This is a genomic window from Chitinophaga sp. CCNWYY40 (assembly GCF_037483205.1).
Taxonomy (GTDB): Bacteria; Bacteroidota; Bacteroidia; order Chitinophagales; family Chitinophagaceae; genus Chitinophaga; species Chitinophaga ginsengisegetis.
Map to the genome: position 1 here is coordinate 576,715 of NZ_JBBHLF010000001.1, position 57,671 is coordinate 634,385.

Annotated in this window: 51 protein-coding genes (1 of these 51 running past the window's edge); 33 read left to right on the forward strand and 18 right to left on the reverse strand. The window is 47.0% G+C overall.

The genetic code is table 11. From position 1 onward, the window contains the following. On the forward strand, positions 1-657 hold the 3' portion of the coding sequence (locus V7S65_RS02350; protein ID WP_336386344.1) for a MutS-related protein. The gene continues 666 nt to the left of window position 1, outside the view; 657 of the gene's 1,323 nt are visible here — the last part of the coding sequence; its start codon lies beyond the left edge, outside the window; the stop codon is at positions 655-657. Positions 658-669: 12 nt separating this feature from the next. Here V7S65_RS02350 and V7S65_RS02355 read toward each other — a convergent pair whose 3' ends face one another. The 3 genes from V7S65_RS02355 to V7S65_RS02365 are packed head-to-tail and all read right to left on the reverse strand — an operon-like array spanning position 670 to position 4,441. Continuing rightward, positions 670-2,037, reverse strand: coding sequence for a hypothetical protein (locus V7S65_RS02355; RefSeq protein ID WP_336386343.1), 1,368 nt, complete (start codon positions 2,035-2,037; stop codon positions 670-672). Then, a complete protein-coding gene (locus tag V7S65_RS02360; RefSeq protein ID WP_336386342.1) occupies positions 2,024-3,007 on the reverse strand; it encodes a caspase family protein in 984 nt (327 codons plus the stop codon). Before V7S65_RS02360 ends, V7S65_RS02355 begins: the two co-directional genes overlap by 14 nt. 3 nt (positions 3,008-3,010) lie before the next feature. Beyond that, positions 3,011-4,441 (reverse strand): hypothetical protein, encoded by a 1,431-nt coding sequence (locus V7S65_RS02365; protein WP_336386341.1) that lies wholly within the window; start codon positions 4,439-4,441, stop codon positions 3,011-3,013. Between the two features lie 257 nt (positions 4,442-4,698). Between V7S65_RS02365 and V7S65_RS02370 the strand changes: the two genes are divergently transcribed. From V7S65_RS02370 to V7S65_RS02390, 5 genes are all read left to right on the forward strand, one after another. Then, the gene (locus tag V7S65_RS02370; protein WP_133256279.1) at positions 4,699-5,163 is read left to right on the forward strand and encodes a GbsR/MarR family transcriptional regulator; all 465 of its coding nucleotides are present in this window, start codon (positions 4,699-4,701) and stop codon (positions 5,161-5,163) included. 63 nt (positions 5,164-5,226) lie between these two features. After that, positions 5,227-6,549, forward strand: a complete 1,323-nt coding sequence (locus V7S65_RS02375; protein ID WP_336386340.1) for a TolC family protein — start codon at positions 5,227-5,229, stop codon at positions 6,547-6,549. A gap of 6 nt (positions 6,550-6,555) precedes the next feature. Further along, on the forward strand, positions 6,556-7,647 hold the full coding sequence (locus tag V7S65_RS02380; RefSeq protein ID WP_336386339.1) for an efflux RND transporter periplasmic adaptor subunit: 1,092 nt from the start codon (positions 6,556-6,558) through the stop codon (positions 7,645-7,647). 3 nt (positions 7,648-7,650) lie between these two features. Then, positions 7,651-8,913, forward strand: coding sequence for an ABC transporter permease (locus V7S65_RS02385; protein ID WP_336386338.1), 1,263 nt, complete (start codon positions 7,651-7,653; stop codon positions 8,911-8,913). 3 nt (positions 8,914-8,916) lie between these two features. Beyond that, positions 8,917-9,600, forward strand: a complete 684-nt coding sequence (locus V7S65_RS02390; protein ID WP_336386337.1) for an ABC transporter ATP-binding protein — start codon at positions 8,917-8,919, stop codon at positions 9,598-9,600. Here the strand turns inward: V7S65_RS02390 and V7S65_RS02395 are convergent. Continuing rightward, positions 9,592-10,326, reverse strand: coding sequence for an SDR family NAD(P)-dependent oxidoreductase (locus tag V7S65_RS02395; protein ID WP_336386336.1), 735 nt, complete (start codon positions 10,324-10,326; stop codon positions 9,592-9,594). The genes V7S65_RS02390 and V7S65_RS02395 overlap by 9 nt on opposite strands. Positions 10,327-10,406: 80 nt before the next feature. Further along, positions 10,407-10,670, reverse strand: coding sequence for a carboxymuconolactone decarboxylase family protein (locus tag V7S65_RS02400; protein WP_336386335.1), 264 nt, complete (start codon positions 10,668-10,670; stop codon positions 10,407-10,409). Between the two features lie 67 nt (positions 10,671-10,737). Here V7S65_RS02400 and V7S65_RS02405 point away from each other — a divergent pair, with 67 nt between their 5' ends. The 3 genes from V7S65_RS02405 (at position 10,738) to V7S65_RS02415 (ending at position 14,288) form a co-directional block, all read left to right on the forward strand. Next, complete coding sequence (locus V7S65_RS02405; protein ID WP_336386334.1) at positions 10,738-12,540, forward strand: serine hydrolase; 1,803 nt, start codon at positions 10,738-10,740, stop codon at positions 12,538-12,540. Between the two features lie 85 nt (positions 12,541-12,625). Further along, positions 12,626-13,213 carry a hypothetical protein gene (locus tag V7S65_RS02410; protein WP_336386333.1) on the forward strand — a complete coding sequence of 196 codons (588 nt, stop codon included), beginning with the start codon at positions 12,626-12,628 and terminating at the stop codon, positions 13,211-13,213. Between the two features lie 301 nt (positions 13,214-13,514). After that, a complete protein-coding gene (locus tag V7S65_RS02415; RefSeq protein WP_200817204.1) occupies positions 13,515-14,288 on the forward strand; it encodes a LuxR C-terminal-related transcriptional regulator in 774 nt (257 codons plus the stop codon). Here V7S65_RS02415 and V7S65_RS02420 read toward each other — a convergent pair. Both V7S65_RS02420 and V7S65_RS02425 read right to left on the reverse strand, forming a co-directional pair. Beyond that, positions 14,254-15,339 (reverse strand): ATP-binding protein, encoded by a 1,086-nt coding sequence (locus V7S65_RS02420; protein WP_143313499.1) that lies wholly within the window; start codon positions 15,337-15,339, stop codon positions 14,254-14,256. The two genes, V7S65_RS02415 and V7S65_RS02420, sit on opposite strands and share 35 nt — an antisense overlap. Positions 15,340-15,500: 161 nt before the next feature. Next, complete coding sequence (locus tag V7S65_RS02425) at positions 15,501-16,031, reverse strand: NAD(P)H-dependent oxidoreductase (protein ID WP_079468406.1); 531 nt, start codon at positions 16,029-16,031, stop codon at positions 15,501-15,503. A 99-nt stretch (positions 16,032-16,130) separates the two neighbouring features. On the opposite strand from V7S65_RS02425, the gene V7S65_RS02430 reads away from it, so the two are divergent. The 8 genes from V7S65_RS02430 to V7S65_RS02465 all read left to right on the forward strand — a co-directional run bounded on the left by V7S65_RS02430 (position 16,131) and on the right by V7S65_RS02465 (position 26,438). Next, entirely contained in the window at positions 16,131-16,487 is a 357-nt protein-coding gene (locus V7S65_RS02430; protein WP_079468405.1) for a winged helix-turn-helix transcriptional regulator, read from the forward strand. Between the two features lie 137 nt (positions 16,488-16,624). Then, positions 16,625-17,464 carry an NmrA family NAD(P)-binding protein gene (locus tag V7S65_RS02435; RefSeq protein WP_336386332.1) on the forward strand — a complete coding sequence of 280 codons (840 nt, stop codon included), beginning with the start codon at positions 16,625-16,627 and terminating at the stop codon, positions 17,462-17,464. Between the two features lie 607 nt (positions 17,465-18,071). After that, positions 18,072-18,452, forward strand: a complete 381-nt coding sequence (locus V7S65_RS02440) for a hypothetical protein (protein WP_133256281.1) — start codon at positions 18,072-18,074, stop codon at positions 18,450-18,452. A 185-nt stretch (positions 18,453-18,637) separates the two neighbouring features. Beyond that, on the forward strand, positions 18,638-23,008 hold the full coding sequence (locus V7S65_RS02445; protein ID WP_336386331.1) for a CusA/CzcA family heavy metal efflux RND transporter: 4,371 nt from the start codon (positions 18,638-18,640) through the stop codon (positions 23,006-23,008). 4 nt (positions 23,009-23,012) lie between these two features. Then, complete coding sequence (locus V7S65_RS02450) at positions 23,013-24,155, forward strand: efflux RND transporter periplasmic adaptor subunit (protein WP_336386330.1); 1,143 nt, start codon at positions 23,013-23,015, stop codon at positions 24,153-24,155. Positions 24,156-24,199: 44 nt separating this feature from the next. Continuing rightward, positions 24,200-24,805 carry an HD domain-containing protein gene (locus V7S65_RS02455; RefSeq protein WP_336386329.1) on the forward strand — a complete coding sequence of 202 codons (606 nt, stop codon included), beginning with the start codon at positions 24,200-24,202 and terminating at the stop codon, positions 24,803-24,805. Between the two features lie 34 nt (positions 24,806-24,839). Then, the gene (locus tag V7S65_RS02460) at positions 24,840-25,352 is read left to right on the forward strand and encodes a DinB family protein (protein ID WP_336386328.1); all 513 of its coding nucleotides are present in this window, start codon (positions 24,840-24,842) and stop codon (positions 25,350-25,352) included. Between the two features lie 3 nt (positions 25,353-25,355). Next, positions 25,356-26,438, forward strand: coding sequence for a serine hydrolase domain-containing protein (locus V7S65_RS02465; RefSeq protein WP_336386327.1), 1,083 nt, complete (start codon positions 25,356-25,358; stop codon positions 26,436-26,438). Here the strand turns inward: V7S65_RS02465 and V7S65_RS02470 are convergent. The 3 genes from V7S65_RS02470 to V7S65_RS02480 all read right to left on the reverse strand — a co-directional run bounded on the left by V7S65_RS02470 (position 26,435) and on the right by V7S65_RS02480 (position 28,035). After that, on the reverse strand, positions 26,435-26,791 hold the full coding sequence (locus V7S65_RS02470; RefSeq protein ID WP_111580163.1) for a cupin domain-containing protein: 357 nt from the start codon (positions 26,789-26,791) through the stop codon (positions 26,435-26,437). The genes V7S65_RS02465 and V7S65_RS02470 overlap by 4 nt on opposite strands. Before the next feature lie 11 nt (positions 26,792-26,802). Next, positions 26,803-27,222, reverse strand: a complete 420-nt coding sequence (locus tag V7S65_RS02475; RefSeq protein WP_336386326.1) for a TQO small subunit DoxD — start codon at positions 27,220-27,222, stop codon at positions 26,803-26,805. An 81-nt stretch (positions 27,223-27,303) separates the two neighbouring features. After that, complete coding sequence (locus V7S65_RS02480; RefSeq protein ID WP_336386325.1) at positions 27,304-28,035, reverse strand: AraC family transcriptional regulator; 732 nt, start codon at positions 28,033-28,035, stop codon at positions 27,304-27,306. Positions 28,036-28,234: 199 nt separating this feature from the next. Between V7S65_RS02480 and V7S65_RS02485 the strand changes: the two genes are divergently transcribed. Then, positions 28,235-28,801, forward strand: coding sequence for a hypothetical protein (locus tag V7S65_RS02485; protein WP_336386324.1), 567 nt, complete (start codon positions 28,235-28,237; stop codon positions 28,799-28,801). 7 nt (positions 28,802-28,808) lie between these two features. Here V7S65_RS02485 and V7S65_RS02490 read toward each other — a convergent pair whose 3' ends face one another. From V7S65_RS02490 to V7S65_RS02520, 7 genes are all read right to left on the reverse strand, one after another. Then, the gene (locus tag V7S65_RS02490; RefSeq protein WP_079468386.1) at positions 28,809-29,120 is read right to left on the reverse strand and encodes a hypothetical protein; all 312 of its coding nucleotides are present in this window, start codon (positions 29,118-29,120) and stop codon (positions 28,809-28,811) included. Positions 29,121-29,199: 79 nt separating this feature from the next. Further along, positions 29,200-30,561, reverse strand: a complete 1,362-nt coding sequence (locus V7S65_RS02495; protein WP_336386323.1) for a DUF3526 domain-containing protein — start codon at positions 30,559-30,561, stop codon at positions 29,200-29,202. Positions 30,562-30,569: 8 nt separating this feature from the next. Next, positions 30,570-32,012: an ABC transporter permease gene (locus tag V7S65_RS02500; protein ID WP_336386322.1), complete on the reverse strand. Its 1,443-nt coding sequence runs from the start codon at positions 32,010-32,012 to the stop codon at positions 30,570-30,572. 4 nt (positions 32,013-32,016) lie between these two features. After that, positions 32,017-34,302, reverse strand: a complete 2,286-nt coding sequence (locus V7S65_RS02505) for a TonB-dependent siderophore receptor (protein ID WP_336386321.1) — start codon at positions 34,300-34,302, stop codon at positions 32,017-32,019. An 11-nt stretch (positions 34,303-34,313) separates the two neighbouring features. Beyond that, complete coding sequence (locus V7S65_RS02510; RefSeq protein WP_111580169.1) at positions 34,314-35,009, reverse strand: ABC transporter ATP-binding protein; 696 nt, start codon at positions 35,007-35,009, stop codon at positions 34,314-34,316. Between the two features lie 90 nt (positions 35,010-35,099). Beyond that, on the reverse strand, positions 35,100-35,489 hold the full coding sequence (locus V7S65_RS02515) for a hypothetical protein (RefSeq protein ID WP_336386320.1): 390 nt from the start codon (positions 35,487-35,489) through the stop codon (positions 35,100-35,102). Positions 35,490-35,588: 99 nt separating this feature from the next. Beyond that, complete coding sequence (locus V7S65_RS02520) at positions 35,589-37,325, reverse strand: glycosyl hydrolase family 18 protein (RefSeq protein WP_339545085.1); 1,737 nt, start codon at positions 37,323-37,325, stop codon at positions 35,589-35,591. A 542-nt stretch (positions 37,326-37,867) separates the two neighbouring features. Here V7S65_RS02520 and V7S65_RS02525 point away from each other — a divergent pair. The 11 genes from V7S65_RS02525 to V7S65_RS02575 all read left to right on the forward strand — a co-directional run bounded on the left by V7S65_RS02525 (position 37,868) and on the right by V7S65_RS02575 (position 52,974). Further along, entirely contained in the window at positions 37,868-38,932 is a 1,065-nt protein-coding gene (locus V7S65_RS02525) for a LacI family DNA-binding transcriptional regulator (RefSeq protein WP_111580172.1), read from the forward strand. A 363-nt stretch (positions 38,933-39,295) separates the two neighbouring features. Continuing rightward, on the forward strand, positions 39,296-42,514 hold the full coding sequence (locus tag V7S65_RS02530; RefSeq protein WP_336386318.1) for a SusC/RagA family TonB-linked outer membrane protein: 3,219 nt from the start codon (positions 39,296-39,298) through the stop codon (positions 42,512-42,514). 44 nt (positions 42,515-42,558) lie between these two features. Next, complete coding sequence (locus V7S65_RS02535) at positions 42,559-44,133, forward strand: SusD/RagB family nutrient-binding outer membrane lipoprotein (RefSeq protein ID WP_336386317.1); 1,575 nt, start codon at positions 42,559-42,561, stop codon at positions 44,131-44,133. A 32-nt stretch (positions 44,134-44,165) separates the two neighbouring features. Beyond that, positions 44,166-45,515, forward strand: coding sequence for a glycosyl hydrolase family 18 protein (locus tag V7S65_RS02540; RefSeq protein WP_336386316.1), 1,350 nt, complete (start codon positions 44,166-44,168; stop codon positions 45,513-45,515). Between the two features lie 13 nt (positions 45,516-45,528). After that, entirely contained in the window at positions 45,529-47,058 is a 1,530-nt protein-coding gene (locus V7S65_RS02545) for a beta-N-acetylhexosaminidase (protein WP_336386315.1), read from the forward strand. 5 nt (positions 47,059-47,063) lie between these two features. After that, positions 47,064-48,386, forward strand: coding sequence for a sugar MFS transporter (locus tag V7S65_RS02550; RefSeq protein ID WP_336386314.1), 1,323 nt, complete (start codon positions 47,064-47,066; stop codon positions 48,384-48,386). Continuing rightward, positions 48,386-49,594: an N-acetylglucosamine-6-phosphate deacetylase gene (gene nagA / locus V7S65_RS02555; protein ID WP_336386313.1), complete on the forward strand. Its 1,209-nt coding sequence runs from the start codon at positions 48,386-48,388 to the stop codon at positions 49,592-49,594. Before V7S65_RS02550 ends, nagA begins: the two co-directional genes overlap by 1 nt. Before the next feature lie 11 nt (positions 49,595-49,605). Beyond that, positions 49,606-50,379: a glucosamine-6-phosphate deaminase gene (locus V7S65_RS02560; protein WP_336386312.1), complete on the forward strand. Its 774-nt coding sequence runs from the start codon at positions 49,606-49,608 to the stop codon at positions 50,377-50,379. Further along, positions 50,376-51,020, forward strand: a complete 645-nt coding sequence (locus V7S65_RS02565; protein WP_336386311.1) for a carbohydrate-binding family 9-like protein — start codon at positions 50,376-50,378, stop codon at positions 51,018-51,020. The genes V7S65_RS02560 and V7S65_RS02565 overlap by 4 nt, the downstream gene beginning before the upstream one ends. A 31-nt stretch (positions 51,021-51,051) precedes the next feature. After that, complete coding sequence (locus V7S65_RS02570; protein ID WP_079468370.1) at positions 51,052-51,855, forward strand: glycoside hydrolase family 16 protein; 804 nt, start codon at positions 51,052-51,054, stop codon at positions 51,853-51,855. A 6-nt stretch (positions 51,856-51,861) separates the two neighbouring features. Beyond that, positions 51,862-52,974 carry an acyltransferase family protein gene (locus V7S65_RS02575; RefSeq protein ID WP_336386310.1) on the forward strand — a complete coding sequence of 371 codons (1,113 nt, stop codon included), beginning with the start codon at positions 51,862-51,864 and terminating at the stop codon, positions 52,972-52,974. Positions 52,975-53,218: 244 nt separating this feature from the next. Here the strand turns inward: V7S65_RS02575 and V7S65_RS02580 are convergent, their stop codons facing one another. Continuing rightward, positions 53,219-54,139 (reverse strand): DUF2268 domain-containing putative Zn-dependent protease, encoded by a 921-nt coding sequence (locus V7S65_RS02580; protein ID WP_336386309.1) that lies wholly within the window; start codon positions 54,137-54,139, stop codon positions 53,219-53,221. 215 nt (positions 54,140-54,354) lie between these two features. Between V7S65_RS02580 and V7S65_RS02585 the strand changes: the two genes are divergently transcribed. The 4 genes from V7S65_RS02585 (at position 54,355) to V7S65_RS02600 (ending at position 57,574) form a co-directional block, all read left to right on the forward strand. After that, positions 54,355-56,325 carry a DUF1963 domain-containing protein gene (locus V7S65_RS02585; RefSeq protein ID WP_336386308.1) on the forward strand — a complete coding sequence of 657 codons (1,971 nt, stop codon included), beginning with the start codon at positions 54,355-54,357 and terminating at the stop codon, positions 56,323-56,325. 34 nt (positions 56,326-56,359) lie between these two features. Further along, positions 56,360-56,623, forward strand: coding sequence for a hypothetical protein (locus V7S65_RS02590; RefSeq protein ID WP_079468367.1), 264 nt, complete (start codon positions 56,360-56,362; stop codon positions 56,621-56,623). 125 nt (positions 56,624-56,748) lie between these two features. Beyond that, complete coding sequence (locus tag V7S65_RS02595; RefSeq protein ID WP_079468366.1) at positions 56,749-57,189, forward strand: YqgE/AlgH family protein; 441 nt, start codon at positions 56,749-56,751, stop codon at positions 57,187-57,189. A gap of 79 nt (positions 57,190-57,268) precedes the next feature. Continuing rightward, on the forward strand, positions 57,269-57,574 hold the full coding sequence (locus V7S65_RS02600) for an HP0495 family protein (RefSeq protein WP_079468365.1): 306 nt from the start codon (positions 57,269-57,271) through the stop codon (positions 57,572-57,574). Positions 57,575-57,671 lie beyond the last annotated feature (97 nt).

A 57,671-nucleotide genomic window follows, 5' to 3' on the forward strand; every position in this document is an offset into this window, starting at 1 on the left:
GCAACCGCGCTGCCGGTAACGGATCATTTAATCCAGGTAGATGGACTCCGGCATCCGGGGCTGGACAATGGCGTGCCTAATCCTTTATCCCTTCACCTGAACCGGAACGTGATGTTCCTCACCGGCGCCAATATGGCCGGTAAATCCACGCTGATGAAGTCTTTTGGCATTGCGGTGTACCTGGCGCATATGGGATTCCCGGTAGCTGCCGTCTCGATGAAGTTTGCGGTGAGAGACGGCCTATATACCTCTATTAATGTACCGGACAGCCTGAGCCTGGGATACAGCCATTTTTACGCGGAAGTGATGCGCGTAAAAAATGTGGCCGCAGAAGTGAGTCAGAAAAAGAACCTCGTCGTAATTTTTGATGAATTATTTAAAGGCACCAATGTAAAAGATGCGTATGATGCCACCCTGGCGGTAACGGAAGCCTTTTCCCAATACAGGAATTCCTTCTTTATTATCTCCACCCATATCATTGAGGTAGGGGAAACACTAAAACAGCGATGTGATAATCTGCAGTTTGCTTACCTGCCAACCGTGATGGAAGGCACTGTGCCACGATATACTTACCAGCTGGAAACCGGTATCACTACCGACCGGCACGGCATGATGATCATAGAAAATGAAGGGATCCTGGAAATTATTTTGTCTTAAGATAGCAACCTCTCATTGCGTGGGATTTATCTTATTATAAATATCGTTGTAGGTATCAAAGTTCCGGAACACCTGGCTGGTGGGTAAATTTAATTGTTGTGCGATCGTGGAAATGCTGTCTGCCCTTGTAAGGAGTTTAATGGCTTCCTTTGTCTGGTTGGTGGCGATTAGCCGGGTAACGGCTTGGATCAACCGTTCCTGGTAGGTATTACCTTTTACATTGATGATGTAAGGATGTGTAATAAAGCTTCTCGTAAGTTCGTCCAAACGGTTCATGAAGCCGGTAAGGTTGCTGTAAGGTGCATCTATCTGCGAAAAATTATTCCAGTAAAGATCATATTTAACGTAATCGATCACCATATCTATCAGCAATTCCTGTTCAAAATTAATCCCGCTGTTATTTTCATTAACGGCAAAGCGGGTCATTACGGCAGACAGTACCGGCAAAAGATTGTTTAATTCAATAAGCTGTTTATTGCCCGCCAGCAGCTCAAGATCGGGGAGGGGAAGGAATTCGCAATCTGTAAAGTCTGTATTTTCCCCGGTGGCCAGTATTTGCAGCGCGCGGACAAGCGTTACCAAAAAAGGATGCTCCCGGATGATCCCGTGATCGCTGTCGGTGAGCTGCTGGAAATTTTTATAGTCCTTGAACGCATACATGATTTTGTCCAGCACGAGGTATTCTTCCGCCTCCCGGCGGAATGATTGTTTATTGGAATAAAAGAAGAAACAATTTTCCATATCCGCTTTATTATGATAGCGGATCATGAATTGGGTTTGATAATGATCGTATATATAGAAGGGAAAGATCCTGGGATCTTCTGTGCCATTGGCTTTCAGGAAGTATAACCCGTTATCCAGTTTGCCGGAAAAAATAAACCAGCCTTCTTCATTATTAAAGCGGGTATTATCAGTGTTGAATTCAATCAATATTTCATTGGTACTGCTGAGAATGGAGTAGCTGGTAAGTAAGGTAACAGGAACCAGTTCCGGGAAAGTGTTTTTGTCGTATTTGGCGCCAAAGAAGAGGAAGTTGGGCCGGTCCGGCGTACTGGGGTTGGTGGATTGTATGCTGAATGCTTCAAGATTTTTGCACAAGTAATCATGGGTGGCTTTGAAAGATAAGATGGGTGCAACAGAGGGGTAGTCGAAGTCGAAGTGAAATGTTTTATCGGCATCCACAATGAGCAGATATTCCTGGTAATAATCGATCAGGTTTACTTTCAGGCGGTAGATGCCTTTTTCCACAAACATATCCAATTGGGAAGTGTACCCGGCGTAAATGATCTGCAGATCGCCATCTACGAGTACCAGGTGCAATCCCTCCACTGGTTGGTTGAAAGCTACGAGAATATGGAATTTAACATCAGAATTGTTCATAACCCATAGTATTTTCAGAGAAGTTGATGATAGTTTTTTGTTCACCACTTACGTTGTCCACTAAAACATAATTCCCTTTTTCCAGTTTGTAGTGCCATTTATCTCCTGTAACTACGTTATCTGTACGCAGTTTGTCAGCGTTTTTATTATAGAGGGTCACATTGGAATTACGGTTAAAGGTGATTTCGAAGTTGTAGGCTTCTTCCAGTTTTTTTACTTCGCAGATCACGATGTTATCGCCGCCATTGTCCGTAGAGGCGCTGCCGTTCTGGATCTTATTGTATTTCAGGGCATAGGTAGGGAAATTGTTTTCTATGTGCTGTTTCAGGTCCAGTGCGGTGATCCTGCCACTGTTGTTGATATCGGCATCGCCTTTCAGGCTTTCGATGAGGAAAGAAGTAAAGGCGCCTCTTTTCTGGTTGGAGTCGATCGATACTTCATAGCTTAATTTCCCGTAGATGGTGGAATTGCAAACCAATACTTTGGGTACGCGTTCTCCTACTTTATTCTGCCAGTCGCCGATAGGAGGAAGCCCTTTTATCATGGTGTCGTTTTCCCGGCAGCAGTCGAGGAACAATAGTACTTCATCAAAGATCCCTTTGTTAATCAGCCCGGTTAAGTAATCCAGGCTGGAGATACAGTGATTAATCATTTTGGGCCAGAACCGCATGCATAGGGCGGTATTGTTAAAGGTATTGCCGATACCATGACCGGAAAAATAAAAGTAGATCCGATTGCTTTCGTTCCGGTGTGTTTTCGCATTTTCTGTGATGGCTTCAATGGCATTATCAATTTCATAGCCAATCACAATCTGGTTGCTGGCATCGGATTTCAGTAGTTTAATATTATCGGGGTTGGAAACGAGCTGCATATCGGTCAGGAATTTTGCAAATGCCTCTGCATCGGCTACTGCCCCGGAGAGTGCCCTTTTATCATAATGGTCAATACCTATTATAATTGCATATTCCATGAGTTAAATACTTTTTAGAATAGCGGTTAAAGTGAGTGTGTCGTTGTCAAAATCGCCGTGTTTAAGAGAGCTGCAGCGCAGGCTTTCATCGGCATTTTCAAGATCTGTGGAGAGGATCAGTTTATTATTGCTGATATATTGATTCAGTTTTTTCAGTTCATCAAAGCTTTCGTAACGGCCGGTTGCTTTCAATTGTTCATGCAGCCCCATAATTTTGGCATCCACCTCTTCTTCAAAAAGACCGGACACCAGGTACAATAAGGAGTGTGTGTAAGCAAAGGGAATACAATGATCTTTTTTCTCATTGCTTTCGTCCATTGTAAACATCTTAAAATGTTTGAACACGCCTTTTTCCTGCGCGGGGCTTCCCTTCTGGAGGAAGAAGTCTGTTCTGCAGGCGGGCGCCAGGAAGAAAACATTGTTATAGGTAATGGCATTGAAATGGTTGGTAGTGGCTTCGAGCAGGTTGCATACGGCAATGGCGCCGGCGCTGTGTCCTATCAGTTCTATATCCAGTTTTTTCCCTGCGGCTTTTCGTTTTTGCAGGTGTGCATCCAGCAGGGAGAGGAAGTGTGTACCGGCATGCAGGTTGTTACCGGTTCGTCCGCTGTTGCTGCTGAACATGTTGCCGGATTTATCTTTGATCTGTTTCCAGCCCCATCCGCCAATTTTATCCAGGTACAGTTTTCTGAAGGCTTCTTCCATGATGGTGGGGTAGAAGTCGTGGTGCGTTTTTTTGAAGTAGCGTTTTAATACTGCAAAGGCTATCTGCGCTACTACTTTGGCTACAAACAGCATTCCGCCCCTGGCCACTTCATCGCCTTCGGCTTGTTCATATTTAAGTTCATCCGATCCTTCGGCGCTCACCAGCCCTTTGGCTTCTGTTTCCAGTTTGGCGTAGTAGGTACTGTAATTTTCGTCTTCCTCATCTATTTCAAGGGGTGTTCCGCCGCGGGCATCCAGCGACCGGTCGAGGTCTTCAAAAGGTTCGATCTTTTGTTTTTCCGCGGCAATGGTTTCATCGCTGAGGTAGGTGCCGCCGCCTTTGGCATCATCCAGTCCCAGTTTTTTAGCCACCAGTTTGGTAACGAATTTCACGATTTCATCGAACATGCCTTTACCGGTAAGTTCCTTCAGGTTTTTCAGGTTCTGCACCACTACTTCGGCTGGACCGGTTTCCCATACAAAGGCAACGGTATGTCTTTTGGCCGCGGTATCGGCGAAGTGTTCTTTCATGACGGTGGCAGCTTTCAGCCCGCTTTTTTCGCTGACTAATCCCCCGTGAAAATAGACGAGCAGTTTTTCGATATCTTTTTTTTCGAGGTAGCTGAAGATTTGTTCTACATCGGCAGGGGTGGTGGACAGGTGACCGGAATCAGCAAAGGTGCCATCGGCGCCTGCATTCACAAAGAAGATTTTTTCAAGTGCTTCCATGATCTTTTTTTGGGGATGATTTGAATACACGGAAAGGCCCATCTTTATTTGGGATGATTGGGGTACTGGTTTGGAGTTACTCGTCTTTTGGGGCTTCTTTTCCTGATCTCTAATATCGGTCATTTTTACAGAAATTCAAATTTATTGTACCAGGGAGAGGGGCCGCCGGGTTTAGTGCTATCTGAAAAAATTATTGGTTCTTTTTTAAGAAAACCAGAATACTTGTATACCTTTACACCCGGATATCAAAAATTATATTGGAAAAATACAGGGAAAAGATTGAGCAGCATAGTACAACTATGGAATCAATGGGGCTTACCCCGGTGGCGGCGAGGGTATTTATATACCTGATGCTGAGTGAAGAGCACCAGGCAACCTTTGAGCAAATGGTGAATTACTTTGGCGTGAGTAAAAGCGCCGTTTCCAATGCGCTCAAAATGCTGGAGTCGGTAAAGATGGTAGACGCCAAAACCATTGGTGGACAGCGTAAGCGGTATTTCTCCGTGAATGTGAAAACCATGTTCAGTGAAGATCACATCTCTGAAAAGATAAAGCAGTTTTATACCATAATGGATGATATCAGGGCCACGAGAAAGGTAGATGATGCATTTAACGAAGAACTGAAAGAAGTATCAGACCTGTACAAGATGATGTTGTTTGAAATTCCGTTGATCCTGGAACGATGGAAAAGAACTATTGAATTAAAACAACAGCAAAAATAAACCTCTTTTTTTGCCAACTTTAGTTCTTTTGATTCAGAACTAAAAGAAACACAAACATATCAGATGAAAACAGTCAGCCTGTTGCTGTTACTGGCTCTCCATGTAAGGATAGCAGCCGGGCAAAGCATGCCCGTAAACAGCACTTCTCCGCAATGGACCCTTGAAAAATGCCTGGAATATGCCACCAGCCATAACCAGGACATCCTCTCACAAAAGCAGCTGGTACAAGCCGGCACACAAGACCGCAAAGCAGCTGCCGCCCAACTCACGCCGCAGATAACATTGAAAGGAGAAATAGACAACTACTGGAAAATACCCGTACAGGTATTTCCCGGGGAGCTGGTGAACCAACCCGCGGGCACTTTTATTCCAGTGAGAATGGGAACCCCCTGGATGGGCAGCTACGGTGTGGATGCTGACCTGCCGCTGGTAGACATACAAACCTGGCAACGCATCAAACTCGCCCGCCTGCAGGAACAGGGCGCACAGGCGGAGTACAACTCCCTGCTGAAAACGTTGCTCAGGAATGTACGCATTGCCTGGTACAGCGTACAGCAACAACAGGAATATGTTGCCGTTACCACTCATCTCCAGGAAAATTATCAACACATCCACCAGCTGATCAGCCGCCAGTTTGATAAAGGACTGATCGATAAAATTGTGCTGAACCAATCGGCCACCCTGCTGAAAAACCGGGAGGTGGAGCATCTGGAAGCCGTTGCCACCTTGCAGCAAAACTACCTGGACCTGAAATTCTGGATGGGCTTTCCATTGGAAGACACGCTGCCGGTGGCCGCATCCGGCGAATTACCGGAACTGGCCATCACCGGGTTCAACGGCGAACAGCTGCCGGATTATGAAGCGGAGTGGTCGAAAGTAAAAGTAGCGCAGCAAAATTACCGTTCTTCTTTATCGGCCATCTACCCAAGCTTGCATATCAAAGGCACCTGGGAGCAACTGGGCTTTGGCGATAAAACCAGTTTCATTACCCGCTCCCCGTGGTTTACCGTAGGCTTTGTGGGCCTGCAACTCAGTATGCCGCTGTCGCTCAGCAGGATCGCCTATCAGCCCCGCAGCCAGAAAGCCCGCTGGGAAGCCGCTGATCAGCAGTTTAAAAGTTATACATCTCAACAGGAAAAAAAATACCGGCAGGAAAAGGTACTACTGGAACAAGCTGCCAAAAATATACAACTGCAACAGGAAAATATCCGGCTCGCCACCGAAAATGAACAACTCACCATGCTGAAAATTAATAAAGGCATCATCGATATGATCCAGCTGAAAGAAGTGCAAACAGATCTCTACAAAGCACAGGAACAACTGAACGATGCGAGGATGGATTTTTTCAGACACTATACAGAAATAAATTATTTACAAAATAAATAAGCCTGCATGAAAAAGCTTTTATTAACAGCAGGAATAGCCATCCTGGCAACCGCCTGCAAAGAAAAAATACCCGTTTATACCGTACAGCAACGTACCCTCAATGAAGCCGTATACGCATCCGGGGAAATCATGCCCCAGGCTTATTATTTCCTGAAATCCAACAGTGCCGACCTTCTCCTGCAGGTAAAAGTAAAAGAAGGCGATGCCGTAAACCGCGACCAGGTACTGGCAGTGCTGGGTACGCCCAGTCAGCTTACACAATCGGATATACTCCACCGCCAGGTAGCACTGGCCGGCCGCAACGCGGAAGAGGGCTCCGCCACCCTCAACGAATTAAAAGAACGGATTGAACAGGCCCGGCAAAAGTATGAAGCCGATAACCTGAACGCCGCACGATATACCGATCTCGCAAAAGATAAAGCCGTTGCGGAAAAGGATGCGGAACAAACACGGCTGGAAGCAGCTAACAGTTTACATACCTACCGTTCATTACAACAGCAGTATCTCGCACAAAAAAATGCCCTGGCGGATAAACTGCTGCAAACACGCGAACAACTGGCAGCAAACAACCAGGTGAGGGAAGGAAAAGTACTGAAAAGCCCGGTAGATGGGAGCGTATTTAAAGTATACCTGAAAGAAGGAGAGCTTGCGCCGCTCAACGACCCGGTAATGATGATTGGCCTGCCAGGCAAATTTAAACTGGAACTGCTGGTAGACGAAAGGGATATCAGCAAAATTAAAACCGGGCAGAAAGTATATTTTGAAACAGATGTGTATGCCGGTAAACAATTTGCCGCCACCATCAATAAAATTATTCCGGTATTGCAAAAAGAAAGCAGGAGCTTCCAGGTGGAAGCCGCAGTATTGGATAGCAATGCATTTTATCCACAGTCGTCGGTAGAAGCCAATATCATCATCCGGGAAAATATACGCGCTCTAATGATCCCCGCCGATTACCTGCTGAAAGGCGACAGCGTATACCTACAACAGGGAAAGGAATGGCGGAAGACGCACATCACCACTCATACAAAAAGCGGCGAGTGGGTGGAAATAACAGGCGGACTACAAGCCGGGGATATCATCGCAAAAAAAGAGTAAGCCATGAAATTGCTAACCGACATACAGCTCACAGCATCTATTGCGCTTACGCATATGCGCACCAGGCTGAAACAAACCGTTATTGCCACCATAGGCGTTACTTTCGGGATCACGATGTTTGTATTTATGGTGAGCTTTATCCAGGGCTCCAATGATTTTGTTAAGGCCGTAGCCTTTGAGCAATCGCCACACCTGCGGCTGTACAACGAAGTACAAACCACGCCCGGTACCATCCTCGATAAGGTGCAAACACACGCAGTAAATATAGTAGATCACGTAAAACCAAAAGATGTTTTACTGAGTTTGAAAGATGGAAAGCAGATTGTACAAACGCTGCAACAGGACCATCGTATCCGTGCAGTCTCCGGCTCTGTCAACGCACAGGTATTTTACAGGATGGGTTCCAGCGCTATCAATGGTATCATCAACGGGATTGAATTTGAAGCAGAGAATTCGTTGTTTAACCTGCAGGCCAAATTGGTGGATGGTAGTTTTCATGAATTATCTACCATGCCCAACAGCCTGGTAATGGGCATCGGGCTTGCCAAACGGCTGAATGTAAAAACGGGCGACCGGTTCGCACTCACAACAGAAAAAGGAAACTCCTTTTATGTTACGGTGGTAGGGATTTTTAAAACCGGCATGACCGATATCGACAAACAACAAAGCTATGCCAGTCTTAATACCGTGCAACGTTTCCTCGCTGTGCCCGCTGCATACATCACCGATATAAAGATCAAACTGCATGACATGGAGCTGGCGCCCGCATTGTCAAAGGAACTGCAAACGAAATATGACTTCCAGGGGTCCGACTGGAAACAGGATAACTCTGCTATCCTGGAAGGCGACGCACTCCGGAAGATGATTGTATACAGCGTAGCCATCACCATATTGCTGGTAGCAGGGTTTGGCATTTTCAACATCCTCACCATGATGATCTATGAAAAAATGAAAGACATTGCCATCCTTAAAGCGATGGGGTTTTCCGATGCGGATATCCGGTGGATCTTTTTGATACAGGCGTTGATTATTGGTATCATCGGCGCATTGCTGGGATTGTTGTTTGGCTTTCTTTGTGCCTATGGCATTTCAAAAATGCCATACAAAAGCGATGTTATGATCACGCTGGACCATTTGCCGGTAAGTTTCAACGCGGTGTATTATATCACCGGTTTTTCTTTTGGCATTCTCACCACTGCGCTCGCCGGCTACCTGCCGTCGCGCAAAGCAGCCCATGTAGATCCTATCACTATTTTAAGAGGGTAAACCATGAACCTGATCTCCGTTAAACATGTAAATAAATATTTCCTGCAACCCGCAAAGATGCAGGTGCTGAATGATGTGAGTTTTGAGATAGAAAAAGGAAAATTCGTTGCTATTACGGGTAAATCCGGCAGTGGCAAATCCACGCTGCTATACCTGCTGTCTACCATGGATACTGCTTTTGAAGGCAGCATCCGTATTAACCAGGAAGAAATGCAGGGAAAAAGTAATCCCTGGCTCGCTGATTTCAGGAACCATCACATTGGTTTTGTATTCCAGTTTCATTACCTGTTACCGGAATTTTCCGTGTTGAAGAATGTGATGTTGCCTGCACTTAAACTACGAAGATATTCATCTTCAGAAATAGAGCATCGTGCGAATGAACTCCTTAAATTGCTCGGAGTAGCTGACCAGGCGCATAAGCGGGCATCATTGCTTTCCGGTGGCCAACAGCAGCGGGTGGCTATTGCGCGGGCACTGATCAACGAACCGTTGATCATTATGGGAGATGAACCGACCGGTAATCTTGATAGCCATAATTCCGCAGTAGTATTTGATCTCTTTAAAAAATTATCAGCAGAAAACGGGCAAACGATATTGATGGTAACCCATGATGAAGACATAGCCAAAAGATCGGACCGCACTATTCATCTCACAGATGGTAAAATAGACGAGGTGCATCTAGGGTAGCCGGGCCGCCAGCTTCTCCGGCATATATTTCAGCACCTGGTAAATGATCTTCCATTTGGCTCCCGGCACAATGGCAAAGCGATTCCCGGCATTCACTATTTTCTGTGCAATAAAGGAAGGCTCCATCAGCAGGTATTCAGGAAGGTCAAGTCCGGCGGTCATTTTACTACGGATATATCCTGCTATAATTACATTAACAATAATTTTCCTGGAGAAGAGATATTGCCGCAGTCCTGCAAGATACTGTGTGAATGCAGCTTTGGTGCTCCCATATACAAAGTTACTCTTTCGTCCGCGTACGCCGGAAAGCGACGATAGACCGATGATTCTTTCCAGGTGAACATTTTCCTTATCTGTGATAATGAGATTAAGAATAGACAGGGCGCCGGCATAATGCACATTGATCATCCGGTAACTGCCTTCCCAATCTACCAGTGCCTGTTCGTTGGTTACCTGGAATCCGGCAGCGTATACCACGATATGAGGTTTGGCGGGCAGGCCGGCATAGAATTCTGCATGACCGGAAAAAGCAGTGGCATCAAAATAGCAGATGGTCAGTTGCTGATCAGCTACGTTCCTGGCTTTCATAAATGATGCGATGTCGCCTGTGCTGCGCGAAGCAGCTATAACATGATAGCCTTTTTCCAGGTACAGTAATATTGCTTCTTTGGCCACATCGGAATTGGCGCCGAGGACAAGGACCGTTTTGATAGCGTGAAGATTCATAGATCATAAAAATAGTCATTGTCCGGATATTAGTTGCATTGCCGGAAATTACGTTTCCGGCAATGCAGCGGGGAGCAGCATCAGGACCTTCTTTTACTGATATCACACAGCATATCGGAATGGATGTTCAACCCGATGTTGGTAATATTATAAAGATGTTCGCTGGCCACCAGCCAAACAATTTCGCAGATCTGGCGATCAGAGTAATACTCCGGCAAGGGGCTGAAAGTGGTAGGGTTAACCGTTTTATCCCTGGTAAGTTCTGTTACATAGTCGAGCAGCGCTTTTTCCGCGGGTGAAAAAAGCGGGCTTACGGTATAGTCGTCCAACGCATCAAGGGACATCTGTTAAAAACCTATCTTGTTATATCCGGTTATTTACTGTAATCTTATAGGGTAATAAAGTAACCCGATGACAGTACCTATCATTAACAGGTGGATCTCCTGCCTGTGTTGTTTAACTATGGCGGTAGTAGCCACTGCCCAATCTCCCGCAAAAAATAACAAGCTTGAAAAGATAGACGCTGCCCTGACAGATATTTTGCAGGAAGCGCAGGGCGCCGGCTTTGCGGTAGCGGTAGTGGAAAAAGACCAGGTGATATTTTCAAAAGGCTTTGGCTACCGGGATATGGCCCGTAAATTACCGGTTACCGCGCATACCCGTTTTGCCATTGGCTCCTGTACCAAAGCATTTACCAGCGCCTTACTCGGCGACCTGCGCCAGGAAGGGAAGGTTGATTTTGATAAACCGGCAACGACCTATCTGCCCGCACTGGATTTTGCCGACAGCTATCTCAATACCCAGGTTACCTTGCGTGATATGATGTGCCATCGCACGGGTTTTTCCCGTTACGACCTGGCATGGTATCTTTTTGAAACGGATTCGAGAGACTCGCTGCTGAAGCGCATGCACTTCATGAAACCCAATGCGCCTTTACGCGCCCGCTGGCAATACAACAACTTTATGTTTATGGTGCAGGGAATGGTAGCAGAGCGGTTAACGGGACAGTCGTGGGAGCAGAATATTACCAGCCGCATTTTTCAGCCACTGGGCATGAGCGAATCTTCCATCGGTACTATTGCCCTGGCGGCTGCTGACGAGCCGTCGCGCGGATACCAGTTCAGTAAGGAAAACGGCATTAAGGAAATGAAATATCACCCTATAGTGGCAATGGGGCCGGCCGGCGCCATCAACAGCACGGTAATGGATATGTCGAAATGGCTCATCACCTGGATCTATGGCGGGAAGTACCACGGGAAAGAAATCATCCCGGCAGATTATGTGAAAGAGGCCATTTCTTCCCAGATGGTGATTCCGGGCGGTGAACCGGATAAGCAAACACCGTATATCCAGTTTGCCAATTACGGACTTGGCTGGATGCTGCTTTCTTATCGTGGTCATTATCGCGTGGAGCACGGCGGGAATATAGATGGCTTCACCGCATTAACTACCTTTTATCCTACAGATAGCATTGGCATCGTGGTGCTGAGCAACCAGAATAATTCCGCCATTCCTACAAAGGTGACGAACCTGATCACCGACCGGCTGCTGGGCATTGCGGCCGACACCAAACCTAAAAATAAGCCCGGTAAAAAAGAGGATGATCCAGCGCCGTCCAGAGATTCAGCGTTTAAGCCGCATCCTGCTACGCACCCGGTGACAGCGTTTGCCGGGGTGTTTAAAAATGATGCTTATGGTAACTTTGAAATTTCTGTGAAGAAAGATTCCCTGTTTGCCACATTCCCTGATGTAACGTGGTACCTGAACCAGGAAGACTATAACATTTTCTCTCCTTATGATGCTGCAGACAGTGTGATTGATGTAAAGTATAAGTCGAATGTAAGAGTACAATTCCTCATGAATAACAGCGGGGAAATTGACCGGCTGAGTTTTGCCTACGACCCGTCCGGCGATCCGGTGATATTTGACCGCGTGCCGCAACAGGTGGTATTATCGGCCGCCTCACTGACGCCGTTTGTGGGCGCCTACAAATTGGCTTCCGTGCCTATCCAGATCAAACTATCGGATACCCAGGTGCTCACAATGGTGGTGCCCGGACAACCGGTATATACCCTGGAAGCGATCGATAACAGTACTTTCCGTATTAAGGGACTGAAAGAGTTTAAAGTAAAGTTTATCAGGGATGATAAAGACAAAGTGGTGGCGTTAACTTCCATTCAGCCTAATGGTACCTTCCGGGCGGAGAAGGAATAATGCATTTTAGAACTTACGTTTGTTGCCGGAATGTTTGTAAGCCTTCCGGTTACCTATATTTTCTACAAAAAAAATCTCTTACTGTATGAAAAAAATCTTTACTCTGTTGCTGTTAATGGCAGTTATGATGACAGCAAACCAGTTAAAAGCACAAGACCTTGTAAAAGGTAAACTTGATTTTCTGAAGGACGTTACCGAACTGGGCGTATCCTTTGATTACAATAAATTAACCGTAGGGACAGAAGGCAAAGAAGCGAACTATCTCAAAAGAAAAAAAGCGGAAAGAGATGCCAAAGAGCCAGGAACGGGCGACAAATGGATAGAAAGCTGGTTTGCCGACAGGAAACAACATTATGAACCCAAATTCTCAGAGCTGTTTACTAAATATGGCGACATTAAGCTTACAGAAGATTCTGCCAGTAAATATCTGATGGTTGTGCGGACAAAATTCATTGAGGTGGGCTATAATGTAGCCGTTTCCTCGCAAAAGGCGGCGGTGAACCTGGAGATTGAAATATTTGACAGGGACAACCTGAAAAAATCTATCTGTAAAATTATGATGAATGATATGAAAGGAGGAAAAGGACAGTTTGATATGGGACTCCGGATTGCCGATGCCTATGCTAAAGCAGGAAAGGAGCTGGGGCAGCTGGTAAGTAAAAAAGTAAAATAATTATTGGTATCTCCATAAAAAAACCGGTGCAGCTCTGTATTACTGCACCGGTCTGGGGAACATTGTATTTATTGATGGGGCCGGGTTACGAACAACGACGTTAAGACACACTATTAAAAACTAAAATTGGGGTGTTACCGAGATGCCATCATTATTACAAACCGTTGCCAGGTATGTGTTTGATGGGATCTCCGGATAAAAGGCCATCAGCTATTCTTCTTGTTAATCCATAAAGGATTGTATTACAGGGGCAAAAGTATAGCGCGGAAACCAGGCAATCAACTGCGAAAATTCGCAGGTTATGCGATTCTTTATTATTTTTACGATCAAAAAGATGCATCCTGATAAGTTGGCGTTTGGTAGTTACTCGAAAGGATTTATAACTGATGTTCCGGCTGATCTGACCAGCCCGGAGGCATTGCATTTTAAAAATACGATCCGCCGGTTTGCGGATGAAGCCATCTATATTTATTCGTTTAAAGAAAATAAGATGCTGTATGCTGATGGCTGGGAGGAACTGCTCGGCTATGCGGATAATGAAATCAGCATGCTCACCATTGTAAATATCACGGCACCCGAATATGCCCCTTTTTCCAATGAACTGAACGATAAAGCCCTGATGTTCCTGCACAATAAATTTATTGGCGATGAACCATACAGCTTTACCATCGAACTAAAAAAGATCCATAAAAACGGTACGCCGGTACCCCTCATCAGCAAAGTGGGCGTATTTACCACAGAACAGGGGAAGGTGACCAGCATCATTGGCCACTCCCAGAAAAATGAGAGCATTAAATTCGGAAACGTGATGCGCTATGCCGCATACGGACCGGAAAAATCCGAGTTTGAAGAGGAGCTGAACAAGCAGCTGTTCCGGTATTACGCCATCTCTGAAAAAGAGAAAGACGCCCTTTCGTTGGTGGCTGAGGGTTATTCCTTCAAGGAAATTGCCGCCCGGTTTGGCGTATCGCAGTCGGCTATCGAAAAGAGGATTTTACCGATGTATAAACGTTTCAACGTAAAAAGCCTGACCCATCTCATCAGCTTTGCATTTGCAAATCATATTCTGCCTTAGCCGCCTTGTTTTTCCGGACATACCGCTCCAGGTTGAGTGAAAGCATCTTTTCCCGTTCCACCCCTATGCTGTGCAGCATGTTTTGCCAGGTGGCAGATAGTTTACGGTCCTGATCGTCATTGCCCAATACCCAGATAACATTGGTATCCTTCAGTGCGGTCCTGTTAATGTCGTTGGTAGAGGAGCCATCCACAAAGCTGAGGAAGCGGTCGGATGTGATCAGGTCTTCCTTCACCGGGTTGCCGGGGTTTATATCATCTATCACCAGTATGGAAGCTTTGCGCCAGGTCCACAGCACATCGGCGGTGGAGTCATCGTCCTGTTCATAAAACATGCAGTAAAGCTTCATGGCAGACGTATACACCGCGGAATAGTGGCGGATGGATAACTCGGTAGCTATGGCCACGCTCAAACTTGTTTTGCCGCTGTTCTTGGGTCCAAACAGGAACAGGTGCATGCCCTGTGTATTGCTGTCCAGGAAACGCCTGATCAGATCAATATCTTCCGGGGCAATCTGCTCTGTACTCCACTGGCTCAGCCGGAACTGAAACGGATAGCCGGGTGTTTGCAGGTACATTTTGGTGAGGTACCAGTAATAGGTAGGATACACAAGTAAAGCGGCAGTTACTATAACTACCACTCTGGCCACCGTGGTATCTCTGCATAGCAGGGAACAAAAAAATGCGCCCAGCCAGAAAAACAACAGGTCGGTGATGGTATCAAAAGCCACATTTCCCCAGGCGGGCTGAAATATATAAGACTTTACACCGCCTTTTTTCCCAAAGGTCAGTGGCCACAGGAAGTTGATGGCCTCAAATACCAGCCATACGGCGCTGATGCTCCAGGCAGCGGTAAGTGCGGCACGCGTTTCCTCCATGCGGTTTTTCAGCACCAGGTATAAAATGAAAGCGGGAATAAACCCCAGAGAGAAGTGACCAAACTGATTTGCCAGCCACGTATAGGTAAGCGTAACCCCGCGGTAAGAGTCCTTACCTCCGAGGTCAGCCTTCAGCTGACGGAACATGTTTCCGCGGGTAATAGTTTTTTTCATGAGCAGTTCGGGATAGCAGCGGTTGGGTAATTGAGGGTAAATATAATAAGTTGACAGAAATAATATACCGGCTTCCCCAAAAAAGCATTGAAATAACAAGGAGCTCCGGGTTAATACCCTGCGGGAAATGAGTATTAAACCCGGAGCAATAAGTAAGATCTTTATAAAGCATTTAAGAAATCCAGGTACAGGGGAACGCTTTTCTCAATCCATTCGGCAGAAGAATTGTACTCAATCCCATAGTATGCAAACAGCGGTTTGTAATCGGCTTTTATATATTCAAAAGTCAGCTCAAATGGACGGGTTAATTCTTCCAGGGTATATTTGTATACTTCTGTTGGGCCATATTCATGTTCATCCACCCCCAATGAGATAGCCAGGGCAATTTTCTTTCCCGAAACCTTGTAACCGCTTTTACTTCCGTAGGCCCATCCGTGAGTCAAAACTTCATCCAGCCATTTCTTGAAAAGCGGCGGACAATTGAACCAGTAATATGGAAACTGAAATACAATTTTGTCATATTGCTCTACCAGTTTTTGTTCAGCTGCTACGTCAATTTTTTCATCAGGATAAACTTCGTACAACCGGTGAACTGTATATCTCTCGGGAAATTTATTTAATTCTTCCATCCATCTCCTGTTAACAACCGAATTTTCCATATCAGGATGGATGATGATTACTAATGTCTTCATTTTATCAAAGCTTAAAATTATTTGACGCAAAGATAAAATGCATAGCCTTAATTTTGTGGGGTAGCAACCCAATGTAACGTACTATAAAAAATGTAAGTAATGTCTAAGATAAAAGAAACATCCACAAACTTTGCCAACAAACAGGCATTAGCCGATGAATGTTCAGAAGCTTATGCCGCAAACATTATTGGCGGACAATGGGCATTGGTAATTTGTTCCTGGTTGATAGGCGGAAAACTCCGATTCGGTGAATTGAAGAAGAAGTTGCCCAACATAACGGAACGAATGCTGACTCTGCAACTGCGGAAACTGGAGGAGAACAAAATTGTGAAACGAACCGTTTACACGGAAGTGCCACCACGGGTAGAATATGAACTAACCCCTATCGGATACGAATTGAAACCCATCATCAAACACCTCGAAAAGTGGGGACAGAAACATAAAGATCTGATGTAAAAGAATTACAGGTATTGCTTTAAAGAGAAAGGGCAGCACACCTGTTGCTGCACGCATGGTTACAAAAAAATATCGCGGTGTCGGTTTTGTTCTATTTTCCGGCTTACCCCCATAGTAGTTTTGAGAAAAAATAGATCATGAAAACAGCAAATACTACAAAACAAACTGTACTCGTATTAGGTGGCACCGGTAAAACCGGCAGCAGGGTAGCCGCACAACTCAAAGAAAAAGGCTGGCCCGTACGTATCGGATCACGTTCTGCCGATCCTTCTTTTGACTGGGAAGATAAAACCACCTGGGAGCCCGCCTTACAGGGCATTGACGCCGTATATCTCAGCTATCATCCGGATCTTGCCATACTCGGCGCAGTGGATAAAGTGCGTGCTCTTACCCAAACAGCTATAAAAAGCGGCGTGAAGAAAATAGTGCTGCTTTCCGGCCGGGGAGAAAAGGAAGCCCAGGCATGCGAGCAGATTGTTATGAACAGCGGCATCAGCTGGACCGTCGTCAGGTGTGCCTGGTTTAACCAGAATTTCAGTGAAGGATACCTTATAGATCCACTGCGGGCCGGCCATGTAGCGCTCCCGGCCGGAAACGTGGCAGAGCCGTTTATTGATGTGGAAGACATCGCAGATGTAGCCGTTGCGGCGCTTACCACAGAAGACCATAACGGCCAGGTGTATGAACTCACCGGTCCGCGTATGATGACCTTTGAGGAGGCCGTCCGGGAAATTGCCACCGCTGCGGGCAGACCCATTCAATACCAGGCTATACCGGTGGAAGAATACAAAGCCATGCTCGTTGAATACAATATCCCGGATGACTTCATCTGGCTGGTCACCTATTTATTTACCGAAGTACTGGATGGCAGGAATGCCCATCTCAGCGATGGCGTGCAACGCGCGCTGGGCCGCGCCCCACGCGACTTCTCCGAATACGCCCGGAAAACTGCTGCAGAAGGCGTTTGGAATGTATAGGGTCGGGCATATAATTTGTGGCAGTTAATTCACAACGTCGTTTCATGGCGGAGAAAATTTCCCGTAATAGGTTATTAAAACGAATGAAGGCCCCATAAGTTTGCCGTATAAAAAAAGCGTCTTACAATGTTATGTTGTAAGACGCCTTCGTATTTTAAATACTTTTTTTACCAAAGAGTTTCCTTTTGATGCTGCGCGCCGGAACCGGCGGTTGGATAGCATCCACGGCATCAATGGAGCGGCCGGCTTCGATAAGACCGGCCCCATCACGGATAACCCCTTAAAGTACCCGGACCACGATTCTCCGATAATAGCGCCGGCAGGCTGAAATACGGAAGATACCCCCATGTTTCATATTATACCCGTAGTTAAGATAGCGACAAACCATAGATAAGCCGTATTTCTATAGGTACAAGTTATCTACGGCTTATATACGGCTCATATACGGCTTATCTACGGGTTATCCCTAAATGGCGCCAGCCGGGATATGCCTTGGGCCTGCCGGAAAGCAGCCTTATACTTGTATATCGGCTATATTTTCTTGTATTAATATGTTAGTCCCGGAAGATGAATACCCTCGTCTTACTTTTTTTTATAACTTTAGGGCGTGAAAAAAGCCGTCGCTATATTTTTAATGGCTCTCTACCTGCTGGGTACTACCGAAGCAGGGCAGGTGTTAAAACTGCCGCTGCTGGTGGAGCATTATATAAAGCACAAGGGTGAAAGCCCCGGCATTACCATCGCCTCTTTTTTCAGGATGCATTACGTGGACCCTCAGCCATATGATGCAGACTACAGGCAGGATATGGAGTTACCGTTCAAAACCTGTTTATATTTTTTCACGCTTACGCCACCGAGCATTTTACCTATCTTACCACAATTATCGTTTAAAGTGCCTACCCAGGTACCGGTAAAACGGAAAATAATAAATGACGAGATACCTCCTTGTCTCCTTTCTCACAGCATTTTCCAGCCTCCCCGGGCATAACGATATCATACAATTCAGGTTTTTGTTTTTTCTGAAACCGGTATAATGCCGCCTATGGCCGCATGCGGGAAAGTTTTTTGGGTGTGTTATCCCATTTAACTGACCGGCGCGTGCCTTGCAGGTGCAGCGTATGCTGTATTTGCGGGCCATTATGCTGTTGTATTCATGTAGCCCAATAGATAATCATGTTAAATAAGATCATTCATTTTTCTGTCAGGAATAAACTGATCATCCTGTTGTTTGTACTGGCATTGATCGGCTGGGGTAGTTATTCGGTAACACGCCTGCCTATTGATGCGGTGCCTGATATTACCAATAACCAGGTGCTGGTGATCACGTCGGCGCCGAGTCTTGGTGCGCCGGATGTGGAGCGTTTTATCACCGTTCCTATAGAACAGGCCACGCGGAATGTGCCCGGCATTATTGAGCAACGCAGCTTTTCCCGTTTCGGGCTTAGCCTGGTGACCATTGTATTCAATGATAATACGGATGTTTACTGGGCGCGGCAGCAGATCAGCGAGCGACTGGCACAGGTGCGTCCGCAGATCCCTCCGGGCATGGGAGATCCGCAGCTGGGGCCCGTAACTACCGGCCTGGGGGAAATATTCCAGTATGTGGTGAAGCCCAAACCCGGCTATGAAGGCAAATATGACCTGATGGCCCTGCGGGATATCCAGGACTGGATTGTACGGCGTCAGCTTCTGAGTGTGGAAGGCGTAGCCGATGTAAGCAGCTTTGGCGGCATGGTAAAGCAATATGAAGTAGCCATTGACCCTGATAAACTTAAAAGTTTCGGTCTAACGGTAGCGGATGTATTTAAAAGTCTGCGGGATAACAACCAGAACACCGGCGGCGCCTACATTGAAAAAGGCCCGAACGTGGTTTTTATCCGGAGCGAGGGCCTCGCCAAAAATATCGGGGACATCAACAATATTGTGGTGAAGCAGGTAAACGGCGGCGTGCCGCTGCTGGTAAGGGACGTGGCTAAAGTGCAGCAGGGCCATGCCGTGCGGTATGGCGCTACCGTGTATAACGACGAAGGAGAAGTAGCCGGCGCTATAGTGATGATGCTGAAAGGAGAAAACAGCGCTGCGGTAATAAGAGGCATCAAAGACAGGGTAAAAGAAATTGAAAAAACACTGCCGGAAGGCGTGATCATTGAACCCTTCCTGGATCGTACCAAAATGGTGGATAATGCTATTTCCACTGTAGAAAGGAACCTGCTGGAAGGAGCGCTCATCGTGGTTTTTGTGCTGGTGATATTCATGGGCAACATCCGGGCCGGGCTGATTGTAGCCTCCGTAATCCCGCTGGCAATGCTGTTTGCCATCATCATGATGAACCTCTTTGGGGTGAGCGGCAACCTGATGAGCCTCGGCGCGCTCGATTTTGGTTTGCTGGTGGATGGCGCTGTAATCATTATCGAAGCGGTGATGCATAAGCTCACCAAAGGCGCCTCCCTGCGCGGAACCACCCTGATGACGCAGGAGCAGATGGACAATGAAGTAGAAACTTCTGCCAAAACCATGATGAACAGCGCGGCTTTCGGGCAAATCATCATCCTGATCGTTTATCTCCCTATACTTTCCCTCCAGGGCATCGAAGGAAAGATGTTCCGGCCAATGGCGCAAACAGTGTCTTTTGCTATCATCGGTGCATTTATTTTATCACTTACCTATGTGCCGATGATGGGCGCACTGGTGTTAAATAAAAAGTTAAGTCATAAAGAGAGCTTCGCGGATAAAATGATGCGTGCCGTGCAGCGGTTTTATGATCCTTTGCTGAAGAAAGTATTGCGTACGCCCCGGCTGGTAGTAGGACTGGCATTTGTATTATTTGCTGCTGCCATCCCGGTGCTGATGTCGCTGGGCGGAGAGTTTATCCCGCAGCTGGAGGAAGGGGATTTTGCGGTAGATACAAGGCTGCTCACGGGTTCTTCTTTAACCAATACCATCAACACCACGCAGAAGAGCGCGCGGGTACTGCTGGATAAATTCCCCGAGGTGCAGAAAGTGGTGACCAAAATAGGTTCCGGTGAAATACCGACCGATCCTATGCCGATGGAAGCCGCTGATATGATGGTAATATTAAAACCAAAAAAGGAATGGACCAGCGCCACTTCCTTCCCGGAGCTGGCAGGAAAAATGAGTGCAGCACTGGAAGAAGTACCCGGTATTGCCACCGGCTTCCAGTTCCCGGTGCAGATGCGGTTTAATGAACTGATGACCGGCGCGCGGCAGGATGTGGTATGCAAGATCTTTGGCGACGACCTGGACACGCTTTCAGCTTATGCCGATAAACTGGGCAAAGTAATACAATCTATTAACGGGGCTACGGATCTTTATACAGAAACGGTGACGGGTATTCCACAGCTGGTGGTGACCTACAACCGGGAAGCGATTGCGCGCTTTGGGGCATCGGTAAATGACATCAATAATACATTGCAGGCGGCGTATGCCGGCGCCGTAGCCGGCCTGGTGTTTGAAGCGGACAAACGCTACGACCTGGTAATCCGCATGGACGACCGGCAGCGCCGGGATATCAACGAAATAGGCAACCTGCTGGTGGGCCTGCCCGGCGGACAACAAGTGCCGCTGCATATGCTGGCCGCTATTGAGCTCCAGGATGGCCCTTACCAGATCCAGCGCGAAGACGCCCGCCGGAGGATCACCGTGGGCTTTAACGTGCGGGGAAGGGATGTGCAGAGCATTGTGCAGGAGTTGCAACGTAAGGTGGGCAACCATGTAAAATTCCCTGCGGGTTACTACGTTACTTACGGCGGACAATATGAGAACCTGCAACATGCTACCCGGCGTCTTGCTATAGCACTGCCCGTGGCGCTGCTGCTGATCTTCCTCCTGTTGTTTTTTGCATTCCGTAACCTGAAATATTGTGTGCTTATTTTTTCGGCCATTCCTTTATCTGCTATTGGAGGAGTGCTGGCGATCTGGTTGAGGGGAATGCCTTTCAGCATTTCCGCCGGCGTTGGTTTTATAGCGCTTTTTGGCGTAGCGGTATTAAACGGGATTGTGTTGATAGGAGAAATGAACCAGTTGAAAAAAGAAGGTATGACAGATATCATGCAAATCATTTTACAGGCCACGCACGACCGGTTAAGACCCGTGCTGATGACGGCCACCGTGGCATCGCTGGGCTTCCTGCCGATGGCGCTGAGCCAGGGCGCAGGTGCGGAAGTACAACGGCCGTTGGCCACCGTGGTAATAGGCGGACTCATTACTGCTACCATGCTCACCTTACTGGTGTTGCCCTGCCTGTATTACCTGGCGGAAAAAGGATGGCGGCCGCCCAATGCGAAGGCCGTTGCCGTTCCGCTGGTAGTACTATTACTGGCTTGTCCTGGTTTGCTGCAAGCACAGGAGGCTAAGCCGCTGTCACTGCAGAATGCGCTTCATATCGCGGTAGAACAAAACCGGCAGATAGCTTTGGGACGTTTGCAGGAATCTTATTACGAGGCATTGCGGCATTCCTCCGTAGATCCGGCCAGAACCACTGTTACCGGGGAACTGGGAAATATTAACAGCACTTCTTTTGATAATAAGTTTACTATTGCCCAGGGGTTTTCTCTTCCTGCTTTATACAAAAAACAAAAGAATGTTTTTGAACAGGAATGGCTGGGAGCACAATGGCAAACCACTTTACAGAAAGCTGAAATTATCCGGCTGGTGAAACAGGCGTACCTGCAACTGCAATACATCAACAGCCGGCGGTTATTGCTGGAGAAAATGGACAGCACCTACTCCCGGTATACCAAAGTAGCCGCCCTGCGTTTTGAGAAAGGAGAAACCAACCTGTTGGAAAAAACATCTCTGGAGAACCAGGCCAGCCAGATAAAAATGATGCTGCGGATGACTTACGCCGATGAGAAAGTTGCCGGTGTACAATTAGCCACTTTGCTGAATGAACGCGGCGCTATAACGGCCACGGATACACTGAACGCAAATGTGGTGTTGTATGATACCACTTTGCTGGCGCAGCACCCGGTGCTACAGCTTTACCAGCAGCAGCAGCGGATTGCGGCAGGGAATACACAACTGGAAAAAGCAAAGCTGCTGCCGGACTGGAACCTGGGGTATTCTAACCAGTCGATCATAGGCTGGCAGATGGATAGAAGCCAGGTGGATCATTATTACGGCAGCGGCACCCGTTTTTCCACGGTGCAGATAGGTGTGGGTATTCCCATCTTTGCCAGAACGCAGCGGGCAAAAATAAAGGCGGCTACACGTATGGAAGATATCGCGGCATTGTCGTCGGAAGTGGCCGCCACCAGGCTGTGGGCGCAATTGCAGCAGAACCACAGTGAGTACCTGAAATACCAGCAGGCGGTGGATTACTATACCGGCAGCGCGTTGCGACAGGCAGAGATTATGATCAGAACGGCTAATCTTACCTATAAGAACGGAGAGATCAGCTATATAGAATGGGGAACGTTGATTAACAGCGCCGTTACCCTGCAAAGCGAGTACCTGGACGCCGTAAAGGAACTGAACCTGCGGAAAATTGAGCTCGAATATTTATTGTCATCCAATCAAAATTAGCGGCATGAAAAAGTTATTGATATATAGTGTGCTGATGGTTACGGCAGTTGCCTGTAAGCAAAAGAGCGAAACAGCAGCTTCCACATCATCCGCACCGGCAGCATCAGAACAGAACGTGGTGATGCTCGACAGTTTACAGAAGAAGAACGCAGGCATTGTAACCGCTACCGCGCAGGAAGGCACTACACACGCTACTATACGGGCCACCGGCTCCGTAGATGTGCCTCCGCAAAGCCTCATTTCGGTGAGCTTTCCGTTGGGCGGATATTTAAAAAGTACCACCCTGCTGCCAGGGTCCCCGATTTCCAAAGGACAGGTAATTGCTGTGATGGAAGACCCGGCCTATGTGCAGTTACAGCAGGATTACCTCACAGCAAAGGCGAGAATGCAATACCTGGCCACAGATATGCAACGCCAGAGGGAACTGAGCGAGGCCGATGCTACCAGTAAGAAAAGCTACCAGCTTGCCCTCAGCGAATACAATACGCAGGAGGTGATGATACAATCGCTCGCCGCCAAGCTGCGGATCATTCACATTAACCCGGATAAACTAAGCCCCGGCACCATATCCGGCGTAGTGCCCATTTATGCGCCTATCAATGGTTATGTGAGCAAAGTGAATGTGAACATCGGCAAATATGTAAATCCCGCGGATGTATTGTTTGAACTGGTAAACCCTGACGATATCCATGCCGCTATTACGGTGTTTGAAAAGAATATCAACTCCTTTAAAAAGGGCATGCATGGAAAAGTAAGCCTGGTGGATAAACCGGACGAGTGGTACGATGTGGAAACCATTTTGGTGACCCGCAACGTGGATGAAAACAGGAGCGGCGTGTTGCATTGCCATTTTGAAAAGCAGATGCTGCACCTGTTGCCGGGTATGTTCCTGAACGCCGTATTTGAACTGGATAATAAACCAGCCGCAATTGTACCAGAAGACGCGCTGGTGCGTTATAATGGTAAGGAGTACGTGTTTACGACAGCAGATGAAAACAGTTTCCACCTGGTACGGGTAACCGCCGGCGACCGGGAAAATGGCAAAGTAGCATTGCTGCCGGACAGTACCGACTGGCTGAAAACAAAGATTGTTGTTCAGGGCGCATATGCCCTGTTAGGCAAATTGAAAAACAGGATGGAAGAGTAGGGGTACCGGTGCGGTTATACGTCTTTGTACAAAATTGATATGTTATGTATTCCAATAAGACTGACCTGTTAGGGGAGATAGAAGGATATATCAGTTCATTACTGAACAGGGGACTGGCGGCGCCGGTTTCGTTTCACACCATAGCCCATACCCGCACTGTGGTAGCGGCAGTAGTTGAAATAGGCGCCGCCAGCGGGCTTACACCCGTCCAGCTGGAACTGGTGCAGATAGCCGCCTGGTTTCATGATGCAGGTTATTGCTATACTTACATAGGCCATGAAGAGGAAAGCAAAAAGATAGCGCGGCAATACCTGACAGAACACGGGATGCCCGACGCAGCCATACAGCAGGTACTGGCCTGCATTGAAGCCACCAAAATGCCGCAGCATCCTTTAACGCTTATGGAAGAAGTGCTTTGTGATGCGGACCTTTACCACCTGTCGCAGGATAATTACCAGGAAGAAGAAGCGCTGCTCCGGGAGGAATGGGCGGGCTGCCTGTTCCGGTGTTTTACGGATGAGGAATGGAACCGCATGAATGATGCCTTCCTCATCCGGCACCAATACTTTACCGACTACGGACGAAGGGTATTACAGGAAAGAAAGGAGATGTGGTTGAAAAAAAGAGACAACAGGCAGGCAGACATCTGAAAAAAATGGTAGCTTCCCACTATAGAAATCAGTAATGGAAACAAACCAAGTCGCTTTACGCCAGCATTTCAATGAAACGATTGAAAAATGGATGGCTCACCTCAACGACTACACGTTGGAGATGCTTTGCCGGAAACCCCGCGAGGATGCCTGGTCGCTGGGACAGGTATACCTGCACATTATAGCAGATACCGGCTATTTTGTGGAGCAAATGCGAGCTGCCTTGCTGGACAATGCCAACCATGATAAAGCCATGCACAAACATGCCAAAGTGATGTTTGCCAATAATGCCTTCCCGGATATGTTGTTAGGAAACCCCTCCAATGATCCTTATTCAAGACAACCCCAAAGTAAAGAGGAGTTATTGCAGGGCCTGTTGCGTTTAAAGCAGGAGGTGAATGCTATCGATTTTTCAACGGCAGGTGGAAAAACCGAACATCCGGGTTTGCTCTTTTTTAATTCGCTGGAATGGCTTCAGTTTGCGGAGATGCACATGAGACATCACCTAAGGCAGAAAGAGCGGATTGATGAACAACTCTTCAGATAAAAAATGAAGCAGAAAATAGTCATTACACTTATAGCGGTTCTGGTGGCGGTTCATGTAAATGGGCAGCCGGAAAGGGTGGCATCTATAGACAGCATCCTGACTGAAATGGCCCGGCAGGACCAGTTTTCAGGGGCAGTGCTCATCGCAGACCGGTCGGGTGTATTGCTTTCCAAAGGTTATGGCTATTCCGACCGGGAACATAGAATAAAAAATACGCCCGATACGAAGTTTAGCTTATCATCAGGGTCGAAGATCTTTACAGGAATGGCTATTGCCTGTCTTGCGCAGGAAGGTAAATTAAAAGTAACGGATACCCTCGGGCAATACCTGAAGGGATTTGCCGGTGGAGATAAGATCACTATCCACCAGATGCTTACTCATTCGGCGGGGTTGGATGATTTCTTTAAAGCAAAGAACTTCAGCTATGAAGGCGTGAAGAACTGCACGGATATGTTACCTTTTATGAGAGGGTTACCATTGGTATACACTCCAGGTGATAGTTGTCTCTATTCAACCGGTGATTGTATTGTACTTGGGGCGATCATAGAAAAGATTACGGGTATGTCTTTCCAGGATTATATCAGGAAGCGATTCGTTGAGCCGTTGGGGTTAGTGAATACCAATTTTACTGCTTATGGGGAATTGGATGAAGGCCAACGGGGTTATGCTATTGGTTATCGTAAAACAGATACGGCCGGATATAAACGTATCCCTTATAATTACGACAATGGTGCTATCCCGCTGTCGGCGGGCGGGGCCTGGAGCAGCGTAACAGATCTGTATCGTTTTGATAAAGCCGTATTTTCAGGTGAAATACTGAATAAAGAATACCTGGCGCAAATGACGGCCAGGTATACTTCTCAATGGGAGCATACTCACTTTGGTTATATCTGGATAACCACTGATAAGCAGGGCTATTACAGTATCGGGCATGCCGGAGATAGTTCAGGATGGCATGCCATGAACGACTATTACCCCAAACAGCAATACACGATCATCATTTTAACAAATTTAGGATCAGTAGACTTATATGATCTTTCAAAGAGATTTGAAGAGGTGCTTTTCCCGGTTGGCTTTATCAACTAAGGGAGGATCTCCACTTCCTCCGGGATCACAAAGAACAGCACGCATCCGGTGTTGCTGGTAACAGAGTGCCGGAAGCCCGGTGGTGTATAGAGGTAGTCGCCCGCCAGCAAGGTGGTATGTTCCAGTACGGCATCGCCACTCAGCACAAAGATTTCTTCACCTCCCGGATGGTTATGATACGGATAATGGGCGCCGGGCTCAAACTTGAGCAGGATGGTTGTAGAGCGTCCGGCGGCTTCGTCGTACCGGAGCGACTTCACGAATATTCCTTTATAGTGAATATTTTTCTCTACGAGTGGTTGCCATTCAACCTGGTTACTTTTAGTGATGTAGTGATTGATATCAGTGTTCATGATTTTATTTTTTATTTGGTTAAGTATTGATCAATGCTCCATTTGCCTGCGGGCATGGTAGCTAAAAGGAAAGCGGCTGCGCTGAAAGTAAAAACGGAGTAGTCCAGGGGTTCTTTCAGCCCGAAGGAGTAGGTCATGCTAACCGCAAACAGGCAGGTAAGCATCATGGCGCCGGTGGCCGCCAGCGACGTTTTGAACCCCAGCAGCAGTAAAATGCCCAGCAATGTTTCAAGAATAGTGCTGGTTACCGCCAGTGCAGGGATCATTTTTTTGGGTGCGAATGAATTTACCTGGGCGGTATACTGCAGGAACTTTTCCCATCCCGATGACTGTTGCCCCCATAAACCCAATCTGCTTGCTACTGCAGATAAGAAGCCTGTTGCCAGTGCAAGCCGGAGTAGCAGGGAAGCGATGTGTTGATAAGTTTTCATGTACCAGTTGTTTAACTGATACAAAGGTGGGATTTATAGGTAGCCCTGGGAATAGAGAATCCTGCAAAAAGCATGTAATATTTACCCGGCGAACTGTTCTTTATAAAGTTTGGGGGAGATCTGTGTTTGTTTTTTGAAGAAGTTGGAAAAATAGAAAGGGTCGTTGAAGCCGAGTTTATAGGCGACTTCTTTTACAGACAGATCGCCATAGGTAAGCATTCGTTTTGCTTCAGATGTAACAAGGCCGTAAATCACGTTCTGGGCTGTTTTCCCGGCATGGAGCTTTGCCAGTTCATTGAGTTTAGCCTCCGTAGTGCCGAGCAGCTTTGCAAATTGTGCGAGGGTATAGTTATGCTCAAAATTATCCCTTACGGCTTCCAGGAACCTCAGGAATAGCGCTTCCGGTTTCCAGATCTCATCGCCACGTTGCACCTTTGCCCGGTTGATGGACACCAGTATCAGGGCCACGCGGCTATGCACGGAAATAAGGTATTGGTAAGGCAGCTCCTGTAATTCTTCCCGGATGAGGGCCAGTTGTGTTTCCATGATATCTTTATCCACAGGGATTACCTCATTCATGGCGAAGTGGCAGAAAAGTCCGTTGTGAAAAATGAGTTCAATATCCTTATCATCTTTACAGAAAAAATCCAGTGTAAATTCCAGCACAAATCCTTTGGCTTTCGGGGCCGGCTGGATACTGTGTACCTGGCCGGAGGTAATAGTGATAACGTCGCCCGGTTTCAGGTTAAATACAGTATGATCTGCCTGTACATTTAGTTTTCCTGCTGTACAGTAAACCAATACATACTTCATGATGCGCCGCGGTTTGTCGGAAAACGGGCTATGGTCCAGATCTTTTATTTCAATCATCCTGTAGATGGTGGTTGTGTTACCGAAGGTAGTATTTTACCACTACAGTAAAAAAGTGCAGGTCTGTTAATAAATAGCTTTTAACCAGACTATTTTAGCACTACTAAAGAATTATTATTAATTTTCAGTATAAAAAATTACGATGCGCCATCTATTCAAACTATGCCTGTTACTTTCTGTTTATCTGCCAGCGATGGCTCAGAAACCCGCTAATGAACTACATTTTACCAGCAGCCAGCAACAGCTGATCACCGTGTACAAGGGAACTATTTTCGTGAATGGTAATAAAGCCTTTGTGCTGCATGAAGACATTATTAACTACAAAAGTAAACGCAACCGCCTGGTGGAGAACGGTAAATCCGTTTTTCTTTTCCTGGAAGTAAACGGGAGCCCAAACAAGAACCGGTTGTATGTGTTCAATATTGACCATTCCCTGGCAGATTCCCTGTTGAGTGCAGTGAGTTCAGATGTGAAAGACTGGGATCGTGACGGTAACCTTGAATTTGGAGGCAGTGATGTTACAAAACCCTATCCCGCTGCCGATTCGATGTATTACATCCCGTCGAAGTTCTATGAAATAAAACGTGGTAAGATCACTTATGATGCAGAACTGACGGAAACCACCGATAAAAAAGCCAACGGTATTTTCCTGGCCCCGCCATTGAACAGCAGCAGTACAGTAATACCTAAACCCAAGAAGCGTTACTAGCGGATAGTTAAATTTCCTGGTCGTTGTTCTTTTCTCTTTGCTCCGCCTTCCAGATAAGGAGGTCGATTCCTGACAACCCGGAAGGGTGGGAGGAAGCGTCCTCCTTATCTGTTTTTTCTTTCTTTACAACCGGTGTAACCGGTGTGAGCGTTTTAAAATCATTTGCAAAATCGGTGGTTGCCGGCCGGTTGTTTTCCCAGAACTTCGACAGGAAGTTTAAGGCTTGCTGGGGCGTATCTATCTTCTCTTCTTCCTTCAGTAATTCCAGCAGCTTTAAATCGAATCTTACCGGTACCGGCTTGTTTTTTTCTTTTGCCATAGCTATAAAGGTACTACCTTACCCGCACACCAGGAAAAGATATCCGCTTTGTGACGGCAGCAGCTGAACAACCCTTTTATCAGTACATCTTCTTTCTGAAATTATATATTGTCATACCCGACAACAGCGAAGTGAAAACCACCAGCGAAAGAATACTTTGCCAGATGGCGCCGCTCCCATCTTCATAATAGTGCTTTAGTTTGAACTGGCTCCAGTCGATACTTTTAGCCGGCTGGTCCTGGAAAATGGCCGGATAAAAATACAGGCGAAGCTGTTCGTGATAATTTCTGAGCGCCTGCTGAAAATCCAGGTGCTGCTGAAGATCAGACCCGGCAATTCCATTCAGCGTGAGCTGGGTTTGAATACCAGGAAGGATAAACGCCACGGCATTTGTAAAATCGTTTCTCTGCGCCAGTTTGTGTTGCATGGACTTCGCGCCGGGTGCGGCCTGGTCGTCGCCGTTTTGCTGCATGGCGAAGTACCAATACCAGCTGAACGCCAGTTCCTCAGGGAATGGATATTTCTTAAACTGTGGATAATGCCGGTAAAATGAATTGAGTGCAACACGCTTGTCCATATCCCATTTTTCATGATATCCTTCCCGCTGCATCACCACGGTTTCCAGCGCTTCCGGAACAGGATATTTCCGGGTAAGCCAAACATTCACCAAAGCAGGTGCAAGGATGTTCAGCACCACCCAACATGAAATAAGTGTAACCGCATTCACGCTGGAAGATCTCCCCCGCGAAATAACCCAGAAGGAGAGCGCGAACCAGAACAACAGGTACAGGCTCAATACCACGATTACGGTCAGCAAACGAAGGTCTGCTGCAAGCCGGAGGTAAACACCCGCTGTAGCCATCAATACCATTGCTGTCAGGTAAATGGCGGCCATTCTTATGGCAAACTTCCGCCATAGTATTTTCAATGGAGTGGCCGATTGCGAACGAAGCAGCCCCCATATACCGGATTCCTGTTCTCCCGAAAGTAAATTATAGGTAAATGCAATGATGATAAGGGGAAATATGAAGATAAATACAAAAGCCAGGTCCATATTGCCCAGAAGCAGGGTGGTGGGGTTGTTAAGGTCGGTATCATAGAGTTGCCCTTCCAGGCCCAGCGTGGTAACCCCGATGAGATAAGGATTGATGTCGCGCTGACCATTGGAAAAAGCCGCCCAGTTGCGCGGCTCATTGGCCATCGAAAATTTGGTATGATATAACACCAGTCCCAGTTCTTTACCAAAGTATTTAATATTCCTGGCGGTATTTTCGGTCTGTAGTTTTTCCGCTTTGCGGATCACCTCTTTCTGTCTCTCTATAAAATTCTTTCCAAAATACAACCCGGCAAACCCGCTGATCAGCAGGATGAGTATCCCTGTCAGCAGTGTTTTATTCCTGAAGAAGATCTTGCATTCCAATAAATATATACGTTGATCCATATTCGCTGTTATAAAGTTTTAACCCATTTTGATGATAGCAGCAGGCATCCCAGCAAGGCTATTAACCAGCAGAGCAGGGAAACGATGGTGCTGATGTGATGTGATATCACCTGGTTAACCGGTTTAAACACATACTTAAAATCGGCCTGCTCCGCCCAGTGGGCACGGCTGATGGTTAAAGGCTTATCCTTTTCTCCGGGGGGCGTGTTGCTGATCTTTTCTTTCTGCAATTTGTTCATCCGCTGGGCGAGCCCGTAGCGGTAGACTTCTGCCTGATCCTGGAAGTCGGCAAAGGTGTTAAAGTCGGAGGCCGTGAGCGCCATGGAGAGATTCTTAATAGCGAGGAACGGGTTCAGGTAGCCCGCTGCCACCTGGAAACTGTTTTGCTGCTCAAATGTTTTTGTAAGCGCTTTCTGATGACGGGTATAAATATCCGCCGAAATCCTTTCCCCTTCAGCCATTACATAGCCACCGTAGTTAAAGGGAAGGTCTTTGACATCATTTACCCCATATTGTTTTAATACATCTGCCCGGAACTTTGCGTAATGCGGATCATCCGGATTATGGCTATCCCCCTGCTGGTGAAGGTCTGATTCAACGGCAGCCGCAAATTCAATTTTCGATGGAGAAGGATACACTTTAACGCCAATAGCCTGCGTAATCCTGGGCATCACAATGGTAAAGAACACCCAGCAGGCCAGCAACGTAGTAAGAGCGGCCCTCGATGTTTTGTGAACGGCGGATACCACCACTGCAATACCGGCACAAATGATAAAGTAAACAGCATAAGCCAGTACCAGTAATAAAAGACGGATGGCTGCATCGGCCGTTACCTGCCAGTGACTGAGCATAGCCCACATGAAAATGGTGAGCAAAATGACCGGGATAAAAAGTGTAAAGCTAACGGCAATGATCCCTGCAATTTTTCCTGTTAACAGCGCCCGCCAGCTAACGCCCTGGCAAAGCAGTATTTTTAACGTACCATTCTCGCGTTCTGCGGAAATGCTGTTATACCCAAGAAAAAAGATCAGCAACGGAACAAGCAGCTGCAACACCATTGCCACGCTCATTTCCCCGAAACGAAGCATACCATTGGAAAAGCCGGCTTCGCTGAAGTTAACGGTATTTTGTTTGTGCGCTTCCAGGAAAATGGATACGCCCGCGAAGCTTTCAATACCAAAATCAAAAAAGCTCAGTTCATGTTTATCACGGAAAGCGAGGTAGCCATAATGGGCCATCCGGTGCGGGTGCTTATCAGGCTTGGCCAGCCATTGCTGGCGGACGATTTGTTTGTATTTCAATCGCTGACCATTCTGGATATTAAAGTTCTGCCACCCGATATATGTTGCCAGGCACAATGCGAGTCCGAGTATCAGGGTGAGAGCCAGCGTGGCTTTATTCCTGAAGGATGCTTTCCAGGTGCTGCCTGCAATTAGAAAGATTGTTTTCATGCGGTCAGAATTTATAGGTAGCGTTGAACATCACATTTCTGGGAGAACCGGGGAAGAGGCGGAGATAATTCTGCGCACCTATCCAATAGGTTTTATTCAGGATGTTGCCGATATTCAATGCCAGTTGTATTCTTGTTTTTGCCGGGCTATAAAATAAAGCGGCATCCAGTAAAGTGTATGCGGGTAGCGTAAAATCGCGGATGTACCACGGTAATTTGTTGCCGCTGTATTGGATGCCGGCGCCAAAGCCAATTCCTTTTAACAGGCTATTGTCGTCCAGATCATAGCGGGTCCACAGGCTGCCGCTGTGTTTGGGCGTGTTCTGTACGCGCTCACCTTTTAGTTTTGGATTTAAGTCTTCGAGGATGATGGCATCCACAAAACTATACCCCGCATTAAATTGCCAGTTGGGTCTGATAAACCCCGAGGCTTCGAGTTCTACTCCGCGGCTGCGTTGCGCGCCCCTTTCCACCAGCCGGTTCACATCTTCAGGGTCGTTGGCATTCATCAGCAAATTTTTCTGATTGATTTCAAAAAGGGAGATGTTCACCATCAGCAGGTCATTCAGCCAGGTTGATTTTGCGCCGATCTCTTTAAGATCACTTTCCAGCGGTTTATAATTGGTGCCTGCCGGCGGCGGTACCACCACCAGTGTAGAGGTATTGCCCTGCGGCTGATAGCCGCGGAGGTAAGTGCTGTACAGGTTTATATCAGGTGTGATGGCATAGGTAACACCTATCCTGGGCAGCAATTTCTGCCGGGAAATTTTCTTTTCGTTAGGAAGTTTATAGTTGCTGAAATCTTCATACCATTCCTGCCGCAGGCCAAGTGTGAGAGTGAGCTTCTGATAGTTCACCTGGTCCTGGATGTATACGCCGTTAACGAGATAGTAAGCGGGAGGAATTTCTGTTCTGCCGAAAATATAATCGCCCAGGTTACGGATGGTATAACTGGGATTGGCCAGGTTAAAGAAGTCCACATTAGGCACCGGTGCATTTACGCCGTTAATTGTTTTAAAAAGATAGAGCTCTTTCTTTGCCGGGTCGTAGCGTGTGGCGATGGTGCCATCTTTCAGCCGGTAGCCCTGGGCAGAGTTTTCGCCGCCGCCCCGGTACTTCTGTGTGTTCATGCGGTCGTATCCCGCTACGATCTTATGATTTACAGCGCCGGTGTTGGTGTTGATGCTGAAATAGGCGCTGAGGTTATCTGTATTCCATTTCTGTTGCCGTTGTACGGCGCGCATGCCGGCTAAGGTGGGGATAGGAGCATTGTTTTCATCTACGCCAAACGCATTGGTGGTGCGGTGTTCGAAGAGGTCTTCATTCCAGGTTTGCTTCATGTAGGCAACATTGAAAACCACCTTTGACGTAAAGGCGTGGGAGCCGTTAATCATCAGCATCAGGTCCTGTGTATTGAAATAGTCGTTGCTGCCACCCATATTAAAATTGACAGGCGTGCTGTTCAGGTTGGTTTGCCCGGCGATGGCCCCGAATATGGCTTGTCCGCGGTCCAGCCTGGAGTTGCTGTTATTCATCACCAGCTCTACGTTCATGCTGGTGCTTTGATTGGGCACATAGGAAAACGAAGGTGAAATCAGATATGCTTTTTTGTATTGCAGGTCGCGGAAACTTTTGCTGTTTTCGTATCCTACATTCAGGCGGTACAGCAGTGTTTTTTCCTTGTTCAACGGACCGGTGAAATCGAGTGCGGCTCTTATAGTGCTGAAGCTGCCGGTGGAGATGCTTACCTGTTTCCTGTTTTCCGTGAGTGGTTTTTTTGTTACCATATTGATACTGCCGCCGGGATCAACACTGGAAAAAGTAGCGCTGGCGGGTCCTTTGATCACTTCAATGCGTTCCAGGTTATTGGTCAGCGGCTGGTTAAAAAAGTACTGGCGCGTGCGCATGCCATTGATGATAGCGCCTTCTTCATTCTGACTGATACCGCGTATCGCAAACTGGTTATAATAGCTGCTCTGGGAAACGCCTGTTACATTTTTCACGGCATCTGCCAGCGTAAATGCCTGCCGGTCGGCGATCAGCTCTTTTGATACCGAAGAAATAGCCTGCGGAATATCTTTGTTGGGAGATGCGATCTTTGTGGCCGAGAAGGAATAGTCGCCATAATACTTTTGTGCGTTGGTACCGGTGATTTCCACCGTTTGTAATTCCACTTTTTTTCCGGAAGAATCAATAACCTTTGTTTGCGCCGCTGCCGCCGGTGACAAATACACAAAGCCTGTTACCAGGAATAAGTTCCTGGCCACCGGGTAAGAAGAAAGAAATTTCATGAAGTATGTAACTAAATGGTTTGTAAGTATAGTTCCTGGAGATCGCGGGCATTGATATCGCCGGCGTTTAAGGTATGCACAAGCTGACCTTTGCGCATGATGCCAATCCGTGCGCCCACATTAACGGCGTTGAAGATATCGTGCGTAGCCATTAACACGGATTTGCCCTGCCTGCCCAGTTCCCGGACCAATCCCGTGAATTCATCGGTGGCTTTGGGATCCAGTCCGCTGGTAGGTTCATCCATGAGGATCACATCCGCATTTTTTGCCAGCGCTATGGCGATGCCTACTTTTTGCCGCATGCCTTTGCTGAAGCCGGAGAGGTGCTTGTCGTGCGCCTCCTGCTGTAAGCCGCAATCAGAAAGAAAAGCAGTGAGCCTGGCTTTATCATACTTAAAACCGGCCAGCCGGCTGAAGTAGTCCAGGTTTTCGGTGGCGGTTAAGCTGCCATACAGCATGACCACTTCGGGGATATACGCCAGGTGTTTGCGAGTTTCGGCGTCGCCGGGCCGCACTTCTTTCTGGTGGATCATTACTTTCCCCGATGTAGGCGCAGTAAAGCCCAGGAACAGGTTGATGGTAGTGGTTTTGCCCGCGCCGTTCTGGCCCAGCAAACAGAAAATTTCACCTGGCTTAACTTCCAGGTTGAGATTGTCCAGCGCAACGTGCGACTGGTAATGTTTTGATAACGATATTGCCTGAAGCATAAAAAATAGAATATAAGCAGCAATACACCTCCCGTATAGCAGGTGTGAAAAATCAGGAACCGGATGTTACATCCAATAGCAGTAAATGATTTAGCAGAAAGCGGGAGGCCCTTTATTTGTACAGGAAAGCAGGTAGCCGGAATAAGCCTGTACGCGGAAAAGTGAAGCGTTTGTTTTTTTAACCGGGGAGATGAATACCAGGTGAGGCAATTGTGTTGGCAGGAAGTGATGCGACTGATGTTTTATCAGATCACACAGCTTACACTTTGCATGGATAGTATTGAATTGATGATCGCCGGTATCCGTATGTTTTTTTAGCAGCAGTTCAGTGCCGGGGTTGCAGTGATGATGGTGGAAAGCCTCTATCAGCGGGGCACTCAGGAATATAAGCAATAGAAATATTGCTCCGGTCCTGGAGAGTAGCTGAAGGCGGTATTTTTGTTTTTTATTCAAAATATGCAACGAAGTTACAATTTTCATTAAAACGGAGGAAGTTTTATTTTGGGGAGATGGAACAGGAGTAAATTAAAATGCCCGATGATTCAAAAAATCACCGGGCATTTTAATAAAATTCCCCGTTTAGTTCTTCAGATCAAAACTGATAAAAATATTACTCAACGTAGCCAGCAGCGAATTAGCACTTGTTGGCGGCGTGGTACCAGGTGTTCCTGTATTGCCTGATGCGTTGAAAGAAAAACTATTGATGGTGCTGAGGGCCGCCAGTTCCCCGGTAGCCGGGAAGTTTGTTAAGGAAGAAGCGCCTTGTATCAGCACATCATTTACCCAGAGATTATAGGTTTGTGCCGGCAGTGTATAGCTGGTGGCGCCTTTTGTATAATTCTCTCCTGCGCTGCTGTTGTTGCAGTATAATTCAATTTTATAGTTCCCGGTTTTATTGAATACCGTATTGTTGATGGTGGTGTATCCGAAGGTAGCATTGCGGTAGGAGAGGGTGGCAAAATTGCCGCCGTAAAAATCCAGGCGGATAGCTGCGAAAACGCCGGGTGTGTTAACGGAAGTGAGCTGGTTGGTGTTATTAAATGTACTGCTGCTGGTGGTGCTGTAGCCAAACGGAATGATCAGCTGACCGTTTGTTAAGGCAGCATTGAGGTTGAGATTAAAAGTGAGTGCTGCCAGTGGCTTTGCCTCGTCGATAGTATACCACGAAAGTTTTGCCGGGGTGTTGGTGGAGCTGGCGGCGATTTTCAGGCCGGGAGGATTAGTGCCGGGTTGCAGCTGAAAGTATCCGCCGCAGGTGGCCGGCAGAAATACTCGCCCGTAGCCATATGGCGGAGCAGGGAGAAAGCCGGGTGTTCCTTTTACGGAAACAGAGGCTTTGGCAGCGGTGGAGTCGGTGAAGGTGGCAGACGCCGGTGAGCTCAGGTCAAATTTCCAGGTGATGTAGGGATGCGCCCATCCGGTGCTGCTGTTTATTTTGTCGTGAATAGCATTGAGAAGGGAAAGCGATCCGCCTGCATCCTGGAGTACCTGCCAGAACATAATGCCGCCGGCTTCCTGCTGGGCATAGGCTGTTTTATTCTGAATGGTGGGGATGCCGTTGTAGTTAACTACGTTTCCATCTGTGCGCCGCACGGTGTCTTTGTTTTCGGCGCCGGGATATTGTGCGGTGATCTCACTGAATTTCATGGATTGTAAATTGCCGGATGCCGTGTATAGCCCGTAGAATGGCACGCCTACCACTATTTTATTTGCTGCCAGTCCTCGTTGTCCTTTCCAGTATTCTACATGTTGTTTCGCATAGCTGTATGGCGAATGTTCGTCGCCGGCTTTGTCGTAGGCCATTACGTTTATAAAGTCAAAGGCAGTGAGACAGGAATCTGTAACACGGTCGCGCGTCCACCAGGCAACGGCTGCGGTGAGCAGTTTTCCGTTGGGTTTGAGTTGAGCCGACAACCCGGTGATAAATGCTTCGTAGTTTTCATCGATGTTATCTCCTTCCAGGTCTACATCGATACCGTCCACATTGTATTGTGATACGAGGTTGACCACTTTGGTAATGAAGGCCGCCCTGTTGGCTGCAGTGAGCAGGTTGGCATACTGGCTCTGATTGGAGCCGCCACCGAGCGACAACAGCACTTTAACGTTGTTAAGATGCGCTTTTGACACAATGGTATCCAGCCCGGTGCCTTGTGATGCAGGGAAGTTACCGTTTACATCCGGGTTAAAGAAAGCAATGTTCAGGTGGGTGACTTTGGAGAAATCAAAGGCATTGATATGATCTGCGAGTGTGGAAGTATATTTAGGCAGATAGGCCACTATCTTAAACCCGGTTTCTTCCAGTTGCAGTGTGGACATATGCCCCGTTTTGTTTGTGTTAAGCATATACCGGATTTTTGTACAGCCGGAAATAAGTAACACCAGGATAGCGGATACGACTAGTTTTTGTTTCATTTTCTTTGGTTTAAATGAACAGTAAATGATAAGCGGAAATATTTTAAATAGCTGGTTTTGCCCGGTGCGGAAATTACCGGGAACCCATGATCTGGTTGATATTATACAGTCGGGTAGCCATCATCGTTATACCCTTAAAGAAGTGGTATAATAATGCAGCATGGAAGCCTGTCTTTTAAGACCTGCTTTCTCAATAATGGGAGATGTGTTTTTGGGCGAACGTTTTTTTACCTATTTTCGTGTACGTACACAAAAATAACTTTTATTTCTTCATTTCCAAGTTTTACAATAAAAATATCAGGTATTGATGTGGGAGGCGGGAATAGATGAAAACAGGATTAAATTAGTATTTTTGATGTATTACCGGCTGGTATAGCAGGTTTTGCCGGAACAGGCATACCTTCGCTGCTGTAAGCCGAATAATTGAATGCTCAATAAACCAGTTAATGAAAGATACAAAAGAAGCAGCATTGGTAGGAGTGAAGGAAATTGCCCGCAGGGCAAATGTTTCCATCGGCACTGTAGACAGGGTACTGAATAACCGTACCGGTGTGGCGGATAAAACGAGGGAAAAGGTACTGGAGATTATTAAGGACCTGGATTATCAGCCAAATATTATGGCAAGGCGATTGGCATCCAAAAGGCTTCTTCACCTGGCGGTGCTGATCCCGGCGGCTTCCGGCGAAACAGGATACTGGAATGCGCCACTGAATGGTATCAGGCAGGCGGCTGCCGGTATACGTGACTTTGGGGTAACCGTGGAAATTTACTTTTTTGATCAGAACGATAAAACTACGTTCACTGCCAGGGCCAACGAAATTTTAAAGAAGGAATACCAGGGTATTCTGCTGGCGCCTATGTTTGAAGAAGAGTCCCTGAATTTCACTAAGAAATGCCGGGCGAAGAAGATCCCTTTCGTATTTATTAACTCAGATATCGAAACAGCCGGGAGCCTCACGTATATTGGGCCGGACCTTTACCAGAGCGGTTACCTCGCGGCGCATCTCATCAGCTATCTTGTAAGGGAAGGGCAGCAGGTACTGATTGTTAATATATCAAGGGAAATGGACCTGCATCATCACCTGCTCAGGAAAGAAGAAGGGTTCCGGGCATATTATAAAACACATCCTGCAGACATCCAGATAAGAAAAACCGATATCCGGCAAACCGACTATAAATCTGTAAAAAGTAAATTACACAAAGCACTGGCGAAAACGCCGGTGGATATAATCTTTGTTACCAATTCAAGGGTAGCCACGGTAGGGCGTTACCTGGAAGAAGCCGGTCTTGGCCACATCAAACTGATAGGCTATGATTTCCTCGCAGAGAATATCGACTATCTCAGAAAGTCGGTGATTGATTTCCTCATTTGCCAGAAGCCGCAGGAGCAGGGACACAAAGGCATCATGGCTTTATACGACCACCTCGTTCACGGCGCTGTGATTGAACAGCAGCAGTACATGCCTATTGATATCATCACAAGGGAGAACTATCTCAACTACAGGAATTAACCCTGATTTTTATCTCTCCGGAAAAAAATATTTTACGATAGATAGCATTTTCTGATTTTTATTTCTATATTCGTGTACGTTAACGAAATGAGGGATATTGTAATTCCTTTACCTCTTTCGTTAACGTGCATGGAATTGTGCTTTGGGGCGATTCCTCTTTTTTACCTTTTTTTCGTGTACGTTAACGGTCGTAATTTCAGCCATCGTTTTTAACAGCCTGTATTATTTCATCGTTGTTGCCAGGGAGTATTTAGTCAACCAGAATGCGCTGCGCTTTATTCCGGATAAAGTGAAGCCGGGCGGGTATTTATTGATCACTGCTTGTACTTATCGAATTAGGCCAGAACCAAAATCACTACCACCATGAATGCAATTGTCAAGTTTAAGCATCTGTACTTATGTATAACGATGTTGGCGGCTTCCCGGCATTATGCCGCTGCGCAGGCCCCCGCTGTTATAAAGGGCATCATCACCGATGAAAAAGGCGCTGTCATTCCCGGCGCAAGTATCTTCAATAAAAACAGTAAGGAAACGGCCATCTCGGCGGGTGATGGCGGTTATTCCATCAAAGCCGCGGGCGGCGACAGTATCATCATCCAGATGATTGGATACGAACGTACCGGCTTCCTCACCAGAACGCAACGCCTCATGAACATAAGGCTGCAGTCGCGTTCAGAAACACTCAGAGATGTAGTGGTAACCGCCCTCGGTATCCGGAGAGAAGAACGGGAGCTGGGCTACGCATTTTCCGAAGTAAAAGGAGATGATATCAACAAAGCAAAGGAAACCAACGTGATCAACTCACTCGCAGGAAAAGTGCCGGGCCTGATCATCAACAGTACGGCCGGAGGCCCCTCCGGTTCTTCAAGGGTTATCATCCGCGGAAATACCAGTATTACCGGCAACAACCAGCCACTGTATGTTATCGACGGCATCCCGATGGATAATTCCAACTACGGCCAGGTAGGCGATACCAAGTTCGCGGAAGGTGTGGATATGGGCGATGCCATCTCCGCTATTAACCCGGATGATATCGATAAAATCAGCGTACTGAAAGGCCCGTCTGCCGCTGCATTATATGGTAGCAGCGCGGCCAACGGCGTAATCCTTATCACTACCAAAAAAGGCGCGAAGTCGAAGGAATTGGGCGTGGAACTGAACAGCACCGCTACCATTGAAAACCAGCTTACAAAAGTAGATGGCAACCAATACCTGTATGGACAGGGCCGTTCCGGGCAATTGCCGCAGGATCAGTCGCAGGCGCAAAGCACTATGTTCACCAATTTCGGACCCCGGTTGGATCCCAGTCTGAATGCCATCGGATTCGACGGCGTAACCAGGCCCTATGCCCTCGCAAAAGATAATTTCGGGAGCTTTTTCAGAACAGGATCTTCCCTGAATAATACACTGTCGCTCACCAACGCAACGGACCGGTCCAACTTCCGCTTCTCTGTTTCAGACCTGCGGTATAAAGACATCCTGCCGAACAGTGATATCCGCCGCAATAATTTTACATTCAGTGGCCGGTCTAAATTCGGCAGCAAACTCGATGTGGATGTAAGGGCCACCTATCTGAACGAAAGGGTTAACAACAGGGCCGGACTGGGAGATGCGCCCACCAACATCGGCCAGAACTTTAACGGCCTGGCCAATAACATTGATCAATCTGTTTTTTCCGATACCTATAAATCCGACAAGGGTGAATACGTGGAATGGGGTGGCGGCGCCTACCGCCTGAATCCTTACTGGATCCTTTATGAAATGTCGAACGTTACGCTGAAAGACAGGCTCACCGGTGCTTTCAACGCTACCTATACGGTTAACAGCTGGCTGAGTTTCCTGGCAAGGGCTTCCACCGATATCACCTTCCTGGACTACCGGAAATACAGTCCGCGTACAACACCGCTGGCGCTTTCGGGCATGATGAATGTACTGGATCAGAAGTACTCCACTACCCAGGCCGATTTCATGGCTACCCTTACCAAAAAAATTACACCCGATCTTAACTTCTCTGCACGCCTCGGCGCCAGCCTTAACCAGCGTATCAGGAAAGGCACTACCGCTACCTATTCCAATATGACGGTAACAGATGTTATCAGCATCAACAGCTACCAGGATAAAAGTATCGAAGAAAATAACAGCCGCAGGGAAATAAGATCCGTCTATGGATTGTTCACCTTCGGCTATAAAAATTACCTGTACCTCGATGCTACGGTGAGAACCGATGCTTCGTCTACCTTACCCGAAAACAACAACGTATATACCTATCCATCCGTATCTGCCAGTTTCATTTTTACCGACGCGTTTAAAATGAAGAGCGATGTATTGTCGTTCGGTAAGCTGAGGGCTTCCTGGGCAGAAGTAGGTAACGACACTGATCCTTACATGCTGGATGTGTATTACAGTCTTTACCCGCTGGCATTTAACGGTGTGCAACCGGCTAACCTGGCCACCAAAATATTACCGAACATTAACCTGAAACCCACCAGGACCCGCTCATTTGAAGCCGGTACCAATCTGAAATTCTTTAACGGCCGTCTCAATTTTGATGCAACGTATTATACCTCCCGCTCCAGGGACCAGATCAATATTGTACCGGCGCCTATCTCTTCCGGGTATCCGAAACAGATCATCAACGCGGGTATGATCACCAATAAAGGAATAGAATTGTTATTGTCCGGTACACCTGTATCTAAAAAGGATTTCTCCTGGGATCTCACATTGAATTTTGCACGCAACATCAATAATGTAGAATCACTGGCAGATGATGTACCGTTTATTGCTTTATCAGAAGCAAGATGGCTTGGCCTGCTGGTAGCCGCTATGCCCGGTCAGAAATACGGCGCTATCCTCGGATATGACTACCAGAGAGATCCGGACGGAAACATTATCCTTAATCCATCTTCACTAAATCCGATACCTACACCCGACAGAAAAGTATTGGGCAAAGGCGTGTTCGACTGGACCGGTGGTGTGATGAGCCGTTTTACCTATAAGAATTTCAGTCTCAATGCCGCATTCGACATCAAATACGGCGCTGATATTTTCTCTATGACAGACCTGTTCTCCGTAGTAAGAGGCAGCAGCGTGAAAACATTACCGGGGCGCGAGGAATGGATCCTTTCAGAGCAGGAAAGGCTCGCCGCCAAAAAAACTCCCGGCGAATGGCAGGCAGCCGGAAATGTAAAAGGATACGTACCTGAAGGCGTAGTACAAACCGGCACCGATGCAGGCGGCAAACCGGTATACACAAAAAATACACGGGCAGTAGATCCCTCTGTTTACTGGGGTGGTTTTTATTCCGATGGTAATGGTATCGCGGTGCCGTTTATTTACAAGGCTACCTATGTAAAGGTGCGGGAAATCACGCTGACGTACAGGTTGCCGGGCGCCTTCAACAGGAAGTTAGCGATCAAAGATGCGGCAGTTGGTTTGGTAGCGAGGAATCCTTTTATCATCTATAAAGATATCCCCAACGTGGATCCGGATTCCAATTATAATAACGGTAACGGCCAGGGACTGGAATATGGCTCACTTCCATCAAGACGGGGCTGGGGAATTAACCTGAATGTCAAGTTCTAAATGATCACAACATGACAGACATGAACACTAAAAGCAACCATTCAATGAGATATATACTACTGGCGCTGTTGCTGCTGATATCCGCCTGCAGCAAATTCGGCGATCTGAATACAGATCCCACCAAGTCCAGCAAAATAAACCCCGAGAACCAGTTGATCTTTGCACAACTATGGTTTTCCGGAGATCTCTCTACGCAGGAACGTACCAACAGCATTGTGCTGATGCCGATGATGCAACAGTTGGGCGCCGCTTATTATGCGCGGGTAGGAGGCATGTATATCAAAGACATTACGCGTATGTGGGTAATGTGGGAAAACAGTTATCAGAATGATGTGGTGAATATAGTAGATGCTGTAGAACGCACCAACGGCGTAGCATCAAAAACCAACCTGAATGCCATCTGCCGGATCATGAAAGTATATACTTTTGCCAGGTTAACGGATCTGTATGGAGATATACCCTATTCCCAGGCCGGCAGCGCTTTTTACACCCAGGTGAAGCGTCCTGTGTATGATCAGCAGCAGGACATCTACAATAATTTTCTTGAAGAACTGAAAGCTGCATCCGCGCAACTGGACCCTGCGAAAGATAAAGTCTCCAATGAAATTTTTTACAAGGGGGATATTGCCGCCTGGAAAAAATTTGCCAATTCCCTCCGGATCAGGCTGGCCCTGCGCCTGGTGAAACGTGATGCAGAAAAGGCAAAGAAGGAAATACAGGAAGCCTTTAATGCAGATGGCGGCGTTATGATCAGCAATGCGGATAACTGCATGACGAAGCACATGGACATCCAGAATAATTATTCCGACCTGCGTGGCAACTCCGTGTCGGCCGCCATCAACCAGCAAAGCGCCATGCCGAAGCTGGTTACCACTTTCCTGGATCAGCTGAAAAATACCAACGACCCACGTATCAACTACATACCACGCTGTTATAAACAGAATGTGCCGCTGAAACCTTTTGAAAGGGAAGATATTACCGCGCAGGTAAGAGCCAGCGTGCTGGGGCTGGTGGGATCCAAACCTGGTAAGTATGTGTATGAAGACTGGGTTGGTCCGGTTACAGTTAAACTCGCCAATGGCGCCAATTATAACGCAGTGAACGGTGATTTGAAATGTGAGATGAATACTTGTTTTATGCGCAATAACGCTCCCTTCCTGCATTTGACCTATGCAGAAGTGGAGTTGTTATTGGCAGATGCGTCTGTACGCCTGGGGCTCACACTGGGTGCAGATGCGGCTACGCATTATCAGAAGGGGGTAGAGGCAGCCATGAAACAGCTGAGCCTTTACCCCGGTGGGCCGGTGATCCCCGATGCGGAAATAGCTGATTTCTTAACCAACAATCCGCTGCAGCCGGGAACGGAATTAAAGCAGATCAATAACCAGTTGTGGATCGCTTTAATGCTGAACGGGCCGGAACTGTTTGCCAACTGGCGCAGGAGCGGGTATCCTGAACTGGTGGCTACGCCCAACAATGAATCCAGCTCCCTGACTATACCACGCCGGTTCCAGTATCCATTGTCCGAAAAAGAGCAGAACAAAGTGAATGTGCAGGCTGCCATTGACCGGATAGGGGAAGATGACTGGCTGAAAAGAGTATGGTGGGACAAAGAATAAACATCCAAACACAGGAATAAAAATATTAACTGATGAAACGATCCATTTATTTATTGCTGGCGGTTTTTATGGGATGCTGCCTGATAATAGCAGGATGTAAAAAAGATGAAGCAGATGAACAGGCCGATGGAAGGCCGTTTACACCGCGTGTATTCAATGAAGTGGCCCTGTTCCCGGAAAGCCCGGACAGTGTAAGGGTGTTGATGATGGGGGAGAAGCTACCCTTTACCGGTATGCAATATTCTCCCGGAGGCAAAGTGGCTATTTCGTGGAAAGTAAACGACAAAGAAGTGTCTACTGCAGATACCTTTGCATTTACCGCCACAACCGGCGGCGCTTTCCGTATCCGGCTGGAGGTGTCTTATGAAGGTAAAACCACCAGTCGCTACCGCGATGTTTTTGTAGTGCCTGACACGTATCAGAAAAAGACGGCTGCCGGTGTTGTGCTGGCATACCTGAATGATACAGCCGGCTATAAGTATATCGACTGGAACACGATCACGCACCTGGCGTACAAAGTAGGTACTATCACAGCTGCCGGCGTGATGGACATATCAAAAGGAGAGCCTTACCGCAAGGCCGAAGAGCTGACAGGCAGGGCGCACATCAACGGCGTGCCGGTGTTGCTGAGTGTAAGCGGCACGTTGTCGGGCGATGGATGGAGCGTGAGCCAGAGTAATAATTTTGGCGCCGTGATCACTGATGCGGCAAAAAGAGCGGCGCTGGTAAAGGCCATTGCAGGTTATATTGCCGCGAAGAAAATGGATGGTGTGGATATCATGATGACGGATATCAACGCATCTTCTGCTATTATTAATGCTAACATTGCAGCAACGGGTTTGTTATTGAACGAGCTGCGGGCGGCACTTGGCGCAGGCGCTATTATTTCAGTAACAGTGCCCACCAATCAATATCATGATCGTTATCCTGATCTCTCCGCCGCCACCTGGCTAAACGTGCATGCCTTCGAAGACGGCATGCATGTAGGGCCGGGTAAGGTTCCGGGCCAGCCTTCGGGATATGATTATTTTGTGGCCGGCGCGCAGCTGTGGAAAGCAAAGTACCCCGCTTCAAAACTGGTGCTTGGCATACCGGCGTTCGGACTGCGATATAACCAGCTGGATGCAGACGGGAACAACCTGAGCTGGTCGTCTTATAACTATATTCCCTACAAGGATATCCTGGCAGCAGTGCCTACTGCGTCTGATAAGGAATACGCGGCGATTTCCAAAGGGGTATACTTTAATGGCTTACCACTGGTAACGCAGAAAGCCACTTATCTTAAACAGAATGGTTTCCTCGGTGCTTATATCTGGACGGGCGATTATGATGTAAAAGGCGCCAATTCTTTAACCGGCACTATATTCAACGCATTGAAATAAAACAAGCAGTACTATGATGGCAAAGCGTGTATTAACAGTGGTGTTTATATTGGCCATGTATCTTTCCGTAAATGGTCAGGCGGATACTTTCCGCGTGAAAGGTTTTCATCTCGACCTGCGCATACAGGTGATGAAGATGCCGGCGTTGAAAGCCTTTGCGCGGCAGTTAAGTGAACATGGCATCAACACACTGGTGATGGAATGGGAGGCCACCTATCCTTATCAGCAACACGCCGTTATTTCCAACCGGTACGCCTACACGCGAACGGAGGTTATTGATTTTGTAAAGTACTGCAACGGGTTGGGTATTGATGTGATCCCTCTCCAGCAAAGCTTTGGCCATGTTGAATATATTCTCCGCCACTGGCGCTACCGGGAACTCCGGGAAGACCAGAAAGATTATTCTCAGGTGAACCCAACCAAAGAGGCAGCCTGCAAGGTACTATTTAGTGAGCTGTATAAGGATCTCATCTCCACACATACCTCCCGGTATATTCATATTGGAGGCGATGAAACTTATCTGCTTGGTCATTCGGAAGCCTCCAGACAAAAAGTAGCAAAAGTGGGCAAAGGACGTTTGTATGGAGATTACATAAAAATGTTGTGTGAAGAAGTAGTAAGGTTGGGCAAGATACCGGTAGTGTGGGCAGATATTGCATTGAAATATCCCGACGCGTTACAGGGCTTACCAAAGCAAACTGTTTTTATAGACTGGAACTATGGATGGGACCTTAACCGTTTTGGAGATCATGAAAAGCTTATGCAGAGCGGGTTTGAAATATGGGGTTCCCCGGCTATCCGGAGTGGGCCTGATAATTATTTCCTGGCCGACTGGGAGAAACATTTTAATAATATCCGTGACTTTATTCCGCAGGCGAGGAAGTTGGGTTACCGTGGTATGATCATGACCTCGTGGTCTACCTCCGGAATATATTCGCCGGTGTTTGAGTCGGCCACCGATATTACGGACCTGTATGCGATTCGCCGGGTATATCCCATTACGGGGTTTGATATGCTGATAGCGGCGTATTTTGAAAGTTTGCGTACCACAGCTCCGCTGGAAGTAGAAAAATTCATTGCACGCTACTGCAAAGATCAATACGGCTTTAATGAAACGCAGGCCCTGTCATTTTGGAATGCCCTGAAGAAAACGCCTTATGAAGTATCACAGGGAGCGGTGGTGAAGCCGGGCGTTTCGCTTGCCGCATTGCTGGATAGCGCCCGGGAAACAGCCAGGGTGCTATATTCCCTGCAACCCTCCGCTAACAAAGCCAGCTTCGGTCACTTCCTGTTAATGAGTGATATCCGGGTTTATTACCTGTCTTGTTTAATGATAGAAGCCAGGATGAATGATGTTGCCTACACCCGCGATCAGGCTGCGGGCCTGTTGCAACAGCTCAATGATCTGAAGCCGGAGGAGCTGAACAAACGTTTCTCTCTTATGAACAGGGACGTATTGTTTCCTGCTGAGATTGAAACAGAAAATACCTTACGTAATGAAAGATGGAATCAGTTAAGAACTAAGCTGGAGGCTAACAAATGACACATATGAACATGCAGGGAGTATTGTACAAACGAAGGGAAGATACCATCCCCATTATGATCATCGGTTTGATGTTTTTTATTTTTGGGATGGTCACCTGGATCAATGCGATCCTGATCCCTTATTTTAAGATAGGCTGTGAACTCAATAATTTTCAATCCTACCTGGTGGCATTTGCTTTTTATATTGCTTACCTGGTGATGTCGTTGCCGGCCGGCTACCTGTTGAAGAAAACAGGTTTCCGCAAGGGAATGATGATCGGTTTCTGGATCATGGCATCCGGTACATTGCTCTTTGTACCCGCGGGTATTACGAGGGCTTACCCACTTTTCCTGGCGGGGCTTTTCACGATCGGTTTGGGCCTTGCTATCCTTCAAACCGCCGCCAATCCATATATCACTATACTCGGCGACAAGGAGCGGGCCGCGCAGCGGTTCAGCATTATGGGTATCTGCAACAAAGCAGCCGGCATACTGGCGCCGCTTTTATTTGCAGTGGCTATTATCCGGCCGGGCGATCAAACGCTTTTCAGGGAGCTTCCCGCCATGCAGGGACCGGAAAAGGAATTGATACTGGATCAGCTGATCCAACGGGTGGTGGTACCTTATGCAGTGGTATCTGTTGTTTTATTTTTGTTGGGATTATTGATAAGATTTTCTCCTTTGCCGGAAATTGATACCGATGCGGAACCCACGGCTGCGGCGGTTCCGCAGGAGCGCCCGAAAAGCATCCTGGAATTTCCGCACCTGGTGTTAGGCGCGGTAGCCATTTTCTTTCACGTAGGCTCACAGGTGATTGCGGTGGACAGTATCATCAACTACGCTTCCAGTATGGGGATGCCATTTCTCGAAGCAAAGATATTTCCGTCGTATACTTTAGCGGCCACTATCACGGGTTATATACTGGGTATTTTATTGATACCGCGGTTCCTTTCGCAACTGACGGCACTGCGTATCTGTACGGTACTGGGTCTTTTGTTCAGCTGCATGATTCCCTTTGTACAGGGGAAGATGCTGCTGCTGGGACATTATACTGATGTTTCTGTATGGTGTATCGTACTCCTGGGATTCGCCAACTCCATGATATGGGCGGGGATATGGCCGCTGGCGCTCGACCACCTCGGACGCTTTATAAAAACAGGCGCTTCTTTACTGGTGATGGGATTATGCGGCAATGCCATTTTGCCGCTCCTGTATGGCTATTGGGCCGATAAGTATGGATTGCGCATTGCCTACCTGGTACTATTGCCCTGTTATGGCTACCTGATCTTTTACGCATTTTATGCATTTGGCCTGAGAAGCTGGAACCGGAAAACCATAAATGAATAATGAAATATCTGAAGATATATAACGGAACGGTGCTTACGCCGCAACGCACGATTAGCGGTGGTTGCGTGATCATTGCAGATGGCGTCATCGCAGAGGTGAGCGATAAAAACATAGCAATACCCGGCGCAACAGAGATCGATGCCCGCGGAAAATACATTGCGCCCGGCTTTATAGATATGCATGTGCATGGTGGCGGTGGACACGACTTTATGGATAATACAATCGAAGCTTTCCTGCAGATTGCGATTACGCATGCGCGTTATGGCACCACGGCCATGATGCCCACCACCCTGAGCTGCGATAAGCAGGATTTGCTGGATACCCTGGCTATTTATGAACAGGCACACAAACTGAATGATAAAGGCGCCGCATTTGCAGGGTTGCATATTGAAGGGCCATATTTTTCCATGCAGCAGAAAGGCGCGCAGGACCCGCGGTATATCCGCCATCCGGACCCTGCTGAGTACATGGATATACTTTCCCGCTCGCCGGCCATCAAAAGATGGAGCGCTGCGCCTGAGCTGCCCGGCGCATTGGAATTCGGAAGATATTTAACCAACAGGAATATCCTGGCAGCATTGGCGCATACCGATGCCATTTATGAAGAAGTGATAAAAGGCTATGAAGCAGGTTTTACACATGCTACGCATTTTTACTCCTGTATGTCCGGTGTTTCGCGGCGTAATGCGTACCGCTATGCCGGAGTCATTGAAAGCGCTTACCTGATCGACGGCATGACCGTAGAGATCATTGCTGATGGTATTCATTTGCCTGCCCCGTTGCTGAAGCTGGTATATAAAATTAAAGGCCCCGAACGTACCGCCCTGATCACCGATGCCATGCGGGCTGCGGCCATGCCGGAAGGACCATCGGTATTAGGCAGCCTTAAAGATGGTTTGAATGTGCTGGTGGAAGATGGTGTAGCCAAATTGCCCGACCGCAGCGCTTTTGCAGGAAGCGTAGCTACTGCCGACCGGTTAGTACGGAACATGATAGAATTGGCAGAGATACCCCTGCGTGATGCGGTAAGGATGATGAGTGAAATGCCCGCATCTATTCTTCATATACAGGACAGGAAAGGAACACTGGTAAAAGGCAAAGATGCGGATCTCGTCATCTTCGACGACGGGATAAACATTGACACCACCATCGTGAACGGAAACATTGTGTACATGTCGAAAGAATCTTTCTCCGGTTATCTTATCTAAATAAAACAAACATGATAAAGGAATTTAAAGCAGGGAAATTAACCACGAAGATTTATCCGGACCGGCAGGAAATGGGCAGGGCAGCTGCAGCAATGGCGGCAACCACCCTCCGGTATTTATTGGGAAATAAAAAAGAAGTGAATATCATTTTTGCAGCCGCCCCTTCCCAGAACGAGTTCCTGGAAGCACTGCTACACGAGAACGGCATTGAGTGGAACCGCGTAAATGCTTTTCACATGGATGAATACATTGGCCTGCCGGCAGATGCACCACAGGGATTTGGCAACTTTTTGAAGCACCGGATCTTTGACGCGTTACCTTTTCATTCCATCCACTATATCGATGGCAGTGGAACGGAAACAGCCTGTGAAAAATATGCCGCGCTGCTGCAAACACATCCTGCAGATATAGTATGTATGGGAATAGGAGAGAATGGTCACCTTGCTTTCAATGACCCGCCGGTGGCGGATTTTAAAGATCCGCAAAGCGTGAAAATAGTAACGCTGGATGAAGTGTGCCGGCAGCAACAGGTAAACGACGGTTGCTTCACCACGTTGGAAGAAGTGCCCACACATGCCGTTACATTGACCATCCCCACATTGCTGGCAGCGCCGTATATTTTTTGTGTAGTGCCCGGTCCGCGAAAAGCAGCAGCCGTATACGATACTATTCACCAGGATATACAGGAACAATATCCGGCTACTATCCTGCGAAATCACCCCGGCGCCATACTTTTCCTGGATGAGGAAAGTAGTGCCCGGCTAAGTCATCAAAAGGTATCATGATGCGGAAACTGGAGGTGCCCTTTATTCCGTTGTATGGTAAACCCGCGCCTGCTGAAGTGAGCAGGCTGCTGGACAGGCTACAGGTGATCCCGATCAGTTGTAACCCCTGGCCTCAGTATGCGCATGCAGTGGAGGCAGCGTTTTCCATTGCCCATAGTGAAGATGCCATCCTGCTCAAATATTACGTAAAGGAAAGTCATTTGCTGGCGGCGGCTTCTACCAACGGGGATATTCATAAAGACAGCTGCGTGGAATTTTTTGTAGCCTGCGACGATGGCGGCAACTATTATAACCTGGAGTTTAACTGCATCGGCTGGTGTAAAGCCGGGTTTGGATCCAGCCGTGAAAACAGGGCTCCGCTGCCCGTTACGGCTACTGACCTGATCACCACCGCTACTCATATCATATCGGCAGTGGAGCATGGCAGGAGGTCATTTGTTTGGGAGTTAACGGTGATTATACCAGCGGTGGTATTTAGCTATCATAACATTACCACGCTCACCGCCATGAAGGTAAAAGGCAATTTTTATAAGTGCGGAGATGAAATGCCGGCGCCACATTTTTTAACCTGGAATGATGTAAAGGCCGCTATGCCCGATTTCCACCGGAGGGAAGATTTTGCTGACATCTGTTTTCTCTGATTATTCATTAACCTATAAAAAGTACAAAGTTATGAAAAGCATTTTTGTATGGCTGTTGGCAGCCATCCCTGTTTGTTTTGCAAATTGTACCTCCTCCAGGCCCGATGGCCCGGTTCAAACAAAAGCAAGTGTGCAGCACGGCAAAGCCAATACGGTTGCGGTGAACGGCATAAACCAAACCACCATCCAGTTTTCCGGCTACACCTGGATCGTAAAGGAGCCGGCCGGTCAGCAAGGGCCTCACAATAATTACTGGAGCGGTGATAACGTTTGGGTAGACAGCAACGGGCGGTTACACCTGGTGCTTAAAAAGCATAATGATACCGGCCGGTGGGAATGTGCAGAAGTAAGAAGTACCCAGTTGTTCGGATATGGCACCTACCAATGGAAGATCGAAGGAGCCGTAAATGCGCTGGATAAAAATATTGTATTCGGGCTTTTTAATTATTCCGGGAACAGCCGTTTCGATGAAATGGATATTGAGTTTTCAAGATGGGGGTATCCCAACGCGCCGATACTGAACTATACGGTTTGGCCGGCTACCGGTGATACCGGCATCAGCAACGTAACCTATGCAAAGGATTTTGTGCTGAACGGAACCTATACCACACACCGGTTCCGGCGCGATGCCACCTCCATTCACTTTCAGAGTTTGCACGGCTTCCAGAATGGTAACCTGAACCAGTTTGAAACGAAAACCTGGACTACGCCCACCTCTATCAGTACCTTACAAATGCCCATACACATGAACCTCTGGCTTTTTAATGCACCGCCTTCTAATGGCAACGCCGTAGAAATCATTATACATGAATTCAAATTTACCCCCTTATCTTAATTAAGTATGAAATCTGTACCGGAAAGATACCCTGCGTTGGATGTGCTGAGAGGCATGACAGTTGCTTTCATGATAGTGGTGAATACGCCCGGCAACTGGAATGCGATTTATGCACCTTTTAAGCACTCCGACTGGCACGGATTTACGGTGACCGACCTGGTGTTTCCTTCCTTCCTGTTTGTGGTAGGAAACGCGCTTAGTTTCAGTATGAGGAAGATGAAAAGTTTTGCTCATACTGAATTTATGGGGAAGGTATTCAAACGTACAGCCATCATTTTTGTAATTGGCTTATTGCTCGGTATGTTCCCTTTTGTTCAGTACGAACAGGGTCATTATATGTGGAAGCCTCTGGCTGACATACGGATCTGGGGCGTTTTACAGCGTATTGCGGTTTGTTACTGCATCGCAGCTTTTATGATCCGTTATTGCAATAGCCGGACGCTTGTTAGTATGTGCGTATTGATATTATTGTTGTATTGGTATGTGCTGTATTGTTTTGGTGTACCGCCCGGCCCTTACAGCCTGGAAGGCAATGTGGTTGGCAGATTGGACGCGCTTTATTTATCGCCCGGACATATGTATAAACATTATGGCTTTCCGTTTGATCCGCTGGGGCTATTGAGCACATTTCCTGCTGTTGTTAATGTGGTGGCAGGGTTTCTTACGGGGAGTTTTGTGCAGAAGAATGGAGGTGTACTGAAATTGTTTGCTGCCGGCATATTGCTGGTGGCAGCCGGCGCGTTGTGGAACAGGTGGCTGCCTATCAATAAACCGCTCTGGACCAGCTCCTATGTTATTTATGCCACCGGTTTTGATTTGCTGATCCTCGCCGCATTGATTACCATCATAGATGTATGGTTATTCCGGAAATGGACTTACTTCTTTGAAGTATTCGGTAAAAATCCCTTGTTCATCTACATTGTTGCGTGGGTAGTGATTGTACTGATGGGGATGATACGCATAAACGGAGGATCGGTGAAGGGGATTATTTACAGGGATGCTTTTAGCAGTTGGTTATCTGACAAAAATGCTTCCCTGTTGTTTGCTATTGCTTATATGCTGATGATGTGGCTGGTTGGGTATGTGATGGACAGGCGGAAGATATATGTGAAAGTGTAATTTAAATAATGGCCCACGTATGTCCGGCTAAAACAGGGAGGCTGATGAACCTCAGGGATGCTTCGCGGATGCCTCGGACTTGCGTATGTCATGGATAGCCCATGCACTATCAATACTGTTCCCATGCACTCCTCATGCACTCCCCATGCACTGTTAATGCACTCCCCATGCACTATCTCCCCCCTGGAGGCCCGCATGGGTCCGCTAAGATAGGGAGATGCGGTTCTAATAGTATATTTTCATTTTATTTAATATAATTCTTCAGATATCCGCTTTGGGCCAAAAAAGCCTTATAATCCTTAATGTCAAGAATTTCCCTGACAGCCTGCTTTTTATCTGCGGCCTTCATGAAATATTGTTGTGTGATCTTATAACCCATCCAGTAACCCAGGTCATTAGGCCGGTTGTCTTTCCGGGAAACATCGTATAGCCAGTCGATATAGTTTGTACTGTCAATTCTTGTTACAAATTCCCGGCATAGTTTGTCCTCGTTTTTATTCCCATAGTCTATTGCGGTTTTATTGGTGGTTGCCCCGGATATCAGTTCTCCTAAAAAATCCGCACTGCCTTCAACAATGCTCTGCTGCAATAAAGTTGGATTTTCCATCCAGTTCTTTTGCTGAAAATGAATCAGCTCATGCGCCACAATAAACGGGATGTTGCTGATATCAGTTTGTTTTTCGGCGCCAATAAACAAACCCTCCTCATTGAATGTTCCACCTGAATTGTAAGCGCCAATCACAAAATAAACAGGCGGATACTGTGCCGGCGGGTACCAGTATTTTAAAGCGTAGAACGCGCTTCTGCATTGTTTTTCCTTTTCTTTCATCTGCAAAGTTGTGGTCCTCACTTTTTCATAGTCGCTGCTGCGCTTCCTGACCACCTTATACAAATTTTCGGCGTTTTTAATCCTGTCCGGAATAAATCCTTTCACCCCCGCACTGCCAATGTCGATGTAGGCACTGCCAAACGGGTTAACGGTGGTATCTTTTTTAAAAAGATCAAAAGCTTTCCAGAAATTATCTATGTCTTTGGTAAGAAAAACAGCGCTGTCGGGGTTATTTGAAAAAGCTGTCTGGGAATAGGTAACGGTGCCGGTAAGCGCAACCAGTAATAACGTCAGGCAATATTTAAGCATAGCAGCAGGTAATTGAAAGGGCTTCATAATAATGTAAAGTAATTTTTTTGAAGCAAATTTTAACAGGAATGTACGGGTTGAAATAAATAATTAATAAGAAACCTTCTGGCTACGGGAGAGTTGTCATCTGGCAAAATTTTTAGCGGAAAATTCTTTTTTTAACAGGCTTTTCGTATAATTATGCAGCGCACCGGTAACCCGGTTAACCCAATTTCAGGAAACCATATCAAAAGAACGGGCTTATGGAACTTCATGCTTTTGTGCCACCAGCGGATGGTAAAGATCACTTTCAGATAAACGATTTTATTTTTGAGATGGATGATACGCAGTCCGGACAGGATTTCGATTATTCCGGCGCTTTACTTATCACTATTGTTGCCCGCACCAGCGATGTGGAAAGGGCTGTAAAGGCGGAGCTGCTGGACGACTACCAGCCCACCGGGGAAGTGAAAATAGTGATTCCCGCCCTGGGGATTTATAAAAGCGATGCACCGGAAGGAGTGATTCACTTTAAGGAAGATAAACATGAGGAGCCCTATCTTTCTATGAACCGTGAACGGTTTCATTATACGCTAAAATTTTTTGGAGATGTTGTTTTTAAAGATGGCTGGGTAGCGTTGCTGGGGCAGCTGAAACCTTCCTGGAGTGATCAGCCGGTTTTTTCGGTTACTATTTACAGGAAGATAAATACCGCACAATTAAGCTGGGAACGATATTGCTTTACTGCTGTGGAAGAAGCAGCAGCCGCCCCGGTAGAATGGGTGAAAAAACTGGTGCTTATCAATCCCACATTCGACCGGCTGCCGAATGAATTTTATCGCCTGAAAGCATTGCGGCACGTGGAGATCGCCGCTAAATGGCCGGTGAAGAAGCTACCCTTGGAACGGCTGGATGATAAGCTGCTTCATCTCCAGGAACTGGAGCATCTTGTGATTGTTGATTCAAGCCTGTGCCGTATTCCTGAATATATGAGCAAGCTCACAAAGCTCAAACATTGCTCGTTTGCCGGCGGCGATTTGTCGCGTGTGCCCGCCCACCTCATGGATATGCCGCACCTGGAATATCTTAACCTGAACGGCAACCAGCTCAGCGAAATTTCAGTGTTTGAATTGCCGGAGCTTAAATACCTGCACCTGGCGAAGAACCAATTAAGAACTTTGCCCGAAAACCTGCTGGCTCTGCCAAAAATTGTGAAGATCAACGCCGCCAATAACCCGTTTTCATTCCTGCCCGCCGCTTATTCAGCTTTTGCCGGGCTGGATCTGGATATGAATAATAAACAGCAGTTGCTTGATAATACCTACAAAGATGCAGATGGCAATGGACCGGTTAAGTGGAACGATGAACTGTTTTTTGCGCAACAGGACGAAACGTTAATCAGGCCCGTCGACGAAATTCTCATGGAAGAAGGGTTACTGCCACACGGTGAAGCCTTACGTGCGCTTGTAAAACGGACGATCGGGTTTAATCATTCCGGAGAGGAAGACTACACCGCTACCGGTAATCACCGGTTTGGCGGCATGCCCGACCTGCCTGAGAATATTGACTATCCTGATTATTACGACGATTATAACAAGCAGCATTATAAGTATGAATTTATAGCCCAGGTTAATTGCGAAGCACTGGCGCCGTTGCAGGAATATTTACCGGCAACGGGAACGCTTTTCTTTTTCCTGGAAACTATCCATAACATCGGCGCCCGCGACGGGCATTTGCCTTGTAAAGTGTTGTATGTGGCCGATAACTCCACCCTGCAATCGGGCAAAAGGTTTTCCTTCCCGGAGGAGGACTTTTATGAACTGGAGAACGGACAATACACGCCCTATAAAGCAAATGCCGTTGTTAAAAATTCGGTGCCGGGGTTTTACTCCTGGCATTCCAACCAGTACATTTTCCGGGAGGTTTCAAAACCTTTACTGCAGGAAGAAGCACTACTCGATAGCCTGTACGAAGTTTTTGAAGAACCGGTTAATTTCCTGCAGGAAAGTGATTATGAAATCAACAACTATGGTTTCACCCAGCATCAATCCCCGGAGTTGCAGGCGGCGCTGGCCTGCAAAGGAAACCCTGAAGACTGGACCATCCTGCTTACTGTAAAATCCCGCGGGGATTTTTCGTGGGGAGATGCCGGTGACTTGTTTTTTGTTATACATAAAAGCGACCTGGCGAAAAAGGATTTCCGCAAGGTGTTTATAACGATAGAGAGCAGCTAAGTTTCACAGATTACATAATGAAAGTTATATTGTTATGAGAAGAAAATTAATTTTGTTCTGGCAGCGTTATGGTCCTCCTATAGAAGTAGCGGGACTTATACTTTTAATTATCGGGAGCACCTATATGAAAAACTCCGTTACTTTTAAAAGTATCGCTGTTGCTTTCTGGATTGTGTGTATGGTGATTTATATAATAGCGGAACCAACCTACCGGACCTTCCGGTTCTGGCTTTTCCTGATACTTGGTTTAACCCTGGCCACCAGCCAGGTACTTCAGTTGATAGGTACCTTTAATTAATTATCCGGGGGGAGATAGATAACCGCACATAGCAGTCGCTTTCTTTTAAACAGGTTGCCGCGGGCATGAAATTCCTTTTTGATGCGTACTTTCGAAGTTTAATAAAGCTCCCGGTTTACAAAGTTATGGATGCAGGAATATTTATAACCAGCACATCGCTGCTGGATGATACCTTTTTTGAAGATGCGACCCTTTTCATTACTGAATATAATGAAAAGGGAGCGATGGGGTTTGTGGTGAATAAGGAGTTTCCCCGTAAGTTTAATGAATTGGAAGAGTTCAGATATAGTCCGCCGTTTCCGCTGTATGATGGCGGCCCTGTGGACCGGGAACATCTTTATTTTGTACACCGGCGCCCTGATCTGATAGCAGGAGGTGTCCCGGTAGCGGATAACATCTATATGGGAGGTGACTTTAAGGCCGCGGTGATGCATATGAATAATGGAACAATATTGGAACAGGACATCCGGTTATTCATCGGGTATTGTGGCTGGAACACGCATGAACTCGAAGAGGAAATAGCAGAGGGCAGTTGGGAGATATGGGAGGAAGGCAGGCTGTTTTAATGGCTGACAGGTGAATTTTTAAAAAAGAAGTTATTTTGCAGGTTGATTTTGCGAAGTAAAATTGATAAATAGTATTAATATGTCTACAGGTGAAAATGTAAATGCCAGCTTAGGCGGAGATCCGTATGAAAATTTTCGTTCATTGTTGCAGCAATCAATAGTATTCCCTACTGAATATACTTTTAAGTTTATTATTAAGGCGGACGAGGATAAGATAGCAGAATTGAAGTCGATGTTTGCGGATGTAAGCGCAAGAATTACAGAAACCAGTTCTTCCGGGGGGAAATATAAATCCTTTACGGTGCAGGTACCTGTTCAGGATGAGGAAGAGGTGATCTCGTACTATAAAGAGGTGTCAAAAATTGATTCGGTGATTATGCTGTAGGAACGGTTGCTATGCAAAAAATTATGCATGAATTGTTATAATATTGACATTTTTCGATATGTTGCATCGTGATTAAACCCAATTGCCTATATTCGGG

Coding starts and splice junctions, on each gene's coding strand:
- V7S65_RS02355 (WP_336386343.1), bottom strand. CDS start 2,037: ATGAACAATTCTGATGTTAAATTCCATATTCTCGTAGCTTTCAACCAA.
- V7S65_RS02360 (WP_336386342.1), bottom strand. CDS start 3,007: ATGGAATATGCAATTATAATAGGTATTGACCATTATGATAAAAGGGCA.
- V7S65_RS02365 (WP_336386341.1), bottom strand. CDS start 4,441: ATGGAAGCACTTGAAAAAATCTTCTTTGTGAATGCAGGCGCCGATGGC.
- V7S65_RS02375 (WP_336386340.1), top strand. CDS start 5,227: ATGAAAACAGTCAGCCTGTTGCTGTTACTGGCTCTCCATGTAAGGATA.
- V7S65_RS02380 (WP_336386339.1), top strand. CDS start 6,556: ATGAAAAAGCTTTTATTAACAGCAGGAATAGCCATCCTGGCAACCGCC.
- V7S65_RS02385 (WP_336386338.1), top strand. CDS start 7,651: ATGAAATTGCTAACCGACATACAGCTCACAGCATCTATTGCGCTTACG.
- V7S65_RS02390 (WP_336386337.1), top strand. CDS start 8,917: ATGAACCTGATCTCCGTTAAACATGTAAATAAATATTTCCTGCAACCC.
- V7S65_RS02395 (WP_336386336.1), bottom strand. CDS start 10,326: ATGAATCTTCACGCTATCAAAACGGTCCTTGTCCTCGGCGCCAATTCC.
- V7S65_RS02400 (WP_336386335.1), bottom strand. CDS start 10,670: ATGTCCCTTGATGCGTTGGACGACTATACCGTAAGCCCGCTTTTTTCA.
- V7S65_RS02405 (WP_336386334.1), top strand. CDS start 10,738: ATGACAGTACCTATCATTAACAGGTGGATCTCCTGCCTGTGTTGTTTA.
- V7S65_RS02410 (WP_336386333.1), top strand. CDS start 12,626: ATGAAAAAAATCTTTACTCTGTTGCTGTTAATGGCAGTTATGATGACA.
- V7S65_RS02415 (WP_200817204.1), top strand. CDS start 13,515: ATGCGATTCTTTATTATTTTTACGATCAAAAAGATGCATCCTGATAAG.
- V7S65_RS02420 (WP_143313499.1), bottom strand. CDS start 15,339: ATGAAAAAAACTATTACCCGCGGAAACATGTTCCGTCAGCTGAAGGCT.
- V7S65_RS02425 (WP_079468406.1), bottom strand. CDS start 16,031: ATGAAGACATTAGTAATCATCATCCATCCTGATATGGAAAATTCGGTT.
- V7S65_RS02430 (WP_079468405.1), top strand. CDS start 16,131: ATGTCTAAGATAAAAGAAACATCCACAAACTTTGCCAACAAACAGGCA.
- V7S65_RS02435 (WP_336386332.1), top strand. CDS start 16,625: ATGAAAACAGCAAATACTACAAAACAAACTGTACTCGTATTAGGTGGC.
- V7S65_RS02445 (WP_336386331.1), top strand. CDS start 18,638: ATGTTAAATAAGATCATTCATTTTTCTGTCAGGAATAAACTGATCATC.
- V7S65_RS02450 (WP_336386330.1), top strand. CDS start 23,013: ATGAAAAAGTTATTGATATATAGTGTGCTGATGGTTACGGCAGTTGCC.
- V7S65_RS02455 (WP_336386329.1), top strand. CDS start 24,200: ATGTATTCCAATAAGACTGACCTGTTAGGGGAGATAGAAGGATATATC.
- V7S65_RS02460 (WP_336386328.1), top strand. CDS start 24,840: ATGGAAACAAACCAAGTCGCTTTACGCCAGCATTTCAATGAAACGATT.
- V7S65_RS02465 (WP_336386327.1), top strand. CDS start 25,356: ATGAAGCAGAAAATAGTCATTACACTTATAGCGGTTCTGGTGGCGGTT.
- V7S65_RS02470 (WP_111580163.1), bottom strand. CDS start 26,791: ATGAACACTGATATCAATCACTACATCACTAAAAGTAACCAGGTTGAA.
- V7S65_RS02475 (WP_336386326.1), bottom strand. CDS start 27,222: ATGAAAACTTATCAACACATCGCTTCCCTGCTACTCCGGCTTGCACTG.
- V7S65_RS02480 (WP_336386325.1), bottom strand. CDS start 28,035: ATGAAGTATGTATTGGTTTACTGTACAGCAGGAAAACTAAATGTACAG.
- V7S65_RS02485 (WP_336386324.1), top strand. CDS start 28,235: ATGCGCCATCTATTCAAACTATGCCTGTTACTTTCTGTTTATCTGCCA.
- V7S65_RS02490 (WP_079468386.1), bottom strand. CDS start 29,120: ATGGCAAAAGAAAAAAACAAGCCGGTACCGGTAAGATTCGATTTAAAG.
- V7S65_RS02495 (WP_336386323.1), bottom strand. CDS start 30,561: ATGGATCAACGTATATATTTATTGGAATGCAAGATCTTCTTCAGGAAT.
- V7S65_RS02500 (WP_336386322.1), bottom strand. CDS start 32,012: ATGAAAACAATCTTTCTAATTGCAGGCAGCACCTGGAAAGCATCCTTC.
- V7S65_RS02505 (WP_336386321.1), bottom strand. CDS start 34,302: ATGAAATTTCTTTCTTCTTACCCGGTGGCCAGGAACTTATTCCTGGTA.
- V7S65_RS02510 (WP_111580169.1), bottom strand. CDS start 35,009: ATGCTTCAGGCAATATCGTTATCAAAACATTACCAGTCGCACGTTGCG.
- V7S65_RS02515 (WP_336386320.1), bottom strand. CDS start 35,489: ATGAAAATTGTAACTTCGTTGCATATTTTGAATAAAAAACAAAAATAC.
- V7S65_RS02520 (WP_339545085.1), bottom strand. CDS start 37,325: ATGTCCACACTGCAACTGGAAGAAACCGGGTTTAAGATAGTGGCCTAT.
- V7S65_RS02525 (WP_111580172.1), top strand. CDS start 37,868: ATGAAAGATACAAAAGAAGCAGCATTGGTAGGAGTGAAGGAAATTGCC.
- V7S65_RS02530 (WP_336386318.1), top strand. CDS start 39,296: ATGAATGCAATTGTCAAGTTTAAGCATCTGTACTTATGTATAACGATG.
- V7S65_RS02535 (WP_336386317.1), top strand. CDS start 42,559: ATGAGATATATACTACTGGCGCTGTTGCTGCTGATATCCGCCTGCAGC.
- V7S65_RS02540 (WP_336386316.1), top strand. CDS start 44,166: ATGAAACGATCCATTTATTTATTGCTGGCGGTTTTTATGGGATGCTGC.
- V7S65_RS02545 (WP_336386315.1), top strand. CDS start 45,529: ATGATGGCAAAGCGTGTATTAACAGTGGTGTTTATATTGGCCATGTAT.
- V7S65_RS02550 (WP_336386314.1), top strand. CDS start 47,064: ATGAACATGCAGGGAGTATTGTACAAACGAAGGGAAGATACCATCCCC.
- nagA (WP_336386313.1), top strand. CDS start 48,386: ATGAAATATCTGAAGATATATAACGGAACGGTGCTTACGCCGCAACGC.
- V7S65_RS02560 (WP_336386312.1), top strand. CDS start 49,606: ATGATAAAGGAATTTAAAGCAGGGAAATTAACCACGAAGATTTATCCG.
- V7S65_RS02565 (WP_336386311.1), top strand. CDS start 50,376: ATGATGCGGAAACTGGAGGTGCCCTTTATTCCGTTGTATGGTAAACCC.
- V7S65_RS02570 (WP_079468370.1), top strand. CDS start 51,052: ATGAAAAGCATTTTTGTATGGCTGTTGGCAGCCATCCCTGTTTGTTTT.
- V7S65_RS02575 (WP_336386310.1), top strand. CDS start 51,862: ATGAAATCTGTACCGGAAAGATACCCTGCGTTGGATGTGCTGAGAGGC.
- V7S65_RS02580 (WP_336386309.1), bottom strand. CDS start 54,139: ATGAAGCCCTTTCAATTACCTGCTGCTATGCTTAAATATTGCCTGACG.
- V7S65_RS02585 (WP_336386308.1), top strand. CDS start 54,355: ATGGAACTTCATGCTTTTGTGCCACCAGCGGATGGTAAAGATCACTTT.
- V7S65_RS02590 (WP_079468367.1), top strand. CDS start 56,360: ATGAGAAGAAAATTAATTTTGTTCTGGCAGCGTTATGGTCCTCCTATA.
- V7S65_RS02595 (WP_079468366.1), top strand. CDS start 56,749: ATGGATGCAGGAATATTTATAACCAGCACATCGCTGCTGGATGATACC.
- V7S65_RS02600 (WP_079468365.1), top strand. CDS start 57,269: ATGTCTACAGGTGAAAATGTAAATGCCAGCTTAGGCGGAGATCCGTAT.